A 57325-nucleotide genomic window follows, 5' to 3' on the forward strand; every position below is an offset into this window, starting at 1 on the left:
GCCGTAATTGACACCCTCACTCCAGATAGGCGCTCGGGCAATTGCGTCCAGCAGCGGCGACAGAATGCCCTTGGGAAAATGAGCACGCGACAGCGCGATCACACCCTTGAGAACGCGCGTACAGTCCTGCTTCTGTTCGGCACTCGGTGTGCCGATCGCCACCATGCGCGTGATGTCGGTGGTACCGCCAAGGTACTGGCCGCCCGAATCGATCAGCAGCAGACCATCACCTTCTATCCGTGCATGCTCCGCCTCGGTAGCGCGATAATGTGGCATCGCGCCATTGGCGTTGAAGCCCGCAATGGTGGCAAAGCTCGGCGAGACATAGCCCGGACGTCGCTCGCGTGCCTGCGTGAGCTTTTCATCAATGGTCAGTTCGCTGACAGGCTCTCGCCCCAGCGCACTGTCCAGCCAGGCGAAGAATTCGCAAAGCGCTGCGCCGTCCTGCTCCATTGCCTGACGGATGTGCGCCGTATCGGCTTCGGTTTTTTGCGACTTCAGTAACGTGCTCGGGTTAAGCCCTTCAACCAGCGTGACCTCGCTGTCCAGGTAATCGAGCAGCCCGCAGGTAACCCGGGCCGGATCGACCAGCAGTCGCGCGTCCTTCGGCAGCTCGCGCAAGGCGGCGCCAATCTGCGTGTACTCCATGAGGTTGATGCCGTCGCGCTCCAGGCGCGCACTTACCGGGTCCGGCACTTTCTTCGAGTCCACGAACAGCGTGACGCTTTGCGGACCGATCAAGGCAAATGCGATGAACACCGGATTGTAGGAAACGTCTGCGCCACGCAGATTGAACAGCCAGGCGATGTCGTCCAGCGTTGCAATGAAGTGCCAGTCAGCCTTTCGCTCGGCGATGATCTGACGAACCCGCGCAAGTTTTGCGCTACGGTCCAGTGACGCCTGGGGAGGCAAATGCTCGTAAATCGGGTGAGACGGCAACGCGGGGCGGTCCTGCCACAGCTCGGTGAGCAGGTCGATATCGGTTCGCAGCCGCGCGCCGCGCTCATAGAGCCTGCTTGCCAGGGTTCGCGAAGAAGCAACGGCGAGAACCGCCCCATCAACGGCCACCACGCTCTCGGCCTTGGCCTCGTCTGCCAGCCATTCGAGCGGACCTTGCTGGCCGGGCACCAGTTTCACCAGCTCGATGCCACTGCCGGCCAGCTCTTTGGTGGCCTGTTCCCAGTAGCGGCTGTCAGCCCATATGCCGGCAAAATCCTGGGTGATGATCAGCGTACCGACCGAGCCGTGAAAACCCGACAGCCACTGGCGCCCCTGCCAATAGCCGGGCAGGTATTCGGAGAGGTGCGGATCCGCTGACGGCACCAGATAGGCATCGATGCGCTCCCTGCTCATCAAGGCGCGGGTTTGCGCCAAACGTTCTGCCACGTCTGAACGGGCATTGGATTGCGTGCTCATTGACTCTCCTGCTGACCCGGAAATTGACTGCTTTCATTGGTTCAGATAATGGAGCACTCACCGAGCCTGAGCAACCGCCCAGAACGCTGGCTCAATCAAAGAGGCGCGAATCAAGTCAGCTGCGCGCGCTATGTCCTGCTCGCGAGTGAAGCGCCCCAGACTCAGGCGTATGGTCTGGCTGGCGGCCTGCGGGCTCAGTCCCAGGGCGAGCAGGACATGCGACGGCAGGTTTTTCGCCGAGTTGCAGGCGGAGGTGGACGAAAAGGCAAGGCTCTCACCCAGCGCCGCGACGTCCAGATCGTTATGGGTAAAAGTAAAACTGAGTGTGTGGGCAATCCGCTGCGTGGGACTGCCGTTTATACACACGCCGGGGATCTCGGCCAGGCGATCACAAAGAAGATCGCTCAAGCGCTGTATTTCAACCGCCTCCTCTTCAAGCACTTCTGCCGCCAGGGCAAAAGCCGCGCCCATTCCGGCGATCTGATGCGTCGCCAGCGTCCCGGAGCGCAGGCCGCATTCGTGCCCTCCCCCGTGAATCTGGGCGAGAACACGCTGCTGCGCACGCGGGCCGACATACAAGGCGCCAATGCCTTTGGGCCCGTAGATCTTGTGTGCCGAGAGCGACATCAAATCCACCGCGAGCTGGCTGAGGTCGATCGGCAGCTTGCCAGCGCCCTGTGCAGCGTCGACATGCAGCAGCGCCCCGTGCCCACGTACGCGCCTGCCGATTTCGGCGATGTCGTTGACGGTACCCAGCTCGTTATTGACCAGCATCAGCGAGACCAGAAAGGTATCGTCACGCAAGGCTGCACTGACTGCATCGGCACTGATCAGACCCTCGCTGTCCGGCGCCAGCCAGGTGACATCGACGCCCTGTTCCTCAAGTTGACGAGCAGTGTCGAGGGTAGCCTTGTGCTCGATCAGGCTGGTGATGATATGACCAGGTCTGCCTCCGGCGGCGGCTTGCCGCTTGGCACGTTCCTGAGCCACCCCCTTGAGTGCCAGATTGCTGGACTCGGTCGCGCCGGAAGTCCAGATGATCTGCGAGGCTTGCGCACCCACCAGATGCGCAACCTGCTCACGGGCAAGTTCCACTGCAAGGCGGGCCTTTTGGCCGAACGAATGGGAGCTGGAGGCAGGGTTGCCGAAATTGCCTGACGCCCCCAGGCAATCGACCATCACGCTGATAACGCGCTCGTCCACAGGCGTGGTGGCGGCGTAATCAAAATACAGCACTGGTTCGTTCATGCGCGTTCCTCGTTCACAGACCATGAAGAGGATCATGCACGAAATCAAATAGAACCAGAAATTATCAATTAGAATTTATATAGACAAAAATAGAATATATAAAAAGGTACCGTCGTAAAAAATCTGTTTATCTCTTGACGTCTGAGAGAAGCGGTCGGTTGTGTCATTAAATACACATCGGCGGATGATATTTTTTTGACATACATATAAATCAGTACGTTAGATTCACTGCCCTACCATTTATCAAAAATCTAACAGAAACCTGACGAAATAATTGACAGATACCCTGCCGCCACCGATATATAGGACCGTCAGGCACATTCCGGTTTTACGCACATGCCGCAGAGCATGGCGTCGGAATAATCAGCCGAAGTTGACTGTTGTTCCGTCTCACTCTGTCAGTTATTTCCACGGCGCTTATCAGGCGCTGGCGGATGTCTGTTGACTCTCACTTCCTTTTTAAAATGCTGAATGCGTTCGGTGTGGCGGTAGCGTTGCCTGTTGCAATGCGACCCACTCGACGCTTACGCGTTGATTCTGTGTAAGCAGTGCCCTGACTGGATCGACACGATTCGGCGGTAGCGTGCCCGGCAATCAACGTACCTCTGCGACAGATGCCCGGTCACCCGCTTGGCAACGCGCTGATTCAAAGAAACATGGAGGCTTCGATGATTAACGTGACCAAGACGTATCTGGGTGATATCGACCAGTTCAAACGCTACGTCGAAGGCATCTACGCACGTGGCTGGCTGACCAATCACGGTCCGCTGGCCAGGGAACTGACGGATCGACTCAAGGACTACCTGGGTGTCAGGCACATTATTCTGACCAACAACGGCACCCTGGCTCTGCAAGTGGCCTATCGGGCTCTCGGCCTGAGTGGCAGCGCAGTGACCACGCCATTCAGTTTTGTCGCGACCAGCAGCTCGCTGCAGTGGGAAGGTATCCGGCCCATCTTTGCCGATATCGATGCTCACACCTGGAACATCTCGCCCAAACACATCGAAAACAGTATTGCCGAAGACACCACTGCGATCGTCGCCACCCACGTGTTTGGCAATCCTTGTGACGTGCAAGCCATTGAGCACATAGCCCGCGAGCACAAGCTCAAGGTCGTCTATGACGGCGCACACGCATTCGCCGTGCGTCACGCCGGCCAGTCGGTGCTCAATCATGGCGATATCAGCACCCTGAGTTTTCACGCCACCAAACTGTTTCACACCATTGAAGGTGGCGCGATCATCACCAACGATGACGAACTGGCCAGACAGGCCCATCTGATGTGCAACTTCGGCATTTCCGGCGTCGACCGGATCGATGGGATCGGCATTAACGCCAAGCTCAACGAGTTCTCCGCCGCCATGGGGCTGTGCGTTCTCGACAATATCGACAGCATTCTCGAACAGCGCGCAGAGATAGCCGATCACTACACCTCATCGCTGCAAGACTATCTGGATCTGCAGACACCGCAGGCCGACAGCCAGTTGAATCACAGCTATTACCCTGTGGCCCTGCGCGACGAGCAACAACTGTTGAGCGTGCGCACAGCACTCAACCAGCACAAGATCAACCCCCGCCGTTACTTCTACCCCTCGCTGGACACCCTTGAATACCTGCAGCCTCAACCCGGCCAGCCGGTCTCCAGAGCGTTGAGCGAACGAGTGCTGTGCCTGCCGATCTATCCAGGCCTGCTGAGAAGCGAGCAGGACCTGGTGATCCGCACCCTGATCGAAGCCTGCACTGTGACTGAAGCTGACTACCGGGCTTGCACCGTTGCGCGGGTCTGCTGACGATCATGCCAGGCAAACATTCCCTCATCCGCAACACCCTTCTGAATTACGGCGGGCAGGCTTATGTGCTGCTGATCGGCATTCTGATCATGCCGTTCTATCTGGGCCACCTGGGTGCCGAAGCGTACGGCCTGATCGGTTTCTTCACCCTGCTGCAAGCCTGGCTGCAATTGCTGGATGCCGGTCTGTCGCCCAGCCTGGTGCGTGCCGTGGCGCACGGGCGAGACACTCCTGCAAGCAAACACTATCTGGGCCGTCTGTTGCGCTCGTTCGAACTGATCTTTCTGCCGATGGCCATGTTCAGCGCCCTGCTGGTCTGTGTCGCCAGCCCCTGGATCGCTGCGCACTGGCTGAACGCGAACACGTTACAACCTGACACGCTGACGCATTGCATCACCTTGATGGGCATTATCATTGCCCTGCGTCTGTATTCGACACTGTACAAAAGCGGCATTCAGGGCCTTGAACAACATGGCTGGCTCAACGCAGCCAATGTGTCGATCGCTACGTTGCGCTATATCGGCGGCCTGGTGCTGGTCAGTCAGTTTTCCCGGGACCCGCAGGACTTCTTTGAATTTCAACTCGCGGTGGGGCTGATCGAAACCCTGCTGTTTGCTGGCAAGGCCCGCGGGCAGATGCCTGCGCCACATTGGCTGACCGGCCTGGACTGGCCATTGATCAAGCCGCTGCTGCCCTTTGCCGCCAGCCTGTCGCTGAGCGCTGTGCTGTGGATTGTGCTGACCCAGGTGGACAAGGCACTTCTGTCGAATCTGTTGCCGCTGGACCAGTACGGCTACTTCTCACTGGTGGCGTTGATCGCCACCGGCATCGTGATGCTGACCAACCCGCTGGTTCAGACGCTGCTGCCGCGCCTGACCGTGTTGATGGCCGAGGGGCGGCGCGACGAGATGCACGCCTTGTTTCTGGCCGCCAATCGTCTCGCCTGTACCTTTCTGTTCCCGCTGGCTGCGGTCATTGCCCTGTATGCAGAGCCATTGATCCTCGCCTGGACCGGCGATCCGGTCGCTGCACGCTGGAGTCGTCCGGTGCTGGGCTGGTATGCACTGGGCAGCGCCATCATGGCCGCCAGTGCCTTTCAGTTCTATTTGCAATACACCTACGGCCGGATGCATTTGCACCTGTGGTACAGCCTGATTTCGACGCTGATCAGCGTGCCGGTGATGATTCTGGCGATCCATTACCAAGGCGTGTACGGCGCGGCGTTGGCGTGGTTTTTTCTGCGTGCGACGTCCTTCGCGATATGGCCAGTCATCGTGCATCGACATCTGGCGCCCGGTCTTCACCGCCAGTGGTTGAGCGACATCCTGCGTATCAGCGCGATGACCGCCGCAGGCCTGGTGGTCAGCGCCCCCGTCTTCAATCTGATTGCCGGTGAAAGCCGTACCAGCCTGCTTCTGGCACTCGCACTCAGCGGCCTTGTCACGCTGACGCTGGTGGCGGCGAGTCACAGGCCGCTGGCATCGAAACTCTATGTTCTGTTCAGTAAACCGAGTACTTGAGCCATGGACGACACTGTAAAAAATACCGACGAAACCTGTCTGGCACCGCCGCTGCTGAGCATCATATGCCCTGCCTACAACCAGGAGGCCTTCATCGCTCAGGCGCTGGACGGGCTTTTGGCACAGCAGACCGATTTCAGGTACGAAATCCTGATCAACGACGACGCCTCCACAGACGCCACCGCGCGCATCATTGCGCACTACGCCGAGCGGCATCCGACGATCATTCGGGCCTTCTATCAGCAGGTCAATCAGTACAGTCAGGGCAGAGCGTGCGTCCCGGGCCTGTTTGGCGATGCACGCGGTCGCTACATCGCCTACTGCGAAGCCGACGACTATTGGACCGATCCGCGAAAGCTGCAGCAGCAAGTGGACTTTCTCGAAGCTCATGCGGATTACGTCATCACCTATCATGACGCGTTCGTCTTCGATGAGCACGGCCAGTATGGCTTGCAGTTGCAAGGCCATCTGCGCGCCGATGCCTCGGCACTGGAGTTGCAACAGGCAAGACGCCTGTCGACCCTGACCGTCTGCTTTCGCAATGTGTTCAGCCAGATGCCACCCGAATTGAGCCTGTGCAGCGCGCCGTTGAACGATATGTGCTGGTGGTCGTTGCTGGGGGCCTACGGCAAGGGCAAGTTCATGGCCGGGATCAAGCCGGCCGCTTATCGGATGCACCCTGGAGGGGTGTTCTCGATGCGCAGTGACAAACGCAAGTTGCACATGAACCTGCAGACCTGCTCAAGCCTGGCCAACTATTACAACCGCCTCGGCAATCAGCCGCTGTACCAGTATTTCCTGATGCAGACGGTGTGCCTGTCGCTGGCGGCACTCGCCCCACGCCACAAGTTGCAGACGCTGTGCAAAGTGGCAGGCAACGTGATCGGCAACCTGGCCAGGCGCCTGTTGCCAGCCAACGGCAAAGCTCATGTTCAGTAGTGTGCTGGTGGTGTGCGTGGGCAACGTCTGCCGCAGCCCGATGGCCGTCGCGATGCTGCATCAACGCCTGAAAGCCACACAGGTACGTATTCAGTCGGCAGGCATCGCTGCGTTATCGGGTTCGTCGATCGACCCGACAGCACATGCGGTTCTGCAGTCGCACCGGGTGCAGCCTCAGCGGCATGCCGCTCGCCAGATGAGTCGCGAGCTGCTGCGCCAGGCCGACCTGATCCTGCTGATGGAGCAGGCGCATTTTTCCGACGTCCTCGACCTTGCCCCGAAGTGCGCGGCAAAGCCTTTCTGATCGGTAAATGGCAGGACCCGCTCGACATCACCGACCCTTACCGACGACCCGCGTCGGCCTTCGAACAGACCTACGCGCAGCTCTCACGCTGCATTGACGACTGGCTTCCCCATTTTCAGTCAGGAGCAACAGGATAAATGACCGCCATGAACCATCCTTCCCTGAATTTCCAACCGGACTCCCGGATTGATCTGGCAACAGTCCTGCGCATGCTGTTCGATCACAAAGCCCTGATCCTGTGGACCGTCGGCGTGTTTTTTCTGATCGGCCTGGGCTATGCCATTCTGGCCACGCCGGTGTATCAGGCCACCGCCATGATTCAGATAGAGCCCCGGAAAATCGGCATCGAGGGCACGCCGGAGGTCAGTGCCAAGCCACTCTCGGTGTCGCAGGCGACCACCGAGATCGAGCTGATCAAGTCCCGCGCACTGCTGGGCAAGGTCGTCGACGATCTGCAGCTCAATAGGCTCCAGACACCTGACTTGTTTCCCGTGATCGGTCCTTATCTGTATCGCACCTTCAAGCCTGCACGCGAAGGTGAACTGGCGCAGCCTTTATTCGGCCTGACCCACTACGCGTGGGGCGGCGAAAAAATAGAGGTGTTCCAACTGGAAGTGCCGGAGCACCTGCTGGGTGAAAAACTCACCCTGACCGCAGGCAAACCCGGCCAGTTCTCGCTCTACGATAGCGAACACACTCTGCTGCTCGGTGGTGCGATCAATCGCGTGGTCGAAGGCCACGGCATCAAGATTCAGGTCGCTACGCTGCAGGCCCGGCCCGGTACCGACTTCACTGTCTCCAGACAGCGCACACTCAGCACCGCGCTGATCTATCAGAACCGCCTGAAGATCGCCGAGGCCGGCAGGGACTCGGGCATCATCTATCTGTCGATCGAGGACCAGGACGCACAAAGGGCCAACCGGATTCTCGATGAGGTCAGCCATCTGTACGTACGTCAGAACGTCGAGCGCAGTTCGGCTGAAGCTGCCCAGCGGCTGCAGTTCCTGCGCTCGCAGTTACCGGCCGTGCGCAAGCAGCTCGAGGAATCGGAAACCGCACTGAATACCTTCCAGACCAGCGCCCGATCGGTGGACCTGAGTATCGAAACCAAGGGAGTGCTTGACCAGGTGGTCAGTCTCGACTCGATGCTGTCTGAGCTGAAACTCAAACGCGTCGAACTGGAACGGCTGTATACCCGCGAACACCCGACCTATCGCAGTCTGATGAGCCAGATAAACCAGCTGGAACAACAGCGCCAGGGCCTGCTGAAAAAAATCGACGCGCTGCCCATGACCCAGCAGGAGTTGTTGCGTCTGACCCGCGATATGCAGGTCATCAGCCAGACCTACACGCTGATGCTCAACAAAAGCCAGGAGCAGGACATTCTGCGCGCCGGCAACATCGGCAACGTACGGGTCATTGACAACGCCGACACCAATGTCGAAAGGCCCGTGAAACCGATGAAGACACTGATTGTGCTGATCGCCACGCTGCTCGGCGCGCTGGTCGCGATGACCATGGTTTTCGTGCGCCAGGCGTTCTACCGCGGCGTCGAAAGCGCCGAGATCATCGAAAATCTGGGTATGCCGGTCTACGCGTCGCTGCCCCACTCTCGTCAACAGGAGCATCTGGACAAGCGCGACCATGCCGGCAAGGAGTCGAAGTTGCTGAGCATCGCGGCGCCCGCCGAGCTGGCGATTGAATCATTGCGCAGCCTGCGCACAAGCCTGCACTTCGCCATGCTTGAAGCACGCAACAACGTGCTGATGATATCCAGCCCGACACCGGGTGCCGGCAAATCGTTTGTATCGAGCAATCTGGCGACCATCATTGCCCAGACCGGCAAACGGGTCCTGCTGATCGATGCCGACATGCGCAAAGGCTATCTGCATCGCCTCTTCGGGCTACAACCCAAACACGGGCTGTCCGACACACTGGCGGCGCGGTTGCGCTGTACCGAGGTCATCAACACCACCCGTGTCCGGCATCTGGATTTCATCTCCTGTGGTTTCGCCGCGCCCAACCCCTCGGAACTGCTGATGCATGACAACTTCCACAAGATGCTTGCCGAACTGTCGCCGCTGTATGACCTGATTCTGATCGACACCCCGCCCATTCTGGCCGTGACCGACGCGACGCTGGTGGGCCGTCAGGCGGGCACTTGCCTGCTGGTGGCGCGCTTTGGCATGACCACCGTCCAGGAAATCGAAGCCAGCAAACGCCGTCTGGGTCAGAACGGAATCCTGATCAAGGGCGCCATTTTCAACGCGGTGGTGCGCAAGGCCACAACGTCCGACTACGACTGCGCCGCCTACGGCTACAACTACCACCCCGCGCCCCGATAGAAGGGACGCTGCCTGCCGCCGACCGAGCTGTTTCATTTAAAAGGAATTAATCATGTCCCACTCCGACCAGGATGTCCGCTGGTACCTGATCCAGACCAAACCACGGCAGGAAGCCCGCGCCGAAGAACATTTGCGGCGTCAGCAGTTCGAGTGCTATCGACCGTTACAGGCCGATGCAAAAAAAAACCGGTACCAGGGTTCAGGCCGGCGAGCCCTTGTTCCCCGGCTATCTGTTCATTCACATGGATCAGGCGCAAGACAACTGGTACCCGATTCGCTCCACCCGCGGCGTCTCGCGCATCGTGACCTTCGGTGGTCATCCGGTGCCGGTTCGGGATCATCTGATCGAGCAGATCCGCCAACGACTGGCCACGCCCGCACCGAAAACTCAGTTTGCCCAAGGCGACACCGTGCTGATTACGCATGCCAGTTGGGGTGACGTCGAGGCCATTTTTCTGAGCAAAGACGGCACGCAGCGGGCGGTTATTCTGCTCAATATGTTGCAGCGCCAGCAAAAAGTGGTGCTGCCCATCAGCAGCCTGTCGCGAATCGAAGCCCGCGCCTAGCGCTGGAATCCGCAGAGACCTGCCGCATGACGTGTGCCTGAAAACATGTGTCGCATGCCTACTCCACCAGCCTCGGAACCACACCATGCCGCGCCAGACCACCCTGGTGACGCTCACCTATGGTGACCGTTTCAGCTATTTGCACACCCTGATCAGCCGCTCGCTGGAAAGCCCGCTGATCGGCCGTGTGATCGTTGTCAGCAATGCTTCCACCGCGCCGCTGCAAGCGCTGTGCGATGAGTGGCCTGATCGGGTTGAGGTGATCTGGCTGCCGCACAACACAGGCTCGGCGAATGGCTATTCGGTAGGCATCAAGGCCGCGCTGCAAGCCGGAGACGACTGCATATGGCTGATGGACGATGACAACGCACCGACCGCGCAGGCCATCGAGGTATTGCATCGATCCTTGTGGGAACGACAAACAGTCGAGGGCCAGGACAACTGCGCGGTGCTCGGTTTTCGCCCCACCCACCAAGCCGACATCGCCGCAGGTGTACCGCTGCAATACGCGATCCAGCGGCGCTCAAGCTTCTTCGGTTTTCACATCGCTCAATTGCCGTACAAGATCTGGCGGCGTCTGCCCTGGGGCCAGCCCGACGCGACCCGGCTGATGCCGCAGCGCGTGCAACTGCCCTTTGCCACTTACGGCGGGCTGCTTGCCCATCGCAGCCTTTACGAAAAGATCGGCCTGCCACTGGATGCTCTCAAGCTGTACAGCGATGACAGCGAATACACCTGGCGCATCACCGACGGCGGCGGAAAGCTGTTTCTGGTGCCCGACGCGCGGCTGGACGATCTGGAAGACTCCTGGAACATCAAGGCGCGGACCCGCAATGTCTATGAAAGCTACCTGCTGGGCGGATCGGATCTGCGCGCTTACTACGCAGCGCGCAATCAGGCCTGGTTCGACAGGCATGTCTGGGCAGCTTCCACACTCAGCTATCGGCTCAATCGCCGGGTCTTTCTCTGCCTGCTGAACCTGTATGCCTGGCGCTATGGCGCGGCCCAGCGTCTGGACCTGCTCAACGACGCCATTCGCGAGGGCGAAGACGGCAGGCTGGGCCTGAACAGGGCCTACCCGCTATGAAAATCCTTTTCATCAACAGCCTCTACGCACCCGATATCGGCGGCGGCGCAGAAATCATTCTGCAACGCACCGTCGAGGGCTTACAGCAGCGTGGGCACAGCGTCGCGGTACTGGCCACCACCGACCAGCCTGGCTTGCAGCTGGCGGAGGTCAATCGGGTGAAGGTCTATCGGGCCGGCCTGCTCAACCGCTACTGGCACTTCATGGCCCAGCGCCCAGGACGACTGGCGCGGTTTGCCTGGCACTGGCGTGATCGCTACAACGCGGACATGCGCGAGTACGTGGAGCGCGTGATGGAACTGGAGCAGCCGGAACTGGTGGTGTGCCATAACCTGACAGGCTGGTCGGTCTCGGCATGGGACCAGATCACCCAGGCCGATTGCCCGATCGTGCAGGTGCTGCATGACTTCTACCTGCTCTGCCCGGCAAGCACGATGTTCAGAAAAGGCAAAAGCTGTCAGCGCCAGTGCACGACGTGTACACGGTTGCGCAGCCATCATGCACAACAGTCGGAACAGGTCAGCGCGGTGGTCGGTGTCAGCCGCTTCATGCTCGACACGCTGCAGGCGCAAGGTTATTTCAAGGGCGCGAGAGGGTATGTGGTGCATAACGCCAGCCCGTTTACGCCAGCGATCCACGAGCGACCCAAAGCACTTGTCGATACCGCACCGTTGCGCTTCGGTTACCTGGGCACACTGTCGACCAACAAGGGGCTGGAGTGGTTGATCAAGCAGTTCCAGCACCTGCCGTTCAAAGCCACCCTGCAGATTGCCGGGCGCGGACAGCCATCCGACGAAAAGCGCTTCAGGGCCATGGTCACGTCCCCCGACATCAGCTTCGTCGGTTTTCAGAGACCCGAGCATTTCTATCGCCAGATCGACGTGGCGATTGTGCCTTCCCTGTGGAATGAGCCATTCGGCATGGTCGCGGTCGAGGCGTGCGCGCACTCGCTGCCGGTCATCGCCAGCCGCATGGGCGGGCTCACGGAAATCATTCAGGAACCGCTCAATGGCTTGCTGTGCAGCCCCGATGACCCCGATTCACTGGGGCTGGCGATGCTCAGGCTGCATCAGCAGCCCGAACTGCTGGCACGCCTCGGCAGCCAGGCACGCAGCAGCGTCGCGTCGTTGATGAATCTGGACCTGATGCTGGACCAGTACGAAAGCATCTTCGCCCAGACCTTGCAGGACCGCAGCACGTAGCACCTGGCACAAAACACGGCGAACGGGCGCAATTGCCCCCTTTGACGACATCAAGGACATGGTGTGGCACCCGCCAGCCCACTTTCATCAGCAGGACGCTCAAGATGATTTTCATCAATGCACGGTTTCTTACCCAGGACATCAGTGGTGTACAGCGCTACGCAGAGCAGATGTGCCGAGCGCTGAAGCGACTGCGCGACGATCTGGTATTCGTTGCCCCGCATAACATCAGACTGCATGACTGCGCCAGCGCACTGGAGGCGCACTGCATCGGGCGCTCCACCGGGCATGCGTGGGAGCAGATCGACCTGCCGCTGTACCTGAAACGTCGGGGCAGTCCGCTGCTGATCTCGATCAGCAACACCGGGCCCATGCTGTATGGCAACCAGATTGCGACTCACCACGACATCAACTATGTGCGCTACCCGCAAAGCTATACCCGACTGTTCCGGCTGGCCTATCGGACCATCACCCCGATCCTGCTGGCGCGCGCAAGAACGCTGATCACCGGCAGCCACTTCTCGCGCAGAGAAATATCCTCGTTCTATGGCTACGCCGAGGACAAGGTGCTCGTCGTCCCTGCTGCGGTCAGCGACGATTTCATACCGGGGCCGACCGCTGTGAATCGTCCGAAATACCTGTTGGCCGTGTCTTCGCCGGCCGTGCACAAGAATTTCAGACGCATGATTCAGGCCTTTCTCAGCCTGCGTGGCCACACGGATCTGCAGCTGCACATTGTCGGCGCAGCCAGCGCGCTGTTCGCCGACCCGAACCTGCAACACCTCGCCTGCCGTGACCCGCGTATCCGTTTTCTGGGACGCCTCAGTGACGCCGAGCTGATCGCGCAATACCAGGGCGCGACCGCGTTCGTGTTCCCGTCGCTTTACGAGGGCTTCGGCATCCCGCCGCTCGAAGCCCAGGCCTGCGGCTGTCCGGTGCTGGCGGCCAATGCCGCGTCGATCCCGGAAGTTCTGCAGGCCAGTGCGCTGTATTTCGACCCGCTGGACGTCAGCCACATGGCCGCAGCCATGCAGCGCATTCTGCTGGATGCGCCCTTGCGCAACGCGCTGCGTGTCCAGGGCCTGCAAAACGTGCAGCGTTTTTCCTGGGAGCTTTCCGCGCAACGCCTTTCCCAGCGCATCGATACGTTGCTGGCGTCTGACCCCGTGCAGCAAAGCAAGCTGCACGTCGCTGCCGACTCGCCCAGCGGCAAACCCTGAATCCACAACAGCAACGCCAGGATGCGCGCCGTCGCGTCCGCAGTAGCGCGGGCCATTACAGCAAGGAACGCCCATGAGAATCGCTATCGTCCACGACTGGCTGGTGAGTTACGCCGGCGCCGAGCGCGTGCTCGCGTCACTGATCAACGTCTGGCCCGCTGCGGACCTGTTTGCGGTCATCGACTTCCTCAGCGATCAGGACCGCGCGCACCTGCATGGAAAGGTCGCCAGAACGACGTTCATCCAGAAGCTGCCCGGCGCGCGCAAACACTATTCGCGCTACCTGCCGCTGATGCCGCTGGCCATCGAGCAACTGGATCTGTCCGGCTATGACCTGATCATCAGCAGCAGCCATGCGGTGGCCAAGGGCGTGCTGTGCGGCCCGGACCAACTGCACATCAGCTATGTGCACTCGCCGATCCGCTATGCCTGGGACTTGCAGCACCAGTACCTCCAGGAATCAGGGCTGAACAAGGGAGCCAAGGGCGGTCTGGCACGCCTGATCCTGCATTACATGCGCCTGTGGGATCAGCGCACATCGACCGGCGTGGACGCCTTCATTGCCAACTCCGGTTTTATCGGCGCGCGCATCACCAAGGCCTATCGACGCGACTCCACCGTCATCTACCCGCCGGTGGACACGCTCTGCTTCACCGCCCAGGGCGCGCGCGGGGACTTCTATCTCTGTGCCTCGCGAATGGTGCCTTACAAACGCATGCCGATGATCGTCGAAGCCTTTGCCGCCATGCCTGACAAACGCCTGATCATGATCGGCGACGGACCGGACCTGGCCAAGGCGCAGGCCATTGCCAGCCAAGTGAGCAACGTGACGCTGCTGGGTTTTCAGCCAGGCAGCGTGCTGCTCGAGCACATGCGCAGCGCCAGGGCGTTTGTCTTCGCCGCCGAGGAGGATTTCGGCATCAGCCCGGTCGAGGCCCAGGCTTGCGGTACGCCGGTCATCGCCTTCGCCAAGGGCGGCGTCATGGAGACCGTGCGCGGCCTGGATCACCCGCAGCCGACCGGCGTGTTCTACCGAGAGCAAACGGTAGCGTCACTGATCGCCGCCATCGGCGAATTCGAAGCGGCGCAATCGCGCATTTCTCCCGAGGCCTGCCGGGCCAATGCCGAGCGGTTTTCGGTCGCGCGTTTCGAGCAGGAAATCAAAGCCTTCGTCGAAGACCGTCTGGCCCTCTCACACGGGGTTCATCTGGCGCGCCCGCCTCAGTCGCAACGGGTCGCCCAGGCATCACCCGGCCTCGGCAGCGAGCTGCCGAACCGTGTCGTCCCCCTGAAAATCGTCTGAGCGAGCCCTTCCCATGCGTACTTCAGTCCGCGGCATTCTGCGTGCCCACCAGTCAGCGCTTTCGCTCGCCCACCGCTTGCTGGACCTGGCTGTCATCGTGCTGATCGGTTACTGGCAAACCGGGCTGACGGTCACCGACAGCACAGAGGCCTGGTCGCACATTTTCCTCGCGGTTCTGGTGTTTCACTGGGTCAGCGAGTATCACCAGTTGTATGGCTCATGGCGTGGCGAGCGCATTCTGCGCGAGCTGACCAAGGTCTTCAGTTACTGGGCGATGACCTTCATCACTCTGCTGTCGCTGAACAGCCTGCTGCTCAACCAGACGCAATTGCCCGATAACGGCCAGATGAGCTGGTTCGCGCTGGCACTCGCCGTGCTGTGCGGCTACCGGCTGCTGATCCGTCTGGCCCTGCACACCCTGCGTCGGCGTGGCTTCAACACGCGCCGGGTGGCCATCGTCGGCACCGGGCAGGTCGGCGAGCGGCTGGCCCGGTCCATCGCCCTGGCGCCCTGGATGGGCCTGATCCTGCTCGGCTTCTACGACTCGCACCCGCAGCAGATGAATCTGCAGGCACACAAGCGCCGCCCGCGAGTACTGGGTGACCTGCAGCAGTTGATCGACGATGCCCGCGCAGGCCGCATCGACAAGGTGTATATCACCCTCGCCTTCAGCGCCGAACCGCAACTGCGCGAGTTGATTACCGGCCTGAGCGACACCACCGCCTCGGTGTACCTGATTCCGGATGTGTTCATGTTCGACCTGCTGCATGCGCGCAGCGAAAGCATCAACGGCCTGGCCAGCATCAGCATTTTCGACTCGCCCATGGACGGCGCCTGGAGCCTGGCCAAACGCGCCGAAGACATCGTGCTGTCGAGCCTGATTCTGTTGCTGATCGCTGTGCCGCTGCTGATCATCGCGGCAGCCATCAAGCTCACCTCCGCCGGGCCGGTGCTGTTCCGCCAGCGCCGCTACGGGCTGGACGGTCGCTCGATCATGGTCTGGAAATTCCGCAGCATGAGCGTCCAGGCAAACACCGACGTGGTGCTGCAGGCGACGCGCAACGATACACGGGTAACACCGCTGGGCCGCTTTTTACGCCGGACTTCGCTGGATGAGCTGCCGCAGTTCTTCAACGTGCTGCTCGGCGACATGTCCATCGTCGGCCCACGCCCCCATGCCATTGCCCACAACGAACAGTACCGCAGGCAGGTCAGCGGCTACATGTTGCGCCACAAGGTCAAGCCCGGCATCACCGGCTGGGCGCAGATCAACGGCTGGCGCGGCGAGACCGACACGCTGGACAAGATGCGCATGCGTGTCGAATTCGACCTGGAATACATCGAGCACTGGTCGATCTGGCTGGACCTGAAAATCATTCTGCTGACGCTGCTCAAGGGGTTCGTCAACAAGAACGCCTTCTGATGCCTGCGCTGACCTGAGCACCCACCGAACACCCTCGGTACGCAACACGAAAGGAGCAATGCCATGAAAGGAAAAACGTCATGAATCGAAGCATTACTGCGTTACTGCTGGTCAGCCTGGCGCTGCAAGGCTGTGCATTCGCGCCGGGGCAACATATGACGCCGGATGACGTCACCCTCGACACGCCGGACGAACCCCGGGCACAGTTGATCGAGGTCACCCCGAAAACCCTGCAGCAACAGCAATTGCGCGCCACCGCCGAGGCCAAAGCCCTGCCGCAGGTGCTGCTCGACTACAGGACTCCGGAATACGTGATCGGTGCTGGCGATACCTTGCTGGTCACCGTGTTCGAACACCCCGAACTGACCGCGCCGGGCTCACAGGACCAGCTGGATGCCAACACCCGGGAAGTGCTCAATGACGGCACGCTCTACTTCCCCTATGTAGGCAGAATCCGCGCGAGTGGCAGAACGGTCAGCGAGGTTCGTGAGCAGTTACGCATGGGCCTGGCGCCGCAATACACCGAGGTCAAGGTCGACGTCAAAGTGCTGCGCTACAACAGCCAGCGAATACTGCTGTCCGGCTCTTTCAAGGTTCCCGGCCCGCAACCGATTACCAATATTCCGTTGAGCCTGGTGCAGGCGGTGAGTGTCGCCGGTGTCGACCTGACCGATGCCAACCTGGCCGGGCTGACCCTGCGCCGCGAGGGCAAGGACTACCTGATCGACATCGACTCGCTGAATCGCCGCGATTCGCAACTGAGCCGGATCTTCCTGAAGGACGGCGATTACCTGCACCTCAACAGCAACTCGCGAAACAAGATCTACGTGCTGGGCGAGGTCCGTAACCCCCAGGTGATCTCGTTCGGCACCACGCGCCTGACCCTGCTCGAGGCGTTGGGAAACTCCGGCGGCCTCAGCCCGGACAGCGCAGACGGCGATGCGGTGTACGTCATACGTGGTGCGGAAAACTTCGCCCAGGCGCCCTCCACCGTTTACCACCTCAATGCCAAAAAGCCCACCGCCTACCTGCTGGCGGGGCAGTTCGAGCTCAAGGCACAGGATGTGGTGTTCGTCGGCCCTGCCGATATCACCCGCTGGAGCCGCTTCATCAGCCAGCTGCTCGGCTCGGCCAGTGTGATACAGACCGGTGCGGCCTTTCGCAACTGACCCGGGCGGCCATTCGCCGATCTCCCTGCACGCAGTTGTGCAGGGATTTTTTTTGCCCGTCGCACCGCGTCAGACTGTTGCCAGAGCAACAGCTGTTCAACAGTTGACGGCTTTTGCATCAGCGCGGCGAACCCTCTCCTGCGGCATGCAACAGACGCAGGCCCAACGGCTGCGGGCCATAGCCAGACACACAAGAAGGCTGGCACATAAGCTGCTTTGCACATTTACGCTTATCGCAAGGACATCCCATATGCGCGTCGTTTCACTTTCAGGCAGTCCCTCCCCCAAATCCCGTTCCGGCGTTGTACTGGCCCACGCCGGCCGCTGGCTGCAGAGTCACGGCGTTGAAGTTACCACATTGCGCATACGCGACTTCAATGCAGAGGACCTGCTTTTCGCCCGTTTCGACAGCCCGCAGGTGCTGGAATTGATCGAAGCGGTCAGCCAGGCCGATGGCCTGCTGATTGGTACGCCGGTGTACAAGGCGTCATTTTCCGGCGCGCTGAAAACCTTGCTCGACTTGCTGCCAGAGCGCGCGCTGCATGGCAAAGTGGTCTTGCCGCTGGCCACCGGCGGCAGTATCGCGCACATGCTGGCCGTGGATTACGCGCTCAAACCGGTGCTGTCGGCGCTCAAGTCGCAGGAAGTGCTGCACGGCATCTTCGCTATCGATACCCAGGTCAGCTACGACGACAACGAACTAGGCGGTACGCTGGACGAAATTCTCACCGAGCGCCTGCATGAAGGGCTGGAGCATTTCCATCACGGCCTGCAACGCCGCTTGCAGGCGCGTCACAAGCAGGCTGGCGGACATTTGCAGCTGGCGTTGTAGCCCCGGAATATCCCCGGAATCAATGTTCGATAAACAACGGATACAGCGAGGCCACCAACAGCGCTGCCATGACGCCGTTGAAAATACGTAACCCGAGCGGATCGCGCAGCACATTGCGCAGCAAACTGCCAAAGCCTGCCCAGACGCCCACGCTGGGCAGGTTGATCAGCGCAAACACTGCCGAAATCACCACCACGTTGTAGAAGTAGCCCTGCATGGGGGTGTACGTGCTGATCGCGCCGATCGCCATGATCCAGGCCTTGGGATTGACCCATTGAAAGAGCGCGGCGCTCATGAAACTCAGCGGCTTGCCCTCGCTGTCGAGGCTATCGGAGGCCGGCCCCGAGGTGGCGATTTTCCAGGCCAGGTACAGCAGATAGGCAGCGCCCACGTAGCGCAGGATCGTATAGAGAACCGGCCAGGCCTTGAACACACTGCCCAGACCGAAGCCGACGGCCAGCACCAGAACGAAAAAACCGACACTGATACCCAGCATGTGCGGCAGGGTGCGACTGAAACCGAAATTCACGCCCGAGGCCAGCAGCATCATGTTGTTGGGGCCGGGAGTAATGGAGGTGACGAACGCGAAGAGTGTGAATGCCAGAAGCAAATCGAAAGAGAGAACCATGCTGCCTGTCCGGATCAGTGAGTCAGGTACTCACCCTATCGAAGGCGGTGCAGGAAACACACGGACAGTTGACGGCCAATTACAGCAGTACAGTTTTTACGTAAAACCCTTTTCGAGCAGACTGTTAACCTTGTGGCTGCTGACCGGTGACACCCAGATCGACGCTCGTTTCGCCTTTTTCATCGAAGTCCCGCGCCTGCTGGATCTGCGGATCTGCCATCAATTGCGCCTTGCGCGCCTGGTACTCATCAAATGACAGGCCGCGACGGTTGAGGTCTTCAAGGGCCAACTGATGGCTTTCTTCAGCGCTGAACGGCCGCTGCTCGACAGCATGGTGAGTGGAGCAGCCGGAAACCAGCGCAACAGTGAATGTCAGGACAAGCGCAAGGGCAAGCATACGGTTCATCGGGGGCCTCCGGTGGGGGCTTCATTTCAGGAATGAAGCAAGGTTACGCCTGCCCCTGACACAGCAAAAATCATCCGCCGTGATAGTCGCTATCGACTGTTGCGAGCATTCTCGATCAACACCTCGCGCAACGCCTGAGCCGCAGTTGAAAGCTTGTGATCGGCGAGCATCATCAGGCCGATACGCCGCTCGATAAGCGGCTCCACCAGCGCCACGCAGCAGGCCCCCAGTTCCTGCATCTGCCCGATGCACAGTGACGGCACCGCGCTGACGCCCAGGCCATTGGCAACCATGCGCCCGATGGTCGACAACTGATGGCTCTCGAACGCGACCGCCAGCTTGCCGTGGCGCGGCTCGATGGCCTGTTCCAGCAGCAAACGCACTGCCGACGGGCGTTGCAGGGCGATGAAATCTTCACGCAGCAGTTCTGCCCAGGTAACCTCACGCCGCTCGGCCAGCGGCGACTCCCGGGGCACCACGGCGACGAAGCGGTCCATATAGAACGGGGTGAACGACAGGGCACTGTTCGACTCGGGCTCAAAGCCGATACCCAGTTCGACACGGCGATGGCGAACCATTTCCAGCACTTGCTCATTGATCACGTCATGCACCGCCACATTGACGCGCGGGTAGCGCCCGCGAAACACCTTCAAGGCCGCGGGCAGCAGATTGCCGGCAAACGACGGCATGGCGGCCACCGACACCCTGCCCATTTGCAACGTAAAACGCTGGCGCAGCAGTTCTTCGGTGTTGTCCCAGTCGGCCAGCAACTGGCGCGCCAGCGGCAACAGGGTTTCGCCCTCGGGCGTCAGACCGACGTTGCGCGTGGTGCGCGTCAACAACTGTCCGCCGAGGTCCTCCTCAAGGCTCTTGATCGTCAGGCTCAAGGCCGGTTGCGACACGTTGAGTCGCTCGCCGGCCTGAGCGAAGCTCAGGTACTGCGCGACGGCCAGAAAAGCACGAAGCTGCTTGACGTTCATATATTTGCTTTTCTTATGAATTGATCAGAAAAACAAAATTAACAAATCAGTCGCACCGAGAGAAGATGCAGGTCACCCGATCCTCCGGCAGCGCGACTGTCGGTCAACAACTATAAAAGGCGGATCATCATGGCTGGACTCGATAAACGAGTAGCGACCTACGAAGAAGCCCTCGCCGGGCTGACCGACGACATGACGGTACTCTGCGGCGGCTTCGGCCTGTGCGGCATCCCGGAAAACCTCATCGCGCAGATCAGGCGCATGGGCATCAAGGGCCTGACCGTGGTCTCCAACAACTGCGGCGTTGACGGCTTCGGACTCGGTATCCTGCTTGAAGACCGGCAGATCCGGAAAATGATTTCGTCCTACGTCGGCGAGAATGCCTTGTTCGAAAAGCAGTTGCTCAGCGGCGAGCTGGAAGTCGAACTCACGCCACAAGGCACTCTGGCGGAGAAACTGCGCGCCGGCGGCGCGGGCATTCCGGCGTTCTATACCGCCACCGGTTACGGAACGCCGGTCGCCGAAGGCAAGGAAACCCGCCAGTTCAACGGCCGCAACGTGATTCTGGAAGAAGCCATCACCGGTGACTTCGCCCTGATCAAGGGCTGGAAAGCCGACCACTTCGGCAACGTCATCTATCGTCATACCGCACAGAACTTCAACCCGGTGGTGGCCACCGCCGGACGGATCACCGTGGTCGAGGTCGAGGAAATCGTCGAACCCGGCGTGCTGCTGCCGACCCAGATCCACACCCCCGGCATCTACGTCGACCGGGTCATACAGGGCACTTTCGAAAAACGCATCGAACAGCGCACCGTCAGAAAATCCTGATAGCGCAGCCTTGGCCCTACAACAATAAAGAGGCTTCAGACGATGGCACTTTCCCGCGAACAAATGGCTCAACGCGTCGCCCGTGAACTCAAGGACGGTTATTACGTGAACCTTGGCATCGGCATTCCGACCCTGGTGGCCAACTATGTACCCGATGACATCGACGTCATGCTCCAGTCGGAAAACGGCCTGCTGGGCATGGGCGCCTTCCCGACCGAAGACACCATCGACGCGGACATGATCAATGCCGGCAAGCAGACGGTCACCGCGCGCATCGGCGCCTCCATTTTCTCGTCGGCCGAATCCTTTGCCATGATCCGCGGCGGCCATGTCGACCTGACAGTGCTCGGCGCCTTCGAGGTGGATATAGAGGGCAACATCGCTTCGTGGATGATCCCCGGCAAGCTGATCAAGGGCATGGGTGGCGCGATGGACCTGGTGGCGGGTGCCGACAATATCATCGTCACCATGACCCATGCGTCGAAGGACGGCGAATCCAAGCTGCTCACCCGTTGCAGCCTGCCACTGACCGGCGCAGGCTGCATCCGCAAGGTGCTGACTGATCTGGCCTACCTGGAAATCGAAAACGGCGCGTTCATCCTCCGCGAACGCGCGCCGGGGGTCAGCGTGGAAGAAATCGTGGCCAAAACCGCAGGCAAGCTGATCGTGCCGGATGACGTGATCGAGATGAGCTTCTGAGTGCGGACATCCTTGATGCGTCTCTCGCTGCCACACGCCCGTGTGGCCTGCGTAACGGTGTGACGCGGAGCGTCACGAACTGCATTCCCACGCGGAGCATGGGAACGATACTCATGGCCAGCCACCATCGTTCCCACGCTCCAGCGTGGTAACGCCGTTCTGGGCGCTCTGCGTCCGCAATAGTCGGCTGTTGAAGTCACTCCCCGATAATAATTACAAAAAGAGGTGCCCCTGATGGCCGCCAACATAGAAGAAAGCCGCTCCGCCCGATTTGCCTTGCGCTGTGCTGCGTGGGCTGAACGCTGGTTTCCCGATTCATGGGTATTTGCCGCACTGGCGGTGGTCATCGTCACGCTGGCGACGCTGGCCATCGGCGCGCGTCCGGTCGAGGCCGCCAAGGCGTTCGGTGACGGGTTCTGGAGCCTGATTCCGTTCACCATGCAAATGGCCTTCGTGGTCATCGGCGGTTACGTAGTCGCCAGCTCACCGCCTGCGGTACGCCTGATCGACCGCCTGGCCCGGGTACCGCGCAACGGCCGTTCGGCGGTGGCCTGGGTGGCGCTGATTTCCATGCTCGCTTCGCTGCTCAACTGGGGCCTGTCGCTGGTGTTCGGCGGCCTACTGGTGCGCGCCCTCGCCCGCCGCACTGACCTGCGCATGGATTACCGTGCAGCTGGCGCCGCGGCCTATCTGGGCCTGGGCGCGGTCTGGGCGCTGGGGCTGTCGTCTTCGGCCGCGCAATTGCAGGCCAACCCGGCCAGTCTGCCGCCGTCGATCCTGGCGATTACCGGGGTGATCCCGTTCACCGAAACCATCTTTCTCTGGCAATCCGGGGTCATGCTCGCCGCGCTGGTGGTCATCTCACTGATCGTTGCCTACGCCACCGCGCCCGGCCCGAACAGCGCCCGCGACGCCAAGGCCTGCGGTGTCGACCCGGCCTTCAACCTGCCGCCGCTGCCGCCCCGCACACGGCCCGGGGAATGGCTGGAATACAGCCCGCTGCTGATCATCCTCATGGTGCTGCTGGGGGTTGGCTGGCTGTTCAACGAGTTTTCGAGCAAACCGGTGATCACAGCGATTTCCGGGCTCAATACCTACAACTTCCTGTTCATCATGCTCGGTGCCCTGCTGCACTGGCGGCCGCGCAGTTTTCTCGACGCCGTCGCGCGGGCGGTGCCCACCACCACCGGCGTGCTGATTCAATTCCCTCTGTACGGTTCGATCGCCGCGCTACTGACCACGGTCAAGGGCGGCGATGCGCAAACCCTGGCGCATTACATCTCGACGTTCTTCACCAGCATTGCTTCCCACGATACTTACGCGATTCTGATGGGGGTCTATTCAGCCATATTGGGCTTTTTCATTCCGTCAGGCGGCGGCAAGTGGATTATCGAAGCGCCCTACGTGATGCAGGTCGCCAACGACCTGCAGTACCACCTCGGCTGGGCAGTACAGATCTACAATGCAGCCGAAGCCTTGCCCAACCTGATAAACCCGTTCTACATGCTGCCGCTGCTGGGTGTGCTGGGCCTGAAGGCGCGTGACCTGATCGGCTTCTCGTTCGTGCAGCTGCTGGTGCACACGCCGCTGGTGCTGTTTCTGCTCTGGGCACTGGGCACCACGCTGGCCTATGTGCCACCGGTAATGCCCTGATACCTAGACGTCGAACGCGTAGTCACGCTCGACCCGGCAGATTCGCGTGGTAAACGCCTGATACCAGTGCGCACGTCCCTGCTCGCGGACCTGGGCATGATCGGCTTGCTGTTTCCAGGCGAGAATCGCGGCCTCATCGCTCCAGTAGGACACGGTGATGCCCAGGCCGTCGTCACCGCGCGCCGACTCCACGCCCAGAAAGCCGGGCTGTTGTCGGGCCAGGCTGACCATGCGCTGCGCCGCCTCTGCATACGCCTGATCATCGTCAGGCGTACGCAGCGAGGTAAACACCACGGCGAAGTAAGGCGTGGCAAACCGGGCGGCCATCATGCCGGGTTGCTCATGCAGGCGCGGACGAACGCGGCCACCACAGGCGGCGTCTGGCCCTGCAACGCAGCGCGCTCGGGCTGGAACAGTGTGGCGACGTAGAACGGGTGCCCCTGCAATTCCATACAGCGCACTTCGCCCTCGGGACCGCGCCCACTGACCTTCAGGTGCTCGCCGAACAGCGCCGACTCCAGCTCGCGGCGCAGGCCGTAGCGACAGTGGTAGCGCTCGTCGATGTCGAGCCTGCCATAGGCGTGGGCAATCAGCGTGTCGGGGTGCAACTGGATCGCTGCCACCGATTCAACCAGCGAGCAACTGAGTGGCTCGATAATCACGTTTGCCGCGTGCGGCGCAGTTTCGCCATGCTCGGCGTCTGTCCATCCCAGCCGGTTGCGGGCGTACTCGAGCAACGCGTGCTGAAAGCCCCCGCAAGTCCCCAGAAACGGCACCCGATGCTCGCGAGCGAAACGGATGGCGGTCAGCGCGCCCTGCATGTCCCGATAAGGGCTGGCCGGGACGCACCACAGGCCGTCGAACTCCGCGAGGTGCGCACCGCTGCCGATCTGCGGGGTCGGCAGCCATTCGATATCAACCGCTACCTGCACCTCCGCCGCCGCCCTGTGCAAGGCCAACGGAATGGCCTGATGCGCGGGGACATCCGCACTGAAGTCCCCGACCAGACCAATCCGTATCCCGTTGCGTGTGTTATCTGCTTTGCCCATGCCCTGCTCCCTGTTTGATGTCGTACAGCCCGGGCGGACTATAAACAGGCAGCAAAACCAGCAGAATGGGCGTTACAGCAACGCCTCGCGTGCAACTGTGCACGGTTGCTCATTCAGTCACAGGCGTCAGCACCGGTTGCCCGGCGAAAAACGCCAGCAGGTTATCGTTGACCCTCTGCACACTGTCTCTCGAAGCCTCGGGAGACAGACCTGCCACGTGCGGTGTCAGCACCACATTGCCGAGGGTCTTGAATACATCCGGCACCGTCGGTTCATCGTCGAACACGTCCAGCGCAGCACCGGCAATCTGCTCATGCTGCAGTGCACTGACCAACGCCTGGGTGTCCACCACGCTGGCGCGGGCAATGTTGACCAGAAACCCCTCAGGGCCCAGTGCTTCAAGCACCCGGGCGTCGATCAGGTGCTGCGTGCCGCTGCCACCGGGCGTGGCGATGACCAGAAAATCCGACGCGGCCGCCAGTGCCTGCGCCGTCGCATGCCAGGTGTAATCGCAGTCGCTGCGCGGCTTGCGGTTGTGGTAACCGATGACGATATCGAAAGCGGCTGCACGCCTGGCAATCGCCAGCCCTACCGCTCCCAGACCGACGATCCCCAGACGCTTGCCTGCCAGTGACGGGCGTACCACCTTGCGCCATTCGCTGCGGCGCACCGAGGCATCGGCCTGCGGAATGTCGCGCACCAAAGACAGCAGCAACGCCAGCGTATGATCGGCCACCGTGGCGGCGTTGACGCCTGCACCATTGGTGACGACGATGCCCCGCGCCTGCGCGGCAGGCAGATCGACCTTCTCGTAACCGGCGCCGCTTACGCAAATGATGCGCAGCTGCGGCAGTGCATCCATTTCCTCGGCGAAAAATCCCAGCGGCCCGCGTGTCACCACCGCGCTGATGCGCTGCCCGTGCGTGGCAATCGCCGCGGCGCGCAGTTCGGCCGTCGGGGCGCGAATCAACTGAAAACCGCTGCTTTCAAGAATCGGCAAATACGTGTCCAGGTTTTCCACCAGCACCAATACCGTTGTCATGCGCGCTCCCGTTCGATCAGCAAAACGCTGACCTTAACGCGACTCGACGCGCTTGTGCAGCGTCGCTGACGCCGGAACTGAAAAAAGCCTTCCCGAATACGCCGGGCGTTCATAAAGTGGACGCATTTGCCGGACAGACTCATGAGCAAGCTGACCCGGCAATCACCCAGGTGCGCTATCGTTGCGTGCAGTGACGCGACCAGCGGCTCGGGCTGGCGCGCACGCTGTTCATAAAACAGGCTTTCTCAAAAAACAAGGAAACACCCGCCCATGCAAGGATTTCCCACCACCCTGTTGAAAAAGACCCTATTGGCTGCGGCTGTCATGTCGGGCCTGATGCTGTCGTCAGGCATGGCAGCGGCGGCGGACGCCCCAGGCAAGGTGCTGAGCGAGAAATACGGCCTGCCCTGGCCAGCCGTGATCGCCCATCGCGGTGCTTCGTTCGACGCACCGGAAGAAACCATTCCGGCCTACACCCTGGCGCGCGACTTGGGCGCGGACTACCTGGAAATGGACATCCAGCGAACCAAGGACGGCGTGCTGATAGCGCTGCACGATGACGTGCTGGAACGCACCACCAACATCGCTGACGTGTTCCCAACACGGGTGAAAGACCCGGTCAGCACCTTCACCCTGGCGGAGCTCAAGCAACTGGACGCCGGTTCGTGGTTCAACAAGGCTTACCCGGACAGGGCCCGCGACAGTTACAACGGCTTGCAGATCCTGACGCTGGATGAGGTCATCGATATCGCCGAGGGCGGCGCCAACAAGCCGGGGCTGTACATCGAGACCAAGGTGCCGAACAAGTTTCCAGGTGTCGAAGCCGACCTGAAAAAACTGCTGGCCAAACGCGGCTGGCTCGAACAGCGGCCTGCGGCAGCGGCCGGCCATGTCAACGTTGCGCACATGCCAGGACGCGTGGTCCTGCAGACGTTCGAGAAGCAAAGCCTGGAACTGCTGCAGAAAGAAATGCCGAAAGTGCCCAAGGTCATGCTGCTGTGGATTGGCGAAGGCTCGATAGAGCCCAAATCCAGCGTCGCGTTCAAGGACTCGGGGGCCAAGGACAAGGCCAGCTATTACGCGACCCAGGAAGTCAAATCACCGCAGGAGTTCGAGCAGTGGATTGACTGGGCCAAGGCCCACGGCGCCATCGGCACCGGCCCTTCGTCGCAACTGGCCAAGGGTGGCGACCAGAGCTACATGGACCTGGTCAAACCCTGGATGAACAACCTGACCCACGAGAAAGGCATGGTGATCCATCCGTACACGGTGGACGACGCAGAGGACTTCAAGCGGATCAGCCATGATGGCGCGGACGGCTTCTTCACCAACCGCACCGCCGAACTGTTGAAGTTCTACGGGCGGCCAGCGAAAGAAAGCATTGAAACGATTCTGAAGCGCAACGGTTACTGATTCAGCGGCTGGCCGCATCCTGCGATGCGGCCAGTCAATCAGAAGTCGACAGTGCCCGACAGCTTGAGGGTACGCGGCTCGCCCTGAGTCAGGTAACCGCCATTGGCTGATGCCCAATAATCCTTGTTCATCAGGTTCTCGACGTTGGCACGCAGGGTCACGTCCTTCTGTGCGACGTTGAAGGTATAGCGTGCGCCCAGGTCGAAGCGGTTCCAGGTCGGGATGCTCAGGTTGTTGGCAGCATCGACATATTGCCCACCGGTGCGCAGCATGCGCGCATTGATGGCCGCGCCTTCGATCCCCGGAATATCCCAATCGGCACCGGCGTTGAACTGGAAGGTCGGCACACCCACGGCCCGATTGCCGTCGTTGCTGCCGCCGTCGGTACCGCTCACCTCGGTGTCCATCAGGGTCAGGCCGGCCAGTAGACGCAGGCCGCTGACAGGCTGGCCAAAGACGTTCATCTCCACGCCGCGGTTGCGCTGCTGACCATCACGGACATAACGCGACCCGGTGCCTTCCAGAACCTGGTAGCCGTCAGACGGTTGCTCGATACGGTACACGCCCAGGCTCGCGCCGAACGTGCCCATGTCCAGCTTGACGCCCGCTTCCACCTGTTTCGAACGCGCCGGCGCAAAGACCTCACCGGGGTTGATGGTCACCGTGTCGGGAGCCGTCGGCCCCTGGGCCAGGCCCTCGATGCGGTTGGCGTAGAACGACACATAGTGCCAGGGCTTGAATACCACCCCGTAGACCGGCGTGGTGATCGCTTCGTCGTACAGCGCATTGCGCGGGCCGCTGCCGTATTCATACCCCTGAACGCGCAGTTGCTGGCGACGCAGGCCTGCGGTCAGCAACAGGCGATCATCGAAAAAGCCCAGCGTGTCGGAGAACGCCGCACTGCGCATACGGCTCTTGCCGACAATGCCGGGATCGTTCAGATCGCCTGCGGTGAAACTGTCGAGTGCCGGGCGCTCTTGGGAGACAGGCTCGTAAAGGTTGTTGCTGGAGGTGCCGCCGAACAGATACGCACTGCGCTGTTCGGTCCAGATGCCCGACAGCCCGAAATTGAGCTTGTGACTGACCGCGCCGGTCTGCAGCTTGCCGTTGATGCCGGCCATGGCCGTCTTGTTGTCTTCATCATGCGGGATAAAGGACGGTGCGGCCGTGGTATTGCCTGCGGCATCGTGGACGGTTGGCGAGCCATATACGCCGACCTCGCGAGTGTGCTTCGCGCCCACTGCGGCATACAGCGTCCAGTCTTCGTTGAGGTCGTACTCCGCGCGGCTCATGCCGAAGGTGTCTTCGGTTTCGGTCCAGGTCCAGTTCGGCGCGTAATTGGTATCCGAGTCCGGAGCATGCGGCACGCTGGTCAGGGCGCTGTCGACAAACACCGTATTGCGGCTCTGGTTGATGCGCTGCTTCTGATAGGCAAAATCGCCGGACAGACGGAAGTTGTCACCTCGGTAATCAAGCCCCAGCGCGAACAGCTTGCTGCGATGCTCTTCATCCTCGACGCCGGTCTCGCCTTCGCGCTGCGACAGGTTGAGACGCGCGCCAAAGCGATTGCCTTCGCCAAAGCGCTGCCCCAGGTCGAGATGCTCGCCGACCCGACCGTCGCTGCTGATGTCGGTGGTGAAACGACGCGTCGGCGTATCCTGCGCGCGCTTGGGCTGCAGGTTCACGCCGCCGCCAATCCCGGAGCCGGTCGGGGTCACGCCGTTGATGAAGGCGTTGGGACCCTTGAACACTTCAACGCGTTCCAGCGCATCGGTCGATATGATCTGGCGCGGCAGTACGCCGTAGAGACCGTTGTAGGAAATATCGTCGGTGGTCAGCTTGAGGCCGCGAATGACGAAGATGCTCGAGGCGTTGGCATAGCCACTCGACTGACGCACCGATGCATCATTGAGCAATACGTCGCCGACGGTTTCGGCCTGTTGGTCCTCGATCAACTGTTCGGTGTAACTGCTCATGGTGAACGGCACGTCCATGATGTCGGCATTACCCAGAACACCCAGTTGCCCGCCGCGCGCCACCTGCCCGCCAGCATAAACCGGCGGTAGCGCGTGAGGATCGGCCTTGTCGGCACTGATGTCGGTCTCGCCCAACACCACAGGGCCGTCCTGCCGACCGGCAGCCTCTGCAGCGGCCCAGGCCGGAGATCCAATGGAACAGCAAAACGCGAGCAACGTGAGGCGCATCGGGAACGATGGGGAGTTCATCAATAGGTCCTGCAGACAAGTTGAACGAGATCGGAAGCAACCGTCCTGGACATCACCGATCGGGTGGATGCGAAATGATATCAGATGTTACTGGTAATGCTTATCATTTGTTTACGCATGAAAAGTGAGAGGCGAGCAACGCCACGCGGGTCGTTCCCGCGCCCGGCGTTAAAAATCAGCGCGAATGGCGACCCGTGGCGTTCCGCAATGCCTTGAAACAGGTTGGCGACAGCCACAGGAGGGCGACTGTCGTGTAAGCTCACAGGCTATTGGTTTTCCCATCGAGAGGCCTATGCAGTCCACTTTCCGACGCTCGACCCTGGCATCACTTCGCGGTTTTGCCCTGCAGAGCGATGCAATCTCCATTGTTCCTTCTGCCGCCGACTATCGACGCTGCCTGCTGGAAAAGATCGCTTCGGCCACCCGGCGCATCTACATCATCGCGCTGTACCTGCAACAGGATGAAGCCGGCCAGGAGATTCTCGACGCGCTGTACGCTGCCAAATCCGCGAGGCCGGAGCTGGATGTGGTGGTGCTGGTCGACTGGTTCCGCGCGCAACGCGGCCTGATCGGTGCCGGACGCCAGCCCGGCAACTCGACCTGGTACCAGGCGCAGAACCTCGAATACGATCAAGAAGTGCCGATTTACGGCGTGCCGGTGCAGACCCGCGAACTGTTCGGGGTGTTGCACCTCAAGGGCAGTTTGGTCGACGACTGCGTGATCTACAGCGGCGCCAGCATCAACAACGTCTACCTGCACAAGCTCGATAAATACCGTCTGGACCGTTATCACCTGATCGAAAACGCAGCACTGGCCGACGCTTTCCAGAATCTGGTGCAGCGGGAAATACTCTCCTCGCCGGCCGTGCACCGCCTCGATCTGCAATCGCCGCCCAGCTCACGCAGTTTGCGCAGCGAGATCCGCGCGTTTCGTGGCGACCTGAAACGCGCCGCCTACGACACCTCGGCGGGCGAAAAGGAAAACGGCGACATGCGCGTGATTCCGCTGCTTGGCGTCGGCCCGCGCAACAATCTCAACCGCGCCATCTGCGATCTGATCGCGTCGAGCAAGATTCAGCTGACCATCTGCACGCCATACTTCAACCTGCCGGTGGCCGTCACTCGCGAAATCAATCGGGCGCTCAAGCGGGGCGTGCAGGTCGACATCATCATTGGCGACAAGACCGCCAACGACTTCTTCATCGATCCGGATGAGCCGTTCAAGGTGATCTCGGCCCTGCCCTATCTCTATGAGATCAGCCTGCGGCGCTTTGCCCACAAGCATCAGAAGGCAATCGCCCAGCATCGCCTCAATGTGCACCTGTGGAAACACGGCGATAACACCTTCCACCTCAAGGGCATCTGGGTCGACCAGCGCTACACCCTGCTGACCGGCAACAACCTGAACCCTCGCGCCTTCAATCTGGACCTGGAAAACGCCTTGCTGATCGACGATCCGAAGGGCCAGTGGAGCGAGCCACGGGAAGCGGAAATCGCGCATTTGATGCGCAACACGCAGCGCGTCAACCAGTATGACGAGCTCGACACACTGGCCAACTACCCCGAAGGCGTGCGCAAGTTCCTCAAGCGTGTCAGCCGTGTGCGGGTCGAGCGACTGTTGTACCGGATTCTCTGAGCCCTCAACGTGCGGCCGGCATGCGAGCTATGATCAGGCGTGCCGGCCCACGTATCCCCTTGCAAAACCCGGACAGTGGCCTTGCCTCAAGGCCGTTTCGCACCCAGTTGCTTCCACATCTTCTGCGTGATTTTGCGCCGGTTGCTGTAACCGGCCCACGGGTCGTCCTTGAGCCGCTTCAAACGCTGCTCAAGATTGGTGATGTCCCACTGTGCCGACGACTTCAGACCCGCCAGCTCATCCAGCGCGATCGGCACCGAGACCGGCAACCCTGGCCGGGCGCGTACTGAGTAGGCGGTTACGGTGCTGCCGCCGCGGCTGTTGCGCAGGTAATCGATGAAGATTTTTCCGACGCGGTTTTTCGGCCCCATGGTGGCGGTGAAGCGTTCCGGCAGCTGACGGCTGGCAAACTCGGCGATGGCCTTGGCGAACGCCTTTACCGTGTCCCAGTCTGCCTGGCGCGCCAACGGCACAATGATGTGCATGCCCTTGCCACCGCTGGTCTTGAGGAAAGCCTCCAGCCCCAGTTCTTCCAGCACGGCGAGCACCATTTGCGTGGCCTCGATCATGCTGCGCCAGGGCAGTGCCGGATCGGGATCAAGGTCCAGCACGAAATGGTCCGGCGTTTCGATTCTGTCACGCGTCGCGCCCCAGGTATGCAGCTCGATGGCGCCCATTTGTGCAGCACCGACCAGTGCCGGCACCGAATCTATTTCCATCAGCGCGGCATGCCCGGGGTCCAGGGCACGATCCAGTTGCCTGATGTGCGGGATCGCCAGATGCTCGGCATGCTTCTGGAAAAACTGCTCACCGTCGATGCCCTCCGGACAGCGCAGCAGAGCCACGGGACGCTTGTTCAGGCAGGGCAGAATCCAGTCGGCGATGGACTGGTAAAACTGCGCCAGTTCGATCTTGCTGGTGCCGGACTTGCTGTCGATGACGCGGTCCGGATGACTGATGCCGGTGCCCGCCACATCAACTTTTCCCTGCGCGGCCTTTTTGCGTGCCTTGGGCGCTGCCGTTGTGGTTGGGGGCTGGCTGGCCACTTTGGCAGGCTGAGCGTCTTCACGTACCACGTCCTTGGCGGGCTTGTCGCTACGCAGCCCGACAAAGGCAGCCTGGCGCACGATGCCTTCGCGGGTCCACTGGGCGAACTCGGCTTCGCAGACCAGTTGCGGCGCCACCCACTGCACGCCACGCGCCTGGGACGCGGAGAGCTTTTTGGCCAACGGTGAATCCTTGCGCTGCAACTTCTTCAGCTGTTTATGCAGTTGCTCAAGGCTCACTTCAGTGAACCCGGTGCCGACCCGCCCGGCATAGATCAACCCGTCCTCACCGGCATTGACCGCAAGCAACAAGGCCCCGAACGCCGATCGGCTGCCCTGCGGCGCCGTATAGCCGACGACCACGAATTCCTGTCGCAAGCGACATTTGAGCTTGATCCAGTCGGCATTGCGCTTGCTGACGTAGGCACTGCCGGCACGCTTGCCGATCACCCCTTCCAGGCCCATTGCCGCAGCACTCGCGACAATGTCCTGATGGCCTGCCTGAAAGGCATCCGAGTAACGCAACAGGCGACTTTTCTGTGCGTCGAGAACTTGTTTCAAGGCATCCCGACGCTGCTCGAGCGGCACTTCACGCAGGTCCTCCGCGCTCAGAAACGGCATGTCGAACAGGTAATACAGAATGTCCTTGCTGTTGCCCGCGTCAAAGGCATTCTGCAGGCCCTGGAAGTCGGGCAGCCCCTGCTCATCGAGAACCACCACTTCGCCGTCGAACCAGCTGTCGCGCAGCTTCATGCCCTTGAGCGCCTTGACCAGTTCCGGCAGCCGCTCGGTCCAGTCATGCCCGTTGCGGGTGAACAGCCGCACATCGTCGCCCTGAATACGAGTCAGCATGCGGTAGCCATCGAATTTGATCTCGTACAGCCAGTCACCGGCTGGCGGCGCCTCCACCAGCGTCGCCAGTTGCGGCGAAAGCGCGTCCGGAAAAGCCGCTTTCGCTTTCCTGCGCGCCGGCTTTGCAGCGGGTGTTGACGCTTTTGCTGCGGCGGGTGTCGCGGCCTTGGCTTTGCTGCTTGCGGCGCTGGCCCCGGACTTTTTCGAGGTGCCGCGTTGCTTGCCGACATGAGCTCCACTGATCACGCTTTGCGGCTGCTCATGGGTGATGTCGTACTCGGCAGCAGGTCGCGCGACGTCATCCTTTTCCTTGATCAGCAGCCACTGTTCCTTGCTGCCGCTGCCCTTGAGCCGGGTACGCACCAGCGCCCAGTCACCGCTGAGTTTCTCGCCGACCAGGGTGAACTTGAGTTTGCCTTCCTCGTAGGTCTTTTGCGGATCACCGTGCGGCTGCCAGACACCCCGGTCCCAGACAATCACATCGCCGCCACCGTATTGACCCTGCGGGATACTGCCCTCGAAGCCGGCGTAGTCCAGCGGATGGTCTTCGACATGCACTGCCAGACGCTTTTGCGTGGGGTCCAGGCTCGGACCTTTGGGCACGGCCCAGCTCTTGAGCGTGCCCTCCAGCTCCAGTCGAAAGTCGTAGTGCAGGTTCCGTGCGTCATGCTTCTGGATCACGAAACCGAGCGCGCCAGGCTGCGACTTGCCTTTGCCCTTACGCTTGCTCTCCGCAGGCTCGGAGGTGATATCGAAATTGCGCTTGCGGGTGTATTCACTGGCGGGCTTGGCCATCACCGGTCACTCCGTAGGGCTCAAGAGGCTTTGCTGGTTTTCTTGCGTGCGGCCGGCCGCTTGGGCCTGGGGCTGTCCTTGTCGGCCGGTTTTTCCTTCGCCGCAGGCTTGCTCGTCTTGGCTTTACCGGCCCCGCCCTTGCCCGCCAGACTGCGTCGCAGCAGGTCGGTGAGGTCGATGACATCGGCACTCTTGCGTTCTTCCTCGGCCGGATCGGTCTCGACATCCTCGATCTCGCCTTCGTCTGCCTTGGTCTTGACCAGGTGCATGATCTTGTCCTGAAAAGTGTCGCGATACTGCTCAGGCTGCCAGTCAGCGCTCATGTCCTTGACCAGACGCTTGGCCATGTCACGTTCGCTCTTGTTCAACTTGGCGTCGGTCACCGCGTCGCTCAGTTCCAGTGTGTCCAGTTCACGCACGTCGGCAGGCCAGCGCAGGATCACCATCACCAGCGCCGACTCCAGCGGCATGACCGCCGCCAGGTGTTCGCGGGTATGCAGCACGACGTTAGCCAGCGCGACCTTTTTGGTATCGACCAGGGTTTCGCGCAACAACGCATAGACTTTCTCGCCGCGCTTGTCGGGCGTCAGGAAATAAGGCGTGTCGATGTTCTGCAAAGGGATCTGCTGGCTGTCGACGAAGGCGAATATGTCGATGGTCTGCGTCGATTTGGGGTGCGCGGAACGAATTTCCTCCTCACTGAGTACCACATAGCGATCCTTCTCGTATGCCACGCCCTTGACGATGTTTTCGCTGGTGACTTCCTTGCCGGTGACCTTGTTGATTCGCTTGTAGCCGACCGGGTCCATGCTGCGTTTGTCGAGCCAGTCGAAGTCGACGCTGGTCGACGTTGTCGCCGAAACCAACGCGACCGGTATATGCACCAGCCCGAAGCTGATTGCGCCCTTCCAGATTGCCCTTGCCATGGTCTGACTCCTGTTGGTCCTGGAAAGGTGACAGGGCCGGTCGGAGAAAAGTTTCGGCCGCCTGACGAGCGCCGGGAAACCCGCTGTGCTGAACGAGTTTTTTTATCCTGAAGAATCAACTGTCAACGTTTTGGCTCCTGATAGCCGGGATAGGGATCCGGGTCGTACCTCCGTCAAAGCCTCGTAGTGCAAGGGCTGCGCGGGGTTCTGCAAAGTGGCCCGGCCCTTATATGCATTTAGGGTCTAAAAATATGGTTTAACGTTCTTTTGCGGAATAAAAAAGACGTTCTATAAATGGCCCCACCCCGAACGCTGTTGGTGAGGTGTCTGCCAACCGACAGCGGGTCCCGTCAGCTTTCACCCGGCTGATTACTTCCAAGGATTTGTCATGAACGTTTTCTGGTTTCTTCCGACTCACGGCGACGGCCATTATCTGGGCACGACAAAGGGCGCACGTCCCGTCACCCTCAACTATTTGAAACAGGTGGCGCAGGCCGCCGATGATCTGGGTTATTACGGTGTATTGATCCCCACCGGTCGCTCCTGCGAGGATTCGTGGGTCATCGCCTCGGCGCTGGTGCCGCTGACCGAGCGCCTGAGGTATCTGGTGGCGATCCGCCCCGGGATCATCTCGCCGACCGTCTCGGCACGCATGGCCGCCACGCTGGATCGTCTTTCCGGCGGCCGGCTGCTGATCAACGTGGTGACCGGTGGCGACCCGGACGAAAACCGTGGCGATGGCAGCTTTCTCGACCACAGTGAGCGCTATGAAGTTACCGACGAATTTCTGAAAATCTGGCGCCGCGTCCTGCAGGGCGAAGCGGTCGACTTCGAAGGCAAGCACTTGCGCGTGCAGAACGCCAAGGCGCTTTACCCGCCGATTCAACAACCCTACCCGCCGCTGTACTTCGGTGGTTCCTCCGACGCGGCGCATGACCTTGCGGCCGATCAGGTGGACGTGTACCTGACCTGGGGCGAGCCTCCGGCAGCCGTAGCGCAGAAGCTCGCCGATGTACGTGAACGGGCAGCGCGCAAGGGACGCACCGTGAAGTTCGGCATTCGCCTGCACGTGATCGTGCGCGAAACCAGCGAAGAAGCCTGGAAAGCTGCCAGCACGCTGATCGAACACATCAGCGATGACACCATTGCTGCAGCGCAGAAGTCCTTTTCGCGTTTTGATTCCGAAGGTCAGCGGCGCATGGCCGCGCTGCACGACGGGCGCCGCGACAACCTGGAGATCGCGCCCAACCTGTGGGCCGGTGTCGGCCTGGTGCGCGGCGGTGCAGGCACGGCGCTGGTCGGCAATCCCGAAGAGGTCGCGGCACGCATCAAGGAATACGCCGACCTGGGCATCGAGAGCTTCATTTTCTCGGGTTATCCGCATCTTGAAGAAGCCTACCGCTTCGCCGAACTGGTCTTCCCGCTGCTGCCTGAGCCTTACGCCAGCCTCGCCGGGCGCGGCATCACCAACCTGACGGGCCCGTTCGGCGAAATGATCGCCAACGATCTGCCCCCGCAGGCCAAGTGATGTCCGGGCAACTGCTGACCTTACCCCACTCGCCTGCGCTGGCCACCTCGATCAGGGCCACTGCGCAGGTGTTCGAAGACCCCAAGTCGCGATCCCTGCTCGCTCACGTACGCCAGGTTGCGCCCAGCGATGCCAGTGTGCTGATCATCGGCGAGACCGGCACCGGCAAGGAACTGGTTGCTCGCCACGTCCACGAACTGAGCGCCCGCCGCGACAAACCGTTCGTGGCGGTCAACTGCGGCGCGTTCTCCGAGAACCTGATCGAGGCCGAGCTGTTCGGCCACGAAAAAGGCGCGTTCACCGGAGCGATCAGCGCCAAGGCCGGCTGGTTTGAAGAGGCCAACGGCGGCACGCTGTTTCTCGATGAGATCGGCGACCTGCCCATGACCTTGCAGGTCAAATTGCTGCGCGTGCTTCAGGAGCGTGAAGTAGTGCGTCTGGGCTCGCGAAAGAGTGTGCCCATTGATGTAAGGGTGCTCGCAGCCACCAATGTGCAACTGGAAAAAGCCATCAACGCCGGGCATTTTCGCGAGGACCTTTACTACCGGCTCGACGTGGTCAATCTGGAATTGAGCCCGCTGCGCGAGCGGCCGGGCGATATCCTGCCCCTGGCCCGGCACTTCATAGAGGTCTACAGCCAGCGGCTGCGGCATGGTCCGGTGCGGATCAGCCCCGAAGCCGAGCACAAGCTCAAGACCTACAGCTGGCCAGGCAATATTCGCGAGCTGGAAAACGTCATCCATCACACCCTGCTGGTGTGCCGTGAAGGTGTCATTCAGCGTGATGACCTGCGCATGTCGAACCTTAGAATCGAGCGTCAGGATGAACACAACCCGCCTGACGAATCCGCCGAGCAACTGCTCAACCGGGCGTTTCAGAAACTGTTTGAAGAACAGGCCGGTGCCTTGCACGAGAAGGTCGAAGATACGTTGCTCAGAACCGCCTATCGCTTCTGCCACCACAACCAGGTGCACACGGCCAGCCTGCTGGGCCTGACCCGCAACGTCACGCGCACACGTCTGATCAAGATTGGCGAGCTGGCGGTCAACAAACGCAGGCCGGGTGAAAATGTCCAGGGCGACCGCATGCTGCACCTGTCGGTGTGAAGGCCCAGACCGATGACGCGGAGCGTCACGAACGGCATTCCCACGCTGGAGTGGTGTGACCCCCGAAGGTTGGATGCAACCTTTGGAGGCGTCATGGGTAAATATACAGAGCAGGCAAAACTCGCAGCCGTGAAAGAGTATTGTGCCGGCAAGGCAGGTTTGAGGGATGTTGCGCATCGCCACGATGTGGACTTTTCCTGCCTTCGTCAGTGGGTCGCGGCTTATCAGATCCACGGCCCAGCCGCTCTTAAAGAGAAAAGGCGACAGCGTTACAGTGACGAATTCAAGCTAGCTGTTTTGAAGCGCATGCATGATGAGCGATTATCACTGCGCCAGACAGCGGCCTTGTTCGATATCCGTCAGTTCGGCATCATCAATCTATGGCAGCGCCTTTTTGACGAAGGTGCTCTTAACGCATCCTCAAAGCCCCCTAAGAAAGTTGGACGCCCAAGAAAGATGACGACGCCCCTTCCCCCTGTGAACTCCGCTCCGATCAACGATGAATCGCGCTCGCGTGACGAGTTGCTTGCCGAGGTGAAGCAACTGCGGATGGAGGTCGATTATCTAAAAAAGCTCGATGCCTTGGTTCAGAAGAAGCAACGAATAGCGCAGCAGAAAAAGCGCAAATCGTGATGGAACTGAGGCCTTTACATCCTCTGGACGGCCTGCTGAAGTTTGCCGGTCTGGCACGCAGCACTTTTTACTATCAACAAAAGGTACTGCTGGCAGATGACAAATACGCCGGGCTGAAAGACCTGATTCAGGCAACTTTCTACGAGCACAAGGGCCGGTATGGCTATCGTCGCATCACGGCAGCTTTGCGCAGGGCGGGCCATCTTGTGAACCACAAGACGGTGCAGAAACTAATGGGGCAGCTAGGCCTGAAGAGCCTGATACGCGTGAAGAAATACCGTTCCTACAAAGGCGAAACAGGCAAGGCCGCGCCTAACCTGCTAAAGCGTGATTTCAAAGCGCAATACCTTAACCAGAAATGGGCCACCGACGTGACCGAATTCAAAGTAGGAGGCCAGAAACTCTATCTGTCGCCGATCATGGATCTGTACAGCGGCGAAATCATTTCCTATGCGATTGCCAGGCGCCCGCTGTACTCCATGGTCGACGAAATGCTTGAAGGAGCATTTAAGCGGCTTGGACCGCATGAAAAGCCGATTTTGCATTCCGACCAGGGCTGGCAATATCGGATGCCTATTTACCAGCGACTGCTCAATGAGAATTCGATCGCAGCCAGCATGTCGCGCAAGGGTAACTGCTACGACAACGCGGCTATTGAGAGCTTTTTTAGCACGCTGAAATCCGAATTTTTCTACCTGAACAAATTTAACGATCTGGATGAGCTTCAAGCGGGTATCGAAGAGTACATTGAGTATTACAATCACTCACGCATAAAACTGAAGCTTAACGGCCTGAGTCCTGTGGAATACAGAATGCAGGCCGCCAAGGCAGCGTAGGTGGATAATTGTCCAACCTTCGGGGGTCACACCAGAGCGTGAGGAACGATAGCTGTCCGGAAGAACACCATCGTGCCCATGCTCCGCGGCGCTGCGCCAAGAGCTGACGCAGAGCGCCATGAACGGCATTGCCACGCTGGAGCGTGAGGAACGATAGGTGCTCGCGAGAACACTATCGTGCCCATGCTCCGCGGCGCTGCGCCAAGAGCTGACGCAGAGCGCCATGAACGGCATTGCCACGCTGGAGCCTGAGGAACGAGAGGTGCTCGCGAGAACACTATCGTACCCATGCTCCGCGTGGGTATGCATTTCCGGACGCTCTGCGTCCTCTTCTGAGCAAGCGGCGCCTTACGACAAATGTATCGCCAGCGCCTTGGCCTGGATCGCCACGTCGGTTACTGCGGTGCTTTCCCACCACATGCCGCGCAATGGCGGGCCCATGGCGAACAGGCGTGCCGAGTACTGACCGTGTGCGTCAAGTACTGCGCCCGCAGCGTCGGCAGCGATGCCGAGTGCCAGCGGGCCGGGCTGGATCAGCCCGCGTGCCAGCAACTGCCGGGGCAACGGGCGATCCACGCGTCGCCAGTCGTACTCGATGCCGGTGGAGTTGATCAGCGCATCGCCGCTGATCTGCGTCGGCTGACTCTCACCGCGCCGACGCACGCTGATCTGTACCTGACCTGAGGGCAGGCTGGCCACGCCCTGCAACGAGGCCGCGTCAATGCTCAACCGCCCTTGCCTGATCAGCCGCGCCAGCAGCGCAGCGCTCGGTGGCGGGGAGCGATGGTGGTGGCTCTCCCACCAAGGCCTTACATGACGGACGAACTGGCGGCGCTGCTGATCGCTGGCCTGATTCCACAGCCGGCCGACGTTGGCGCGCACGGTGTCCAGCGGGGCCTGCCAGTCAATGCCGCTCTCGATGGCCAGCTCGCACTGTTCGCGCACTTTGCGCAACAGTTGCCGAGTAGTGCGAATACTCGGGTCCTGAGCGAGAAAATCAGACCATTCCGGCGGCTGACGCCGGACATGCGGCAACAGGCCGTGCCGGGAAAATATCTGGATGGGCCCACGATGCCCGGCCGTTTCCAGCGAAACCAGCGCATCGACCATGGTCAGCCCCGAGCCGATGATCAGCACCCTCGACTGCGGATCGAGCTTTCTCATCACCGCCACATCCCAGGGGTCCAGGGCTGCCGAGTTCAGCTCGTTCGAATCACGTCGCGGAGTACGTGAAGCCGCGTACATGCCGGTCGCCAGCACGGCCCGGCTGCCACGCAGCATACGACCGTCGCCCAGCGAGACACTCACGCCATCTGCATCGACCTGCAGGTCCACTGCCTCGCCGGGCACATGCACGGCGGTCGAGCCAAAGGCTTCAGCAGCGCTTCGGGCTTCACGCAGTCGCTGCTGGACATAAAGCCCGAACACACCGCGCGGCGGGAACAGCTCGGCGACCGGGACCCTCTGCTCGGCGGCTTCAGGCCAGCCACCGGCAGCCAGATAGTCAGTCAGCCACTGGGTGAGGTCATCCGGGTTGTCCGGATCGACGCTCATCCGTGCAGCGTTGCCATTGAGTGTATGGCCCGGCTCCGTCGCACTGTAGGCCTCGCCCCTGCCGAGTTCGCTGCGGGTTTCGATGATCAGGATTCGGCGCCGGCCCGGTCTGCGCAGCAGTTGCGCCGCCAGCATGGTCCCGCTCAGACCGCCGCCGATGATCAGAATGTCAGCCGTCTGGTGGGAATCTTCGATCATCGAACAGTGCCTCGCTGGGGTGGCTGTAAAAGAATGGGAAGGTCAGAGCACGACGTTACGCACGAAGCGCAGGGGCACATCGGCGTCGTTGCAGTAGCGGTGCGGCTGATTGCTGGGGAACATGAAGAACTCGCCCGCCCCTACCTGCTGCATGGCCGCAGGGTCGGCAAAGCGCAACGTCAGATGCCCTTCGACGACGTAGACCTGTTCACTCCAGCCATCGGGATCGGCCTCCGAGACATAGGCGTCCCCAGGCTGCAGACAGAATTCCCACAACTCCACCTCGCGCCGGGCAACGGCCCTGGCCAGCAACACCGCTTTGCTGCCGGCAATCGTACCGGCCCATGCCAGCTCGTTGATGCGGCTGTAATCGCGATTTTCGGGCGCCTGGATCAGGTCGCTGAACGCCACTTCCAGGGCTTCGGCCACGCGGTCCAGGGTCGCCAGGCTGACGTTTTTCTCGCCGGCCTCGATAGCGACCAGCATGCGTCGGCTGACTCCGGACTTTTCCGCCAGCGCCGTCTGGCTGAGGTCCGCACTGTTACGCAGACGCCGCACGTTCTGGCTGACGTGCTGCAGCACCGGAGGGCGCTGGGAATTTTCTTTGTGCATGCTGGTGCTCACATCAAACCGTTGCGCATTATACTGCCCAGCCCAGGGACACTGTCAGGGTGTTCAGCCTCTCATCGCGCACATGGCAATTAACAGGAATCCGGAGCTGACATGAAGTCTATCAGCCGCATACCCCGCATCAGCAAGGCAGAAGCCGTACTGATTCTGATCACCATGCTCTGGGGAGGCACCTTTCTGCTGGTCCAGCATGCGATGACTGTCAGCGGGCCGATGTTCTTCGTCGGTCTGCGCTTTGCCGCCGCAGCGCTTATCGTAGCGCTGTTTTCAATGCAGGTGCTGCGCGGTCTTACCTTTCTCGAACTCAAGGCCGGTGTCTTCATCGGCACCGCGATCATGCTCGGCTACGGCCTGCAGACGATCGGACTGCAGACCATCCCCAGTAGTCAGTCGGCGTTCATCACGGCACTTTACGTGCCCTGCGTGCCGTTGTTGCAATGGCTGGTATTGGGCCGGCGACCAGGATTGATGCCAACATTGGGCATCATCCTCGCCTTCACCGGGCTGATGCTGGTGGCAGGGCCGCAGGGAGCGTCCCTGCAACTCAGTTCCGGCGAGATCGTGACACTGATCAGCACGGTGGCCATCGCCGCCGAGATCATCATGATCAGTGCCTATGCCGGTGAGGTCGATGTGCGTCGAGTCACCGTGGTGCAACTGGCCACCGCATCGGCGCTGGCATTTCTGATGATCGTGCCCACCCAGGAACACTTGCCGGAGTTTTCCTGGTTGCTGGTGCTCAGCGCTGTGGGGCTTGGGACCATGAGTGCGGCGATCCAGATCGCCATGAACTGGGCACAGAAAAGTGTTTCGCCGACCCGCGCCACGGTGATTTATGCCGGTGAACCGGTCTGGGCCGGAATTGTCGGAAGACTCGCCGGCGAGCGTTTGCCGGGCATCGCCCTGCTGGGTGCGGCATTGATCGTGGCCGGGGTGATCGTCAGCGAAATGAAACGGCGTTCTGCGCCTGATGAACACAACACTGTCGACGAAGAGGAAGGACAACAAGGCGCGCGCAAAGCTGAATGAACAGCGGGTATCTCCAGCCATGAAACACCTTGTTTCCTCGAAACTGCGTCAACGACCTTTCGTTGTATTAGAAGCAATTATTTACTGAATTAAAAAAGCAGACACTTTTTGTAGGAAATTTCGGAAACCGTCCCTTTGGTATCGGAGTGTCTGGCACGTATGATGCTTGACATTCCCCTGCAGAATTAGAAGCCTATGTCCCTGATAGTTCTGCTGCTTCTGCCTTTCATCGGCAGCTGTCTGGCGGCCTTTTTGCCGCACAACGCGCGTAACGCGGAATCATTTCTGGCCGGTCTGATCGCCCTCATCGGCGCTGTGCAGATGGTCTTGTGGTTCCCGCAGATCGCCGACGGCGGCGTGATTCGTGAAGAGTATTTCTGGCTGCCAAGCCTGGGCATGAACTTCGTTCTGCGTATCGATGGCTTCGCCTGGCTGTTCTCGATGCTGGTACTGGGCATCGGTGCGCTGGTTTCGCTGTATGCCCGCTATTACATGTCGCCGGACGACCCGGTGCCGCGCTTCTTTGCGTTTTTCCTGGCCTTCATGGGCGCCATGCTCGGGCTGGTGATGTCCGGCAATCTGATTCAGATCGTGTTTTTCTGGGAGCTGACCAGTCTTTTCTCGTTCCTGCTGATCGGCTATTGGCACCATCGGGCCGATGCCCGACGCGGCGCTTACATGGCGCTGATGGTTACCGGCGCGGGCGGTCTGGCGCTGCTGGCAGGCATGATGATCCTCGGCCATGTGGCCGGCAGTTATGATCTTGACCGTGTTCTGGCCTCCGGCGACGCGATTCGTGCGCACGCCCTGTACCCGGTGTTACTGACCCTGATTCTGATCGGCGCACTGACCAAAAGCGCCCAGTTCCCGTTCCATTTCTGGCTGCCGCACGCGATGGCCGCGCCCACGCCGGTGTCGGCGTATCTGCACTCGGCAACCATGGTCAAGGCCGGGGTCTTTCTCATGGCGCGCATGTGGCCGGCGCTGTCCGGCACCGAGCAATGGTTCTGGATCGTCAGTGGCGCGGGTGCCTGCACGCTGATTCTCGGCGCCTACGCGGCCATCTTCCAGAACGATCTCAAGGGGCTGCTCGCCTACTCGACCATCAGCCACCTGGGCCTGATCACCCTGCTGCTCGGCCTCAACAGCCCGCTGGCTGCGGTGGCCGCGGTGTTCCATATTCTCAACCACGCGACCTTCAAGGCGTCGCTGTTCATGGCCGCCGGCATCATCGACCACGAGAGCGGGACCCGCGATATCCGCCGTCTCAGTGGCCTGATAAGGCTGCTGCCCTACACCGCGACGCTGGCGATGGTCGCCAGCGCCTCGATGGCCGGCGTGCCGCTGCTCAACGGCTTTCTGTCCAAGGAAATGTTCTTTGCCGAAACCGTGTTCATTTCCGCCACTGCATGGGTCGAGATTGCCTTGCCGGTGATCGCGACCATCGCCGGGATCTTCAGCGTTGCCTATTCGCTGCGCTTCACTGTCGATGTGTTTTTCGGTCCGGCGGCCAAGGATCTGCCCCACTTGCCCCACGAACCGCCGCGCTGGATGCGTGCGCCGGTCGAACTGCTGGTGCTGACGTGTCTGGTGGTGGGGATTTTCCCGGCGCAATCGGTCGCTCCCCTGCTCGCCGCCGCTGCGCGCCCCGTTGTCGGTGGCACACTGCCCGAGTACAGCCTGGCGATCTGGCACGGCTGGAACCTGCCAATGGTCATGAGCCTGGTGGCGATGGCGGGCGGTATCATTCTGTACCTGTTGCTGCGCAAGCCGCTCAAGCACGAGCGCATCACCGCCCCGCCGCTGGTGGGACGCCTCAATGGCAAGCGCTTTTTCGAGCGCAGTCAGGTGGTGATGATGCACTGGGCACGCCGTTTCGAACGCAAGGTCAGCACTCGCCGCCTGCAGCCACAACTGTTTCTGCTGGTGCTCGCGGCGGTACTGGGCGGTTTCATTCCGATGTATTTCAGCGGCGTGACCTGGGGCGACCGACCGAAGATTCCGGGTTCCGGGGTGTTTGTCACGCTGTGGCTGATCGCGATTGCCTGCGCCATAGGTGCGGCCTGGCAAGGTAAATATCACCGTTTGGCGGCACTGGTCATGGTCAGCGTCTGCGGGCTGATGACCTGCATCACCTTCGTCTGGTTCTCGGCCCCTGATCTGGCGCTGACGCAACTGGTCGTGGAGGTGGTGACCACCGTGCTGATCCTGCTCGGTCTGCGCTGGCTGCCACGACGCAATGAAGACGTCGCCCCGCTCAGCGCACGCCTGCGTGCCCGTACCCGGCGCATACGCGACTTCGGCCTGGCAGTGCTCGTGGGGCTGGGCATGGCGATACTCTCCTACGCCATGCTGACCCGCCAGACGCCCAACGCCATCTCGTCCTTCTACCTGAGTCGCGCGCTGCCCCAGGGCGGCGGCACCAACGTGGTCAACGTGATGCTGGTGGATTTCCGCGGCTTCGATACGTTTGGCGAAATCACCGTGCTGGCGGCAGTCGCCATGACAGTGTTCGCCCTGTTGCGACGCTTCCGTCCACCGAAGGAAAGCATTCTGCTGCCCGCCCAGCAGCGCCTGCTGGCCCGTGACGTGGTGACGGATCTGGTCAACCCGCGCAGCGCCAGCGATACCGCGCTCGGCTTCATGATGGTTCCGGCAGCGCTGGTTCGATTGCTGCTGCCGATTGCCTTCATCATCTCGATGTACTTGTTCGTCCGCGGCCACAACCAGCCCGGCGGTGGGTTTGTCGCCGGGTTGGTGATGTCGGTGGCGTTCATCCTGCAATACATGGTGGCAGGCACCCAGTGGGTCGAGGCGCAAATGAGCCTGCGCCCGCTACGCTGGATGGGCACAGGCCTGTTATGCGCGGTGCTGACCGGCGCGGGCTCGATGCTGCTGGGTTATCCGTTCATGACCACCCACACCGCCCATGTCGACTTGCCGATCCTGGGTGACATTCACATCGCCAGCGCGCTGTTCTTCGATGTCGGCGTGTACGCCGTGGTGGTCGGCTCGACGCTGTTGATTCTTACCGCACTGGCGCACCAGTCGGTGCGCAGCCATCGGCCGACGCAGTTGCCCAAGCCTGTCGCCAACCCGCAAGGAATCCTCTGATGGAAGAAGTCATTGCAATCGCCATCGGCGTGCTGGCCGCCTCGGGCGTCTGGCTGATCCTCAGGCCACGTACCTTTCAGGTGATCATGGGTCTGTGCCTGCTGTCGTACGGGGTCAACCTGTTCATCTTCAGCATGGGCAGCCTGTTCATCGGCAGAGAGCCGATCATCAAGGACGGCATTCCTCAGGACCTGCTCAATTACACTGACCCGTTGCCACAGGCGCTGGTGCTGACCGCAATCGTCATCAGCTTCGCCATGACCGCGCTGTTTCTGGTGGTCTTGCTCGCCTCCAGAGGCCTGACCGGCACCGACCATGTAGATGGCCGGGAGCCCAAGGCATGAGCTGGATGAACCAACTGATCATCGCGCCCATCCTGCTGCCGCTGCTGACCGCCGGGCTGATGCTCTGGCTGGGCGAAAAGCACCGGCCGCTCAAGGGCCGTATCAATCTGTTTTCCAGCATCCTCGGGCTGGGCATTTCCGTAGCGCTGTTTCTCTGGGTGCAACACAGCGGCAGCAGCGGCTCGATCGGTGTCTATCTGCCGGGCAACTGGGGCGTGCCGTTCGGCATCGTGCTGGTGGTGGACCACCTGTCAGCGATGATGCTGGTGCTGACCGGGATCGTCGGGGTCTGCGCCCTGCTGTTCGCGCTGGCTCGCTGGGACAGGGCCGGTGCCAGCTTCCATGCGCTGTTCCAGATCCAGCTCATGGGGCTGTACGGTGCGTTCCTGACCGCTGACCTGTTCAACCTGTTCGTGTTCTTCGAAGTACTGCTCGCAGCGTCCTACGGCTTGATGTTGCATGGCTCTGGCCGGGCAAGGGTGTCGACGGGGCTGCATTACATTTCGATCAACCTGCTGGCTTCGTCGTTGTTTCTGATCGGTGCTGCGTTGATTTACGGGGTGACCGGCACGCTGAACTTTGCCGATCTGGCCATCAAGATCCCGCAGGTGGCGGAGTCCGATCTGGGCCTGCTGCATGCCGGAGCTGCGATTCTGGCCACGGCGTTCCTGGCCAAGGCCGGCATGTGGCCGCTGAACTTCTGGCTGGTTCCCGCCTACTCGGCAGCCAGCGCGCCGGTAGCGGCAATGTTTGCGATCATGACCAAAGTGGGTGTCTATACCCTGCTACGCCTGTGGACCCTGCTGTTTTCCGGTCAGGCCGGTGCCTCGGCATTCTTCGGCGGCGACTGGCTGATCTACGGCGGCATGGCGACGATTTTCACCGCGGCCATCGCCATCATCGCCGCCCAGCGCCTGGAGCGCCTCGCCAGCCTGAGCATACTGGTGTCAGCGGGCATTCTGCTGTCCGCCGTCGGCTTCGCCCAGCCGAGCCTGACCTCGGGCGCGCTGTTCTATATGGTCAGCTCGACGCTGGCATTGAGCGCCATGTTTCTGCTGGGCGAACTGATCGAACGCTCCCGCTCGGCCAACGAGATCCCACTGGAATACGACGTAGATCAATTGCCTCGTACCCTGGAGTCCCTGCATCCGCCGCCCGGTGCCAACCTGGACGACGAACAGAAGGTCGTGGTCGGTCAGGTCATTCCCATGACCATGGCTTTTCTGGGCCTGAGTTTTATCGCCTGCGCCTTGCTGATCATCGGCATGCCGCCGCTCTCGGGATTCATCGGCAAGCTCACCTTGATCAGCGCGCTGATGAACCCGCTGGGGCTGGACGTCGCGAAGGATGAGGCGCTTTCCACTCAGGCATGGATGCTGATCGGCCTGCTGATTTTTTCCGGGCTGGCGTCGCTGATCGCTTTTTCAAGGCTCGGCACGCAACGTTTCTGGACGCCACACGAGCGCCCTTCGCCGATGCTGCGTCGCAACGAATGCCTGCCGATCATCATTCTTCTGGGTCTGTGCATCGCGCTGACCTTCAAGGCCGAACCCTTGTTGCGCTACACCCAGGACACCGCCGCAGCGCTGCATGAGCCCAAACAGTATGTGCAGTCAGTGCTCGCCACACGCCCGATACCCGGCCCCACCAGCCAGCAAGCAGATCCGGAGGAGCAGCCATGAAGCGCCTGTTTCCCGCCCCGCTGCTCTCGTTGGCACTCTGGCTGTTGTGGTTGGTATTGAATCTGTCGATCAGCCCCGGTCACCTGCTGCTGGGCGCGGTGCTGGGGTTTCTCGCCCCAATATTGATGGCCCCCTTGCGCCCGCTGCCGGTACGTATTCGCAAACCCGGCACGATCCTGAAGTTTCTATGGCGGGTGGGACGCGACGTGGTGGTCTCCAACGTGCAGGTCGGCCTGAGCGTCTGGCGGCTCGAAAGCCGTCCGCCACGCTCGGCTTTCGTGCGCATTCCACTGGATCTGCACGACGCCCACGGCCTCGCCGCGCTGGCGATGGTCACCACGGTAGTGCCGGGAACGGTGTGGTCGGAGCTGGCACTGGATCGCAGCGTGCTGCTGATGCATGTCTTCGATCTGGAGGACGAAGCACAATTCATCGAGCACTTCAAAACCACCTATGAGCGACCGTTGATGGAGATCTTTCAATGAGTGCACTGCTCGACAACGCCATCCTGATCAGCCTGCTGATCTTCGCCCTGGCGATGGTGATCACCCTGCTGCGCCTGCTCAAGGGACCTTCGGCCCAGGACCGGGTACTGGCGCTGGATTATCTGTACATTATTGCCATGCTGATGATGCTGGTGCTTGGCATTCGCTACGCCAGTGACACGTATTTCGAAGCGGCCATGCTGATTGCCCTGTTCGGCTTCGTCGGCTCATTCGCTCTGGCCAAGTTCCTGCTGCGCGGAGAAGTGATCGAATGACCGGACTGCCGAATACAGTGCCCTTCTGGGTGGAAATACTGACCGCCGGGCTGCTGATCGCCAGCAGCCTGTTCGCCTTGACCGGCGCGCTCGGGCTGCTGCGCCTCAAGGACTTTTTCCAGCGCATGCACCCGCCCGCCCTGGCGTCGACGCTGGGTGCCTGGTGCGTTGCGCTGGCGTCGATCATCTACTTCTCGGCGCTGAAGTCGGAACCGGTGATCCACGCCTGGCTGATCCCGGTATTGCTGGCGATCACGGTACCGGTGACCACCCTGTTGCTGGCGCGCACAGCGCTGTTCCGCAAGCGCATGGCCGGTGACGATGTGCCCGCGGAAGTCAGCAGCGGTAACGGCAACGGAGAATCGGCAGGCGGCTGAACCGACGCCTGGCCTGTGTTACTCGCTGGCCTTGAATGTCAGCTCGCCCTTGCGCCATTTGGCGGCCTTGCCGACGGCGCCTTTGAGAAGCTTGCTCATGCCGATCTGCAGTTGCTCTTTCGCAGCGAAGACCATGAAGACGGTCTGACCTTCCTTGAACACGATACCGTGGCCCTCGGGAATATCGATGAAGGCATATTCACCCAGCCCGTACACGGTGGTCTTGATTTCACGAAATTTCAATTCAAGCTTGCCGCCCTCGCGGCTGGGCAGGACAGACGCGCGGAAATGATCACCCACCTTTAGCTCAAGGCGAGGTTTGTCGTCGACGACCAAGGCGCTTTCGGTGTCGATTTCAGCGATATAAATGCCTTCGGCTGATTGCTCGGTGATGTAGACAAAACGGGATTGGAACTGCTTGACCAATTGTGCGCGGAGGTCGCCGAGCACGAACAAGGCGTGGGTATCCAGATTACTTACAGCCAAAGTACAAACCCTCAAACATGAAATGAGGCTGCCTGATGTCAGGGCAGTCGAGAAAGTGATTCATCCATAGACCGCTTCATGTGGCCGGAGATTGTCCGGCATGCTGCACGCAGAAACGCAGACAGCGCCGCCGCACACCTTGTGCAGGCGGGTGGCGGATTCTACCGGCTCATGGCTGCTACGGGATATATACCTTTTGTACACAGCAGTGTCGCGCAAGCGCTGGGGCCCTGAAAATAGCGGCCAGCCCGGGCACGGCGCAAAGGCTGGACGGGTTCCAGCCTGCGTTGGGTGCATCCTGCGATAGCGGAAACATAGCATTTATATCCACTGTAGAAAAAGCCATCTTTTCCTGCACAGCCAAATGCATCGAACTCTTGCACGTACCCACCACTCCCATAAGAACTGATGAATACGGGGATACCCCCCGGCGAGGAGATGACATGGAACAGACTACAACTACCATCAAAGACCTGTTCGAACAGTTGGGGCTTGATTCCGATGATGAGAGCATCGAAAAGTTTATCGCCAGCCATCCTCTGCCCGACGACGTCAAACTGATCGACGCAGAGTTCTGGACGCCGCGTCAGTCTGACTTTCTCAAGGAACAGCTGCACGAAGATGCCGAATGGGCGATGGTGGTCGACGAACTCAACGTGCGCCTTCACAAAAAGCCCGAGTGAGCCACTCGGGCGTTGATGCCTATTGCGGATAACCGGGCTGGCCGATATTGGGATGCAATATCCGGCCGCCTGGCTGTGGCGCGTGGACGAAAACAGCGTCGCCAAAAGTACCCACTCTGCCGACTACTGCATTCCAGTGCGCAGACTGATGGATGTAGCGCCAGCGCAGTAATGCCTCTTCATGGCTGTCCAGCAGGTAAGACCCGCCTCGCGCATAATCAATCAACCGGGTAGAAATGTTCTCAAGCTCGGGAGGAAGCTGGAATTCAGGTGCTTGTGGCACCGGGTTGAAAGGCACGCCCTCGTCACACGCCAGTGTGTGCATGATCAGTAACGATACCCTCGACAGGTGGCCAAACACCTGACGGCTCATGCCCACTGCGGCAACGACCGTACTTATGCCATTCAAACTTTTCCTGCACGGATAACACTTGCTCTCGCATGCCTGAACCCTCAGCCAGGCCTGGCTATCGAGCGGGTCGATCCAGTGATCGCGATTCATTCGGCTTAATTCAGCCTGTGCCTCCTTCCAGCTCGGTGCCGACTCGTACGGGCTGCCACGGCTGACCACACTGCCGCGAGGGCGCGTGAGCAGTACGTTTTCTTCCATCTGTGGAGGATAACCACCACCGATATCGGAATGTGCACCGGGCAGAACGATTTCCCGGGGCCACACGGGCAGGATGCTGTTCAACGCAAAGTTGCGCCGGGATTCATCGCGGGCCACCAGGTGCAACACCTGCTGCGCGCACCCCGGAGGCAGGTACAGATTGACCCTCCTGTTGCTCGCATCGCGGGTATTGCCCATATCCTTGAAGCTGCCGATGGCTGCAACGGTGTCGAACAGACCGATAACCTTGAGCCGTACGCTGCCGTTGCTCCAGCTGAAACGGTCGCTCAACCTGACCTTGCGGCTTTCGAGTATCGGCTCGAGCATGCCCGAACGCTGCTTGAGAATTTCATTGACCAGATGCCTGGCCGACGCTGCACCTCGACTGAAGCCGAACACGTCCAGTTCCAGCGCTTCCAGAACACAATCGGGGTTGTCGCGGGGGAACGCCTTCAATACCGACGCCAGCTTTTTGAATGCGTTTTCCACCTTGGAGATCACACCGGTTGCCCCGCGACCGAAACTCTGCCCCGGCCACACCGAATCACGGCCACCGGAAGTAGTGCCGGCCCCGCTTACATAGATCGGGTAATACACCTTCAGGCCGTCACCGTCATTTTCGGCAACAGGTTGCAGGCGGTAGATATCGACCAGTCTGGCTATATTGCTCGGATCATTATTGTAACTACTGCCAGGCTGCACATGACGACCCGCACACGCTTTAATGTGCTGCCCCTCATTGATCTCGATCAATGCCTGGCAGTCGGCCCCGATCTGACTATTGAAGCGATTATTTCCCGTACCGTCGAAGAAAATGCCTACTCGCGCCGTCACGCGCCGCGTGACCACATCTGAAAGGACTGCTGACTGTTGAAAACTCCGTTTATCGCTCATAACTTTTCCGTCCTTAGAGGCAAGCCAAGAAAAGGCCGCACTTAAATCAAAACGTAAATAACGTTGATTTAAACAGCTTGCTTAAAGACAGTGAGCAGTCAAGTCATGTTGCGTCTTTTCAGACAACTCCTACAACATCTGTAGTCATGACTTTATTATTTATAAATAGAAACCTACACACACACGCAGCGATAACTTTCCTGATGCGTTCTTGCATTAAAAAGACTAACTAAAGGCCAGCTGCCTTGCCGGGCTTACCGACCTGAATGATCAGCGGCCTTGCGGCCTGTACCCCAGGCGCAGACCACCCCAGTGTCGCCCGTTGACCATGATCGGCACGGACAGGTCGTGCATCAGTTCGCCGGTGTCTCGCGTGTAGGTTTGCAGCAGGACCGGCTGTTGGTGGCTGCCACAGCGAATGCCGGTACGGTCATCGAACTTGCGCTTGCTTCGATTGCGCGCGTTATCCACCGTCGCGTCGCCCGTCAAGGGCTGACTGAAGGCATTGTTGTGCGTCGGCACATAGCCCTGCTGGGTACAGGCGATGGCAAATACCAGACCTTCATGGCGAGACAGTAGCGGTTCCTGCAGTGCTGGCAATACCTGATCGGTGTAACGGTCGAAACGCGTCGTAAACCGAGTGGGCGACGTATTGGCGACGGGTTTGTAGTTACGATCAAACAGGTCATCAAGGCTGACCCGCCCCTGTTCGATATCGGCCTCGAACTTTTCGCTGATCATTCGCGCGCCTTCACGGGCCAGGTCATAAATGCGCTGGTGGTATTCATCCAGACCAACCTGCGCCAGACGCTGGCTGATGGTCTCGGCCTGCCCCTCCATTTGTACTGCGGACCTGGCCAGTTGCCGGGTCTGCTCATCGCTGACGGCAAGATCACTGCGCATATGCTCGACAGCGTCGAACAGGCTCGCCAACTGATCCTGATTACTCCGCGCGCCCTGAGCGATTTCGCCAACCTGGCTTTCCAGCTCGACCGCAAGCCGGGCGATATTGCCCAGGTGCTCGCCGGTCAGCTCGATCTGCTCGACCCCCATATCCAGATCGGACGACAGTTCGCGAATCTGCTCCACGACCTGGGCGGTGCGCTGCTGAATATCCGCGACCATCTGCCCTACCTCGCCCGTGGCGCTGGCAGTACGGCCGGCGAGCCCGCGGACTTCGTCGGCAACCACGGCGAAACCGCGTCCGTGCTCGCCAGCCCGCGCCGCTTCGATGGCGGCATTGAGCGCCAGCAGGTTGGTCTGGCTGGCAATCGACTGAATGACCAGCGTCACACGCTGGATCTCTTCGCTGCGCTGGCTCAGCGCCTCGATCAACTCGCGGCTGCCGACGGCACGCTTGCTCAGGCGGTGCATGCGTTCGATGGACTCATTCAGCACGCCGCTGCCCGATTCGCTGCGCTGCCGCGCCTCGCTGGCGGCAACCAACGCCTGTTGACTCAACTGGGCCGTCTGCTGTTCGGTGGCGATCATCTGCTCGGCACTGCTGACGATCTGTTCGGCAGCCCCCAGTTGCGACTGCACCTTGCCAGCCAGGTGCCCGACCGAAAATGCCACCTGGGCCGCGGACAGCGCGTTATGACTGGTGGTGCGCGACAGGTCGCGGGTCAGCAAGGCGATATCGCTGTCAGCCAACGCGCGTTGCGGCAGCGTTGGCCTGCTGCGCAGCAGGCGCGGCAACCAGACCACCAGCAAGGCCAGAGGAACGACGACATACAGCGACAGGCCCGCAACACTCATGGCGGCGAACAGCAGGCACAGCACAACGCTTTGCACCGCCGGCACCCACCACCTGGATGCAGCGTCGGGCGTATCGGCCAGCGGCAATCCGGCTGCCATGGGTAGGTTCTCGGCCATGTTGCGTCACCCCGTCTGTCATTGTCGTTATGACGCTATTAAACGCCAGATAACGGCCTTGTGCCATGCGCTGTTGGTCGTAGCGACCGAGCGGTGGCGATCAAAGCGTTTTCGACAAATTCCGGGCACAACAAAACCGGGAGGCAATTGCTTGCCTCCCGGTCTGGTCACTCAGTCGCGGCTGCCTGCGTATCAGGCCTGGCGCTGGTGCTTGTCGATCTGCTCGTGGCGCTCTTGCGCCTCGATGCAATATTTGGTGGTCGGGCTGATCAGCAGGCGCTTGAGGCCGATTGGCTCGCCGCTGTCGTCGCACCAGCCGAAGGTGTCATCGGCAATGCGCGAAAGGGCCATTTCCAACTGTGGCAGCATGCGCTGGTCGCGATCGATCACGTTGACCAGCCAGTGACGCTCTTCTTCGACCGAAGCAGCGTCAGCCGGGTCGGCAGGCGTGTCCAGGCTCTCGATCGCAATGCGGCTCTGCTCGATACGCTCGTGGATCTCGACCTTCATGCCCTGCAACAGCTCGACGAAGAAAGCGTGCTGCTCGGCGTTCATGTAGTCATCGGCCGGCATGGCCAGCAACTTTTCCTTTGTCATTTATTTCTCTATAAAAAAACGTGCATTGAGGAGCGGCCTGACGTTGCCGTACAAACCAATAATCTCCAAGCGCCACCTGGCACTCAATTTACGAGGGGCGGCAGTCTAAGGCCGGCTAGCGGGCTCGGCAACACAATTGAAGGGTTTTTGTACAACAATTGCCGTAAAACCCTTGAAATGCGGGCGAAAGACCTGGCCAGCAGGTTGCTTGATGAGGCTCTGACCCATTGACAACGAATCGGTTCCTGCAACATCCAACGCACAAAAGGGCCTGAAAAGGCCCTCTGATGCAGATGATTGAATCAGCGCTTGGTCTTGCGCTTGTTGCGATATTGATCGATTACCACGGCCACGACAATGATCAGGCCTTTGATAATGTCCTGCACATAAGCGTCCACGCCGACAAAGGTGAAGCCGCTGGCCATCACGCCGAGAATCAGCGCACCGATCACTGTACCGGTGATCCGCCCCACCCCACCGGAAAGGCTGGTGCCACCGATGACCGCAGCGGCGATGGCGTCCAGCTCGTAGGACATGCCCATCCCGGCCTGTCCGGTTGCCGCCCGCGCCGAGGCGACCACCCCCGCCAGCCCGGCCAGCAGCCCGGCGATGCTGTAGACAACCACCAGATGGCGCTTGACGTTGATGCCCGAAGTACGTGCAGCCTGCATGTTACCGCCAATGGCGTAGGTGTACTTGCCGTACTTGGTGTAACGCAGGGCGATGTGAAAGATGACCGCCACCACCAGGAAGATGATCACGGGCATCGCGCCCTGGCCGATGGCCGTGTACGAGTCGGAGAGCATGCTGACCGGCTGGCCTTCGGTATAGAAACGTGCCAGACCGCGCGCAGAGACCATCATGCCCAGCGTGGCAATGAAGGGAGGAATGCCGGTTATGGCAATGATGCTGCCGTTGATGGCACCGGCCAGCAGCCCGACCCCGAGACCGACGACGACCGGAATCCATACCGGCAGGTCGGTCAGCGACGGGAACACCGCCCGGGAGAAGTCGGAAGTCTGAGCCAGGCTCGCGGCAATCATCGCTGAAAGCGCGAGCACCGAGCCGGAGGAGAGGTCGATGCCGGTGGTGATGATCACCTGGGTCACACCGATGGCCAGCAGGCCGATGATCGACACCTGCAGGATCATCAATACCAGACGCTGCGAATTGAGCAGGAAGCTTTGATCGCGGACGATCCAGCCGAACAGTTCAAAGATCAGGCCGATGCCGATCAGCACCAGAAAGATGCTCAGCTCGGTGGGCAGCCGCCGTTTGCTTCTGGTCGGCGTCATGGCCGGTTTATTTTGCAGAATCGCGTCGCTCATGTTCGTTATCCTCTTGTTCTTCTTCTACCGAGCCCTGTAGTGCGAACTCAATGAACCTTGTGGCCGGAGGCCAGATGCATGACTTTTTCCTGGGTCGCTTCACTGCGATCAAGGATGCCCATCATTTCGCCTTCGTGCATGACCATGACCCGGTCACTCATGCCGAGAACCTCCGGCAGCTCCGAGGAAATCATGATCACTGCCATGCCTTCACTGGCCAGCAGGGAGATCAGGCGGTAGATTTCTACCTTGGCACCCACGTCGATACCGCGTGTGGGCTCATCCAGAATCAGTACCTTGGGGTTGGTCATCAGCCAGCGCGCCAGCAGCGCCTTCTGCTGGTTGCCGCCGGATAATGTGTCGATGCACTGCTCCAGCGACGGCGTCTTGACCCGAAGCTTTTTGCACATGTCTTCGCACTGGGAGCGCAAGGCCTTCTGTTGCACGAAACCGTTACCGGCATAGTTGGCCAGCACGGCCATCTCCATGTTTTCCATCACCGACAGGCATGGAAACAGGCCGGTCAATTTGCGATCCTCCGTGAGCAGCGCAAAACCCAGTTCGATGGCCTGATGTGGATCGCCGATGTGCACCGTCTTGCCATCGAAGCGCACCTCGCCGCTGTCGCTGGGGGTTATGCCAAACAGCGTCTCGGCCACATTGGTGCGCCCCGAGCCCATCAGCCCGGCAATGCCAAGCACTTCCCCGGCACGCAGGTCGAAGCTCACGTCCTTGAAAATGCCGTTCAGGCTCAGCCGGTTGACGGACAGCAGCACATCGCCTGCCGGTTTCTCCCGCTCGGGGAACAGCTGGGTCAGTTCCCGGCCCACCATCATGGTGATCAGGCTGTCGCCGTCCATGCTATCGGCGCGCTGCAGACCGATGTAGGCGCCGTCGCGGAACACCGCCACCTCGTCGGCGATTTCGAAGACTTCGTTCATCTTGTGGGTGATGTAGATGATGCCTTTGCCCTGGGCACGCAGGTCGCTGATGATCGAGAACAGGTGAGCGACTTCGGTTTCGGTGATGGCCGAGGTCGGTTCGTCCATGATCAGCACGTCCGAGTTGTATGACACGGCCTTGGCGATCTCCACCATCTGCCGCTCGGCAATACTCAGCGTGCCGACCAGTTCCTCGGGATCGAGGTTGATGCGCAGGCGCTCCAGCAGCTCGGCAGTGCAGCGGTGCATCTCGCGGTGATCGACCATGTGCAGGCCGTTGAGCTGCTCGCGACCGATCCAGATGTTCTCGGCAATGCTCATGAACGGCATCAGGTTCAGTTCCTGATGAATCATGGCGATGCCTGCCTGCAACGCGGAAAGAGGCGTATCGAAGCTGACCGGCTTGCCCCGCAGACGGATTTCACCCGCGTCCGGCTGATAGATGCCCGCAATGATTTTCATCAGGGTCGATTTTCCGGCTCCGTTCTCGCCCATCAGCGCCAGCACGCTGCCAGGGCGAACACGCAGTTGCACATCATTGAGCGCAACCACGCCAGGAAAGCCCTTGCTGACATGGCTGATTTCCAGCAGATACGGGGCCTGGGCATCAGGCGCCCCGCCATCCCCGTCGCCGGACGGCAGATTGCGTTGCGCGGGCGGATTGGCAGTAGCAGAACCGAACATGATCATAACTCCTCAAGCGGCAGGCTGCGGGAGAGCATTTGCGTGCCCTCCCGGGCCTGACGATCGTTGTTATTTGAAAGTGGCGACGTTTTCAGGGGTGATCAGGCGATAGGGAATGATGATCGCCTGGGGCTCGATCTTTTCCTTCCTGGCCAGTTTCACCGCGGCATCGATCGCCCCGTCGGCCTGCCCTTTCGCGTCCTGATAGACCGATACGGCCAGATCACCTTTGGTCACGGCGTTGAGCCCGTCCGGGGTACCGTCGACACCGGCGATCAAAATGCTGCCTTTCTCCACACCTGCCTGCTTCAGCGCCATCGCCGCGCCAATGGCCATTTCATCGTTGTTGGCCAGCACCGCATTGAATTTGCGCCCTTGAGTGAGCCAGTCGTTGGTCAGGTCCATGCCCTTCTGGCGCAGGTAGGTACCCGTCTGCTCCTCTTCTATCTTGATGTCCGGGTACTTGTCCAAGACCTCCTTGACGCCCTTGGTGCGGTTTTGCGTGGAGTTGTTGGCCAGGTCACCCAGGAGAATCATGACATCGCCCTTGTCTTTCATTTTGTCGGCGATGTATTGCGCCTGAAGTCGACCGGCTTCCACGTCATCCGACGTCACGGTGGCGACGCCTGCTGGCAGATTCAGATCGTCCGGGCGGCGGTTGACGTAGACCAGCGGGATACCGGCGGCGACCGCTTCCTTGGTGATCCGCGCAGTCGCTGCGGTGTCGACCGGATTGACGATCAGCGCGTCGACTTTCTTGTTGATCAGGTCCTTGACCTGATCGAGCTGTTTGTTGACGTCCGCTCGGGCATCGACGAACTGCAGATCCACTTTCTCGGTCGTGGACATGACCTTGGCCTTGGCACTCATATCGTCACGCAGGTAGGTCAG

Annotated in this window: 47 protein-coding genes and 2 pseudogenes (2 of these 49 running past the window's edge); 29 read left to right on the forward strand and 20 right to left on the reverse strand. The window is 60.6% G+C overall.

All coding sequences use genetic code 11. The annotated features are described in order from the left end of the window. Positions 1 to 1416, reverse strand: the 5' portion of a protein-coding gene (locus KUIN1_RS16495; protein WP_054091962.1) for an aminopeptidase P family protein. It extends 393 nt beyond the left edge of the window; only the first 1416 of its 1809 coding nucleotides appear in the window; the start codon lies at positions 1414 to 1416; its stop codon lies beyond the left edge, outside the window. A gap of 57 nt (positions 1417 to 1473) precedes the next feature. Further along, the gene (locus tag KUIN1_RS16500) at positions 1474 to 2664 is read right to left on the reverse strand and encodes a cysteine desulfurase family protein (RefSeq protein WP_003407600.1); all 1191 of its coding nucleotides are present in this window, start codon (positions 2662 to 2664) and stop codon (positions 1474 to 1476) included. A 668-nt stretch (positions 2665 to 3332) separates the two neighbouring features. Between KUIN1_RS16500 and KUIN1_RS16505 the strand changes: the two genes are divergently transcribed. From KUIN1_RS16505 to ssuE, 13 genes and pseudogenes are all read left to right on the forward strand, one after another. Then, complete coding sequence (locus KUIN1_RS16505; protein ID WP_024642978.1) at positions 3333 to 4454, forward strand: DegT/DnrJ/EryC1/StrS family aminotransferase; 1122 nt, start codon at positions 3333 to 3335, stop codon at positions 4452 to 4454. A 5-nt stretch (positions 4455 to 4459) separates the two neighbouring features. Beyond that, positions 4460 to 5974 (forward strand): lipopolysaccharide biosynthesis protein, encoded by a 1515-nt coding sequence (locus KUIN1_RS16510; protein ID WP_152092128.1) that lies wholly within the window; start codon positions 4460 to 4462, stop codon positions 5972 to 5974. A 3-nt stretch (positions 5975 to 5977) separates the two neighbouring features. Beyond that, complete coding sequence (locus tag KUIN1_RS16515; protein WP_103359956.1) at positions 5978 to 6913, forward strand: glycosyltransferase family 2 protein; 936 nt, start codon at positions 5978 to 5980, stop codon at positions 6911 to 6913. Then, positions 6903 to 7354, forward strand: a pseudogene (locus KUIN1_RS16520) (low molecular weight protein-tyrosine-phosphatase). The gene KUIN1_RS16515 and the pseudogene KUIN1_RS16520 overlap by 11 nt, the downstream one beginning before the upstream one ends. Beyond that, positions 7355 to 9562, forward strand: a complete 2208-nt coding sequence (locus KUIN1_RS16525; RefSeq protein ID WP_024642980.1) for a polysaccharide biosynthesis tyrosine autokinase — start codon at positions 7355 to 7357, stop codon at positions 9560 to 9562. Between the two features lie 52 nt (positions 9563 to 9614). Then, positions 9615 to 10128 (forward strand): annotated as a pseudogene (gene rfaH / locus KUIN1_RS16530) (transcription/translation regulatory transformer protein RfaH). 85 nt (positions 10129 to 10213) lie between these two features. After that, positions 10214 to 11215 (forward strand): glycosyltransferase, encoded by a 1002-nt coding sequence (locus tag KUIN1_RS16535; protein WP_024642982.1) that lies wholly within the window; start codon positions 10214 to 10216, stop codon positions 11213 to 11215. After that, a complete protein-coding gene (locus tag KUIN1_RS16540) occupies positions 11212 to 12417 on the forward strand; it encodes a glycosyltransferase family 4 protein (protein WP_152092129.1) in 1206 nt (401 codons plus the stop codon). Before KUIN1_RS16535 ends, KUIN1_RS16540 begins: the two co-directional genes overlap by 4 nt. Before the next feature lie 104 nt (positions 12418 to 12521). Next, a complete protein-coding gene (locus KUIN1_RS16545; RefSeq protein WP_152092130.1) occupies positions 12522 to 13637 on the forward strand; it encodes a glycosyltransferase family 4 protein in 1116 nt (371 codons plus the stop codon). A 73-nt stretch (positions 13638 to 13710) separates the two neighbouring features. Continuing rightward, a complete protein-coding gene (locus tag KUIN1_RS16550) occupies positions 13711 to 14940 on the forward strand; it encodes a glycosyltransferase family 4 protein (RefSeq protein ID WP_057457978.1) in 1230 nt (409 codons plus the stop codon). 13 nt (positions 14941 to 14953) lie between these two features. After that, a complete protein-coding gene (locus tag KUIN1_RS16555) occupies positions 14954 to 16363 on the forward strand; it encodes an undecaprenyl-phosphate glucose phosphotransferase (RefSeq protein WP_011268295.1) in 1410 nt (469 codons plus the stop codon). 80 nt (positions 16364 to 16443) lie between these two features. Further along, a complete protein-coding gene (locus KUIN1_RS16560) occupies positions 16444 to 17532 on the forward strand; it encodes a polysaccharide biosynthesis/export family protein (protein WP_024638410.1) in 1089 nt (362 codons plus the stop codon). A 250-nt stretch (positions 17533 to 17782) separates the two neighbouring features. Then, positions 17783 to 18364, forward strand: coding sequence for an NADPH-dependent FMN reductase (gene ssuE / locus KUIN1_RS16565; RefSeq protein WP_011268297.1), 582 nt, complete (start codon positions 17783 to 17785; stop codon positions 18362 to 18364). A gap of 19 nt (positions 18365 to 18383) precedes the next feature. On the opposite strand, the gene KUIN1_RS16570 is transcribed toward ssuE, so the two are convergent. The 3 genes from KUIN1_RS16570 to KUIN1_RS16580 form a co-directional block, all read right to left on the reverse strand. After that, positions 18384 to 18992, reverse strand: coding sequence for a LysE family translocator (locus KUIN1_RS16570; RefSeq protein WP_011268298.1), 609 nt, complete (start codon positions 18990 to 18992; stop codon positions 18384 to 18386). Between the two features lie 124 nt (positions 18993 to 19116). Further along, positions 19117 to 19398: a hypothetical protein gene (locus KUIN1_RS16575; RefSeq protein ID WP_024652159.1), complete on the reverse strand. Its 282-nt coding sequence runs from the start codon at positions 19396 to 19398 to the stop codon at positions 19117 to 19119. Between the two features lie 89 nt (positions 19399 to 19487). Further along, on the reverse strand, positions 19488 to 20378 hold the full coding sequence (locus tag KUIN1_RS16580; protein ID WP_003407625.1) for a LysR family transcriptional regulator: 891 nt from the start codon (positions 20376 to 20378) through the stop codon (positions 19488 to 19490). A 129-nt stretch (positions 20379 to 20507) separates the two neighbouring features. On the opposite strand from KUIN1_RS16580, the gene KUIN1_RS16585 reads away from it, so the two are divergent. From KUIN1_RS16585 to KUIN1_RS16595, 3 genes are all read left to right on the forward strand, one after another. Next, positions 20508 to 21209, forward strand: coding sequence for a CoA transferase subunit A (locus KUIN1_RS16585; protein WP_003407626.1), 702 nt, complete (start codon positions 20508 to 20510; stop codon positions 21207 to 21209). Between the two features lie 42 nt (positions 21210 to 21251). Further along, a complete protein-coding gene (locus KUIN1_RS16590) occupies positions 21252 to 21908 on the forward strand; it encodes a CoA transferase subunit B (RefSeq protein ID WP_003315741.1) in 657 nt (218 codons plus the stop codon). 234 nt (positions 21909 to 22142) lie between these two features. Beyond that, the gene (locus KUIN1_RS16595) at positions 22143 to 23561 is read left to right on the forward strand and encodes a short-chain fatty acid transporter (protein WP_003407630.1); all 1419 of its coding nucleotides are present in this window, start codon (positions 22143 to 22145) and stop codon (positions 23559 to 23561) included. 3 nt (positions 23562 to 23564) lie between these two features. Here KUIN1_RS16595 and KUIN1_RS16600 read toward each other — a convergent pair whose 3' ends face one another. The 3 genes from KUIN1_RS16600 to KUIN1_RS16610 all read right to left on the reverse strand — a co-directional run bounded on the left by KUIN1_RS16600 (position 23565) and on the right by KUIN1_RS16610 (position 25652). Then, positions 23565 to 23891 carry an antibiotic biosynthesis monooxygenase family protein gene (locus KUIN1_RS16600; protein WP_024641827.1) on the reverse strand — a complete coding sequence of 109 codons (327 nt, stop codon included), beginning with the start codon at positions 23889 to 23891 and terminating at the stop codon, positions 23565 to 23567. Beyond that, the gene (locus KUIN1_RS16605; protein WP_057457982.1) at positions 23888 to 24610 is read right to left on the reverse strand and encodes a CTP synthase C-terminal region-related (seleno)protein; all 723 of its coding nucleotides are present in this window, start codon (positions 24608 to 24610) and stop codon (positions 23888 to 23890) included. The genes KUIN1_RS16600 and KUIN1_RS16605 overlap by 4 nt, the downstream gene beginning before the upstream one ends. A 109-nt stretch (positions 24611 to 24719) precedes the next feature. Next, positions 24720 to 25652 (reverse strand): 2-hydroxyacid dehydrogenase, encoded by a 933-nt coding sequence (locus tag KUIN1_RS16610; protein WP_024652157.1) that lies wholly within the window; start codon positions 25650 to 25652, stop codon positions 24720 to 24722. A gap of 270 nt (positions 25653 to 25922) precedes the next feature. On the opposite strand from KUIN1_RS16610, the gene KUIN1_RS16615 reads away from it, so the two are divergent. Continuing rightward, positions 25923 to 27065, forward strand: coding sequence for a glycerophosphodiester phosphodiesterase (locus tag KUIN1_RS16615; RefSeq protein WP_060406680.1), 1143 nt, complete (start codon positions 25923 to 25925; stop codon positions 27063 to 27065). Positions 27066 to 27103: 38 nt separating this feature from the next. Here the strand turns inward: KUIN1_RS16615 and KUIN1_RS16620 are convergent, their stop codons facing one another. After that, positions 27104 to 29290 carry a TonB-dependent receptor gene (locus KUIN1_RS16620; RefSeq protein WP_116886924.1) on the reverse strand — a complete coding sequence of 729 codons (2187 nt, stop codon included), beginning with the start codon at positions 29288 to 29290 and terminating at the stop codon, positions 27104 to 27106. A 292-nt stretch (positions 29291 to 29582) separates the two neighbouring features. Here KUIN1_RS16620 and pssA point away from each other — a divergent pair, with 292 nt between their 5' ends. Continuing rightward, positions 29583 to 30926 carry a CDP-diacylglycerol--serine O-phosphatidyltransferase gene (gene pssA, locus KUIN1_RS16625; RefSeq protein ID WP_116886925.1) on the forward strand — a complete coding sequence of 448 codons (1344 nt, stop codon included), beginning with the start codon at positions 29583 to 29585 and terminating at the stop codon, positions 30924 to 30926. A gap of 86 nt (positions 30927 to 31012) precedes the next feature. On the opposite strand, the gene ligD is transcribed toward pssA, so the two are convergent. After that, positions 31013 to 33619: a DNA ligase D gene (gene ligD / locus KUIN1_RS16630; RefSeq protein ID WP_116886926.1), complete on the reverse strand. Its 2607-nt coding sequence runs from the start codon at positions 33617 to 33619 to the stop codon at positions 31013 to 31015. Positions 33620 to 33639: 20 nt separating this feature from the next. Then, entirely contained in the window at positions 33640 to 34545 is a 906-nt protein-coding gene (gene ku / locus KUIN1_RS16635; RefSeq protein ID WP_003407644.1) for a non-homologous end joining protein Ku, read from the reverse strand. A 388-nt stretch (positions 34546 to 34933) separates the two neighbouring features. Here ku and ssuD point away from each other — a divergent pair, with 388 nt between their 5' ends. The 3 genes from ssuD to KUIN1_RS16655 all read left to right on the forward strand — a co-directional run bounded on the left by ssuD (position 34934) and on the right by KUIN1_RS16655 (position 38648). Then, on the forward strand, positions 34934 to 36073 hold the full coding sequence (gene ssuD / locus KUIN1_RS16640) for an FMNH2-dependent alkanesulfonate monooxygenase (protein ID WP_011268305.1): 1140 nt from the start codon (positions 34934 to 34936) through the stop codon (positions 36071 to 36073). Continuing rightward, a complete protein-coding gene (locus tag KUIN1_RS16645) occupies positions 36073 to 37179 on the forward strand; it encodes a sigma-54 interaction domain-containing protein (RefSeq protein ID WP_060400930.1) in 1107 nt (368 codons plus the stop codon). Before ssuD ends, KUIN1_RS16645 begins: the two co-directional genes overlap by 1 nt. A 93-nt stretch (positions 37180 to 37272) precedes the next feature. Next, positions 37273 to 38648, forward strand: a protein-coding gene (locus KUIN1_RS16655) for an IS3-like element ISPsy9 family transposase (RefSeq protein ID WP_152091779.1) whose coding sequence is annotated in 2 segments (ribosomal slippage) — positions 37273 to 37744 and positions 37744 to 38648 — 1377 coding nt in all. Because the reading frame shifts where the segments join, the coding sequence is not laid out codon by codon here. A gap of 348 nt (positions 38649 to 38996) precedes the next feature. On the opposite strand, the gene KUIN1_RS16670 is transcribed toward KUIN1_RS16655, so the two are convergent. Both KUIN1_RS16670 and KUIN1_RS16675 read right to left on the reverse strand, forming a co-directional pair. Beyond that, positions 38997 to 40400 (reverse strand): FAD/NAD(P)-binding protein, encoded by a 1404-nt coding sequence (locus KUIN1_RS16670; protein WP_116886927.1) that lies wholly within the window; start codon positions 40398 to 40400, stop codon positions 38997 to 38999. A gap of 42 nt (positions 40401 to 40442) precedes the next feature. After that, positions 40443 to 41012, reverse strand: coding sequence for a helix-turn-helix domain-containing protein (locus KUIN1_RS16675; protein ID WP_011268307.1), 570 nt, complete (start codon positions 41010 to 41012; stop codon positions 40443 to 40445). A gap of 111 nt (positions 41013 to 41123) precedes the next feature. On the opposite strand from KUIN1_RS16675, the gene KUIN1_RS16680 reads away from it, so the two are divergent. The 7 genes from KUIN1_RS16680 (at position 41124) to KUIN1_RS16710 (ending at position 48336) form a co-directional block, all read left to right on the forward strand. Then, complete coding sequence (locus tag KUIN1_RS16680) at positions 41124 to 42059, forward strand: DMT family transporter (RefSeq protein WP_024641110.1); 936 nt, start codon at positions 41124 to 41126, stop codon at positions 42057 to 42059. Between the two features lie 195 nt (positions 42060 to 42254). Next, a complete protein-coding gene (locus KUIN1_RS16685; RefSeq protein ID WP_152092131.1) occupies positions 42255 to 45173 on the forward strand; it encodes a monovalent cation/H+ antiporter subunit A in 2919 nt (972 codons plus the stop codon). Continuing rightward, positions 45173 to 45517 carry a Na+/H+ antiporter subunit C gene (locus KUIN1_RS16690; protein ID WP_011268310.1) on the forward strand — a complete coding sequence of 115 codons (345 nt, stop codon included), beginning with the start codon at positions 45173 to 45175 and terminating at the stop codon, positions 45515 to 45517. Before KUIN1_RS16685 ends, KUIN1_RS16690 begins: the two co-directional genes overlap by 1 nt. Further along, positions 45514 to 47199: a monovalent cation/H+ antiporter subunit D gene (locus KUIN1_RS16695; protein ID WP_024650950.1), complete on the forward strand. Its 1686-nt coding sequence runs from the start codon at positions 45514 to 45516 to the stop codon at positions 47197 to 47199. Before KUIN1_RS16690 ends, KUIN1_RS16695 begins: the two co-directional genes overlap by 4 nt. Next, positions 47196 to 47684 (forward strand): Na+/H+ antiporter subunit E, encoded by a 489-nt coding sequence (locus tag KUIN1_RS16700; RefSeq protein ID WP_003397128.1) that lies wholly within the window; start codon positions 47196 to 47198, stop codon positions 47682 to 47684. The genes KUIN1_RS16695 and KUIN1_RS16700 overlap by 4 nt, the downstream gene beginning before the upstream one ends. Next, entirely contained in the window at positions 47681 to 47959 is a 279-nt protein-coding gene (locus tag KUIN1_RS16705; protein ID WP_002554071.1) for a K+/H+ antiporter subunit F, read from the forward strand. The genes KUIN1_RS16700 and KUIN1_RS16705 overlap by 4 nt, the downstream gene beginning before the upstream one ends. Continuing rightward, positions 47956 to 48336: a Na+/H+ antiporter subunit G gene (locus KUIN1_RS16710; protein ID WP_011268312.1), complete on the forward strand. Its 381-nt coding sequence runs from the start codon at positions 47956 to 47958 to the stop codon at positions 48334 to 48336. Before KUIN1_RS16705 ends, KUIN1_RS16710 begins: the two co-directional genes overlap by 4 nt. Positions 48337 to 48354: 18 nt before the next feature. On the opposite strand, the gene KUIN1_RS16715 is transcribed toward KUIN1_RS16710, so the two are convergent. Beyond that, positions 48355 to 48822, reverse strand: coding sequence for a hypothetical protein (locus KUIN1_RS16715; protein ID WP_003397144.1), 468 nt, complete (start codon positions 48820 to 48822; stop codon positions 48355 to 48357). 443 nt (positions 48823 to 49265) lie between these two features. Here KUIN1_RS16715 and KUIN1_RS16725 point away from each other — a divergent pair, with 443 nt between their 5' ends. Further along, positions 49266 to 49505: a DUF2789 domain-containing protein gene (locus KUIN1_RS16725; protein ID WP_003397146.1), complete on the forward strand. Its 240-nt coding sequence runs from the start codon at positions 49266 to 49268 to the stop codon at positions 49503 to 49505. A 19-nt stretch (positions 49506 to 49524) separates the two neighbouring features. Here KUIN1_RS16725 and KUIN1_RS16730 read toward each other — a convergent pair whose 3' ends face one another. The 6 genes from KUIN1_RS16730 to KUIN1_RS16755 all read right to left on the reverse strand — a co-directional run. Next, positions 49525 to 51009 carry a phospholipase effector Tle1 domain-containing protein gene (locus KUIN1_RS16730; protein ID WP_011268313.1) on the reverse strand — a complete coding sequence of 495 codons (1485 nt, stop codon included), beginning with the start codon at positions 51007 to 51009 and terminating at the stop codon, positions 49525 to 49527. A 270-nt stretch (positions 51010 to 51279) separates the two neighbouring features. Continuing rightward, positions 51280 to 52884, reverse strand: a complete 1605-nt coding sequence (locus KUIN1_RS16735) for a methyl-accepting chemotaxis protein (protein ID WP_116886929.1) — start codon at positions 52882 to 52884, stop codon at positions 51280 to 51282. A 192-nt stretch (positions 52885 to 53076) separates the two neighbouring features. Further along, complete coding sequence (locus KUIN1_RS16740) at positions 53077 to 53481, reverse strand: TraR/DksA family transcriptional regulator (RefSeq protein ID WP_002554078.1); 405 nt, start codon at positions 53479 to 53481, stop codon at positions 53077 to 53079. A 302-nt stretch (positions 53482 to 53783) separates the two neighbouring features. After that, a complete protein-coding gene (locus KUIN1_RS16745; protein WP_032654918.1) occupies positions 53784 to 54809 on the reverse strand; it encodes an ABC transporter permease in 1026 nt (341 codons plus the stop codon). A gap of 47 nt (positions 54810 to 54856) precedes the next feature. Beyond that, positions 54857 to 56434, reverse strand: coding sequence for a sugar ABC transporter ATP-binding protein (locus KUIN1_RS16750; protein ID WP_116886941.1), 1578 nt, complete (start codon positions 56432 to 56434; stop codon positions 54857 to 54859). Positions 56435 to 56503: 69 nt separating this feature from the next. Continuing rightward, a protein-coding gene (locus tag KUIN1_RS16755; protein WP_011268316.1) for a sugar ABC transporter substrate-binding protein crosses the window boundary here: on the reverse strand, positions 56504 to 57325 show its 3' portion. It continues 114 nt past the right edge of the window; the window shows 822 of its 936 coding nt (coding positions 115-936); the start codon falls outside the window, past its right edge; it ends in the stop codon at positions 56504 to 56506.

Source organism: Pseudomonas sp. KUIN-1, assembly GCF_009176725.1.
Lineage (GTDB): Bacteria > Pseudomonadota > Gammaproteobacteria > Pseudomonadales > Pseudomonadaceae > Aquipseudomonas > Aquipseudomonas fragariae.

What these genes read in the sequence shown, in the direction of transcription:
- KUIN1_RS16500 (WP_003407600.1), bottom strand. Translation starts at nt 2,664, where the DNA reads ATGAACGAACCAGTGCTGTATTTTGATTACGCCGCCACCACGCCTGTG.
- KUIN1_RS16505 (WP_024642978.1), top strand. Translation starts at nt 3,333, where the DNA reads ATGATTAACGTGACCAAGACGTATCTGGGTGATATCGACCAGTTCAAA.
- KUIN1_RS16510 (WP_152092128.1), top strand. Translation starts at nt 4,460, where the DNA reads ATGCCAGGCAAACATTCCCTCATCCGCAACACCCTTCTGAATTACGGC.
- KUIN1_RS16515 (WP_103359956.1), top strand. Translation starts at nt 5,978, where the DNA reads ATGGACGACACTGTAAAAAATACCGACGAAACCTGTCTGGCACCGCCG.
- KUIN1_RS16525 (WP_024642980.1), top strand. Translation starts at nt 7,355, where the DNA reads ATGACCGCCATGAACCATCCTTCCCTGAATTTCCAACCGGACTCCCGG.
- KUIN1_RS16535 (WP_024642982.1), top strand. Translation starts at nt 10,214, where the DNA reads ATGCCGCGCCAGACCACCCTGGTGACGCTCACCTATGGTGACCGTTTC.
- KUIN1_RS16540 (WP_152092129.1), top strand. Translation starts at nt 11,212, where the DNA reads ATGAAAATCCTTTTCATCAACAGCCTCTACGCACCCGATATCGGCGGC.
- KUIN1_RS16545 (WP_152092130.1), top strand. Translation starts at nt 12,522, where the DNA reads ATGATTTTCATCAATGCACGGTTTCTTACCCAGGACATCAGTGGTGTA.
- KUIN1_RS16550 (WP_057457978.1), top strand. Translation starts at nt 13,711, where the DNA reads ATGAGAATCGCTATCGTCCACGACTGGCTGGTGAGTTACGCCGGCGCC.
- KUIN1_RS16555 (WP_011268295.1), top strand. Translation starts at nt 14,954, where the DNA reads ATGCGTACTTCAGTCCGCGGCATTCTGCGTGCCCACCAGTCAGCGCTT.
- KUIN1_RS16560 (WP_024638410.1), top strand. Translation starts at nt 16,444, where the DNA reads ATGAATCGAAGCATTACTGCGTTACTGCTGGTCAGCCTGGCGCTGCAA.
- ssuE (WP_011268297.1), top strand. Translation starts at nt 17,783, where the DNA reads ATGCGCGTCGTTTCACTTTCAGGCAGTCCCTCCCCCAAATCCCGTTCC.
- KUIN1_RS16570 (WP_011268298.1), bottom strand. Translation starts at nt 18,992, where the DNA reads ATGGTTCTCTCTTTCGATTTGCTTCTGGCATTCACACTCTTCGCGTTC.
- KUIN1_RS16575 (WP_024652159.1), bottom strand. Translation starts at nt 19,398, where the DNA reads ATGAACCGTATGCTTGCCCTTGCGCTTGTCCTGACATTCACTGTTGCG.
- KUIN1_RS16580 (WP_003407625.1), bottom strand. Translation starts at nt 20,378, where the DNA reads ATGAACGTCAAGCAGCTTCGTGCTTTTCTGGCCGTCGCGCAGTACCTG.
- KUIN1_RS16585 (WP_003407626.1), top strand. Translation starts at nt 20,508, where the DNA reads ATGGCTGGACTCGATAAACGAGTAGCGACCTACGAAGAAGCCCTCGCC.
- KUIN1_RS16590 (WP_003315741.1), top strand. Translation starts at nt 21,252, where the DNA reads ATGGCACTTTCCCGCGAACAAATGGCTCAACGCGTCGCCCGTGAACTC.
- KUIN1_RS16595 (WP_003407630.1), top strand. Translation starts at nt 22,143, where the DNA reads ATGGCCGCCAACATAGAAGAAAGCCGCTCCGCCCGATTTGCCTTGCGC.
- KUIN1_RS16600 (WP_024641827.1), bottom strand. Translation starts at nt 23,891, where the DNA reads ATGATGGCCGCCCGGTTTGCCACGCCTTACTTCGCCGTGGTGTTTACC.
- KUIN1_RS16605 (WP_057457982.1), bottom strand. Translation starts at nt 24,610, where the DNA reads ATGGGCAAAGCAGATAACACACGCAACGGGATACGGATTGGTCTGGTC.
- KUIN1_RS16610 (WP_024652157.1), bottom strand. Translation starts at nt 25,652, where the DNA reads ATGACAACGGTATTGGTGCTGGTGGAAAACCTGGACACGTATTTGCCG.
- KUIN1_RS16615 (WP_060406680.1), top strand. Translation starts at nt 25,923, where the DNA reads ATGCAAGGATTTCCCACCACCCTGTTGAAAAAGACCCTATTGGCTGCG.
- KUIN1_RS16620 (WP_116886924.1), bottom strand. Translation starts at nt 29,290, where the DNA reads ATGAACTCCCCATCGTTCCCGATGCGCCTCACGTTGCTCGCGTTTTGC.
- pssA (WP_116886925.1), top strand. Translation starts at nt 29,583, where the DNA reads ATGCAGTCCACTTTCCGACGCTCGACCCTGGCATCACTTCGCGGTTTT.
- ligD (WP_116886926.1), bottom strand. Translation starts at nt 33,619, where the DNA reads ATGGCCAAGCCCGCCAGTGAATACACCCGCAAGCGCAATTTCGATATC.
- ku (WP_003407644.1), bottom strand. Translation starts at nt 34,545, where the DNA reads ATGGCAAGGGCAATCTGGAAGGGCGCAATCAGCTTCGGGCTGGTGCAT.
- ssuD (WP_011268305.1), top strand. Translation starts at nt 34,934, where the DNA reads ATGAACGTTTTCTGGTTTCTTCCGACTCACGGCGACGGCCATTATCTG.
- KUIN1_RS16645 (WP_060400930.1), top strand. Translation starts at nt 36,073, where the DNA reads ATGTCCGGGCAACTGCTGACCTTACCCCACTCGCCTGCGCTGGCCACC.
- KUIN1_RS16670 (WP_116886927.1), bottom strand. Translation starts at nt 40,400, where the DNA reads ATGATCGAAGATTCCCACCAGACGGCTGACATTCTGATCATCGGCGGC.
- KUIN1_RS16675 (WP_011268307.1), bottom strand. Translation starts at nt 41,012, where the DNA reads ATGCACAAAGAAAATTCCCAGCGCCCTCCGGTGCTGCAGCACGTCAGC.
- KUIN1_RS16680 (WP_024641110.1), top strand. Translation starts at nt 41,124, where the DNA reads ATGAAGTCTATCAGCCGCATACCCCGCATCAGCAAGGCAGAAGCCGTA.
- KUIN1_RS16685 (WP_152092131.1), top strand. Translation starts at nt 42,255, where the DNA reads ATGTCCCTGATAGTTCTGCTGCTTCTGCCTTTCATCGGCAGCTGTCTG.
- KUIN1_RS16690 (WP_011268310.1), top strand. Translation starts at nt 45,173, where the DNA reads ATGGAAGAAGTCATTGCAATCGCCATCGGCGTGCTGGCCGCCTCGGGC.
- KUIN1_RS16695 (WP_024650950.1), top strand. Translation starts at nt 45,514, where the DNA reads ATGAGCTGGATGAACCAACTGATCATCGCGCCCATCCTGCTGCCGCTG.
- KUIN1_RS16700 (WP_003397128.1), top strand. Translation starts at nt 47,196, where the DNA reads ATGAAGCGCCTGTTTCCCGCCCCGCTGCTCTCGTTGGCACTCTGGCTG.
- KUIN1_RS16705 (WP_002554071.1), top strand. Translation starts at nt 47,681, where the DNA reads ATGAGTGCACTGCTCGACAACGCCATCCTGATCAGCCTGCTGATCTTC.
- KUIN1_RS16710 (WP_011268312.1), top strand. Translation starts at nt 47,956, where the DNA reads ATGACCGGACTGCCGAATACAGTGCCCTTCTGGGTGGAAATACTGACC.
- KUIN1_RS16725 (WP_003397146.1), top strand. Translation starts at nt 49,266, where the DNA reads ATGGAACAGACTACAACTACCATCAAAGACCTGTTCGAACAGTTGGGG.
- KUIN1_RS16730 (WP_011268313.1), bottom strand. Translation starts at nt 51,009, where the DNA reads ATGAGCGATAAACGGAGTTTTCAACAGTCAGCAGTCCTTTCAGATGTG.
- KUIN1_RS16735 (WP_116886929.1), bottom strand. Translation starts at nt 52,884, where the DNA reads ATGGCCGAGAACCTACCCATGGCAGCCGGATTGCCGCTGGCCGATACG.
- KUIN1_RS16740 (WP_002554078.1), bottom strand. Translation starts at nt 53,481, where the DNA reads ATGACAAAGGAAAAGTTGCTGGCCATGCCGGCCGATGACTACATGAAC.
- KUIN1_RS16745 (WP_032654918.1), bottom strand. Translation starts at nt 54,809, where the DNA reads ATGAGCGACGCGATTCTGCAAAATAAACCGGCCATGACGCCGACCAGA.
- KUIN1_RS16750 (WP_116886941.1), bottom strand. Translation starts at nt 56,434, where the DNA reads ATGTTCGGTTCTGCTACTGCCAATCCGCCCGCGCAACGCAATCTGCCG.